The organism is Erwinia psychrophila, assembly GCF_039023475.1.
Lineage (GTDB): Bacteria > Pseudomonadota > Gammaproteobacteria > Enterobacterales > Enterobacteriaceae > Erwinia.
On record NZ_JBCHVB010000001.1, the window covers coordinates 860,962 to 916,127 of the forward strand.

59 protein-coding genes, 3 tRNA genes and 1 pseudogene (1 of these 63 running past the window's edge) are annotated in these 55,166 nt (G+C 55.1%); 27 read left to right on the forward strand and 36 right to left on the reverse strand.

Annotated elements, in window-relative coordinates; genetic code table 11:
* The 5 genes in view from AAH446_RS03945 to flgB are tightly spaced (at most 29 nt apart) and all read right to left on the reverse strand, a layout consistent with a single transcriptional unit that may run on beyond the window.
* A protein-coding gene (locus AAH446_RS03945) for a flagellar basal body rod protein FlgF (RefSeq protein WP_342905406.1) crosses the window boundary here: on the reverse strand, positions 1 to 436 show its 5' portion. It extends 320 nt beyond the left edge of the window; the window shows 436 of its 756 coding nt (coding positions 1-436); it begins with the start codon at positions 434 to 436; its stop codon lies beyond the left edge, outside the window.
* Between the two features lie 21 nt (positions 437 to 457).
* Entirely contained in the window at positions 458 to 1,666 is a 1,209-nt protein-coding gene (flgE, locus tag AAH446_RS03950) for a flagellar hook protein FlgE (protein ID WP_342905407.1), read from the reverse strand.
* A gap of 29 nt (positions 1,667 to 1,695) precedes the next feature.
* Positions 1,696 to 2,367, reverse strand: coding sequence for a flagellar hook assembly protein FlgD (gene flgD, locus AAH446_RS03955; RefSeq protein WP_342905408.1), 672 nt, complete (start codon positions 2,365 to 2,367; stop codon positions 1,696 to 1,698).
* An 11-nt stretch (positions 2,368 to 2,378) separates the two neighbouring features.
* Positions 2,379 to 2,783 (reverse strand): flagellar basal body rod protein FlgC, encoded by a 405-nt coding sequence (gene flgC, locus AAH446_RS03960; RefSeq protein ID WP_342905409.1) that lies wholly within the window; start codon positions 2,781 to 2,783, stop codon positions 2,379 to 2,381.
* A gap of 3 nt (positions 2,784 to 2,786) precedes the next feature.
* Positions 2,787 to 3,200, reverse strand: coding sequence for a flagellar basal body rod protein FlgB (gene flgB / locus AAH446_RS03965; protein WP_342905410.1), 414 nt, complete (start codon positions 3,198 to 3,200; stop codon positions 2,787 to 2,789).
* Between the two features lie 155 nt (positions 3,201 to 3,355).
* On the opposite strand from flgB, the gene flgA reads away from it, so the two are divergent.
* From flgA to flgN, 3 genes are all read left to right on the forward strand, one after another.
* Positions 3,356 to 4,024 (forward strand): flagellar basal body P-ring formation chaperone FlgA, encoded by a 669-nt coding sequence (flgA, locus tag AAH446_RS03970; RefSeq protein WP_342905411.1) that lies wholly within the window; start codon positions 3,356 to 3,358, stop codon positions 4,022 to 4,024.
* Between the two features lie 100 nt (positions 4,025 to 4,124).
* Positions 4,125 to 4,421 (forward strand): flagellar biosynthesis anti-sigma factor FlgM, encoded by a 297-nt coding sequence (gene flgM / locus AAH446_RS03975; RefSeq protein WP_342905412.1) that lies wholly within the window; start codon positions 4,125 to 4,127, stop codon positions 4,419 to 4,421.
* 4 nt (positions 4,422 to 4,425) lie between these two features.
* Positions 4,426 to 4,857: a flagellar export chaperone FlgN gene (gene flgN / locus AAH446_RS03980; protein WP_342905413.1), complete on the forward strand. Its 432-nt coding sequence runs from the start codon at positions 4,426 to 4,428 to the stop codon at positions 4,855 to 4,857.
* Positions 4,858 to 4,923: 66 nt separating this feature from the next.
* Here the strand turns inward: flgN and murJ are convergent, their stop codons facing one another.
* The 5 genes from murJ to fos all read right to left on the reverse strand — a co-directional run bounded on the left by murJ (position 4,924) and on the right by fos (position 9,398).
* Positions 4,924 to 6,462, reverse strand: a complete 1,539-nt coding sequence (murJ, locus tag AAH446_RS03985; RefSeq protein ID WP_342905414.1) for a murein biosynthesis integral membrane protein MurJ — start codon at positions 6,460 to 6,462, stop codon at positions 4,924 to 4,926.
* Positions 6,463 to 6,594: 132 nt separating this feature from the next.
* Positions 6,595 to 7,518 carry a Gfo/Idh/MocA family protein gene (locus AAH446_RS03990; protein ID WP_342905415.1) on the reverse strand — a complete coding sequence of 308 codons (924 nt, stop codon included), beginning with the start codon at positions 7,516 to 7,518 and terminating at the stop codon, positions 6,595 to 6,597.
* A 1-nt stretch (position 7,519) separates the two neighbouring features.
* Entirely contained in the window at positions 7,520 to 8,158 is a 639-nt protein-coding gene (locus tag AAH446_RS03995) for a DUF480 domain-containing protein (protein ID WP_342905416.1), read from the reverse strand.
* A gap of 7 nt (positions 8,159 to 8,165) precedes the next feature.
* Entirely contained in the window at positions 8,166 to 8,756 is a 591-nt protein-coding gene (gene rimJ / locus AAH446_RS04000; protein ID WP_342905417.1) for a ribosomal protein S5-alanine N-acetyltransferase, read from the reverse strand.
* Positions 8,757 to 8,966: 210 nt separating this feature from the next.
* Positions 8,967 to 9,398, reverse strand: coding sequence for a fosfomycin resistance glutathione transferase (gene fos / locus AAH446_RS04005; protein WP_342905807.1), 432 nt, complete (start codon positions 9,396 to 9,398; stop codon positions 8,967 to 8,969).
* A gap of 184 nt (positions 9,399 to 9,582) precedes the next feature.
* On the opposite strand from fos, the gene grxB reads away from it, so the two are divergent.
* The 7 genes from grxB (at position 9,583) to solA (ending at position 14,607) form a co-directional block, all read left to right on the forward strand.
* The gene (gene grxB / locus AAH446_RS04010) at positions 9,583 to 10,230 is read left to right on the forward strand and encodes a glutaredoxin 2 (RefSeq protein ID WP_342905418.1); all 648 of its coding nucleotides are present in this window, start codon (positions 9,583 to 9,585) and stop codon (positions 10,228 to 10,230) included.
* A gap of 134 nt (positions 10,231 to 10,364) precedes the next feature.
* Positions 10,365 to 10,928: a lipoprotein gene (locus AAH446_RS04015; protein ID WP_342905419.1), complete on the forward strand. Its 564-nt coding sequence runs from the start codon at positions 10,365 to 10,367 to the stop codon at positions 10,926 to 10,928.
* Positions 10,929 to 11,140: 212 nt separating this feature from the next.
* Positions 11,141 to 12,187 carry a dihydroorotase gene (pyrC, locus tag AAH446_RS04020; RefSeq protein WP_342905420.1) on the forward strand — a complete coding sequence of 349 codons (1,047 nt, stop codon included), beginning with the start codon at positions 11,141 to 11,143 and terminating at the stop codon, positions 12,185 to 12,187.
* Between the two features lie 74 nt (positions 12,188 to 12,261).
* Positions 12,262 to 12,507 (forward strand): DNA damage-inducible protein I, encoded by a 246-nt coding sequence (dinI, locus tag AAH446_RS04025; protein WP_342905421.1) that lies wholly within the window; start codon positions 12,262 to 12,264, stop codon positions 12,505 to 12,507.
* A gap of 146 nt (positions 12,508 to 12,653) precedes the next feature.
* Positions 12,654 to 12,920: a hypothetical protein gene (locus tag AAH446_RS04030; protein WP_342905422.1), complete on the forward strand. Its 267-nt coding sequence runs from the start codon at positions 12,654 to 12,656 to the stop codon at positions 12,918 to 12,920.
* A 216-nt stretch (positions 12,921 to 13,136) separates the two neighbouring features.
* The gene (bssS, locus tag AAH446_RS04035; RefSeq protein WP_342905423.1) at positions 13,137 to 13,391 is read left to right on the forward strand and encodes a biofilm formation regulator BssS; all 255 of its coding nucleotides are present in this window, start codon (positions 13,137 to 13,139) and stop codon (positions 13,389 to 13,391) included.
* 103 nt (positions 13,392 to 13,494) lie between these two features.
* The gene (gene solA, locus AAH446_RS04040) at positions 13,495 to 14,607 is read left to right on the forward strand and encodes an N-methyl-L-tryptophan oxidase (RefSeq protein ID WP_342905424.1); all 1,113 of its coding nucleotides are present in this window, start codon (positions 13,495 to 13,497) and stop codon (positions 14,605 to 14,607) included.
* Between the two features lie 261 nt (positions 14,608 to 14,868).
* On the opposite strand, the gene AAH446_RS19725 is transcribed toward solA, so the two are convergent.
* Complete coding sequence (locus AAH446_RS19725) at positions 14,869 to 14,982, reverse strand: thiocillin family RiPP (protein WP_463322765.1); 114 nt, start codon at positions 14,980 to 14,982, stop codon at positions 14,869 to 14,871.
* 365 nt (positions 14,983 to 15,347) lie between these two features.
* Here AAH446_RS19725 and AAH446_RS04045 point away from each other — a divergent pair, with 365 nt between their 5' ends.
* The gene (locus tag AAH446_RS04045) at positions 15,348 to 15,902 is read left to right on the forward strand and encodes a cytochrome b (RefSeq protein ID WP_342905425.1); all 555 of its coding nucleotides are present in this window, start codon (positions 15,348 to 15,350) and stop codon (positions 15,900 to 15,902) included.
* Between the two features lie 24 nt (positions 15,903 to 15,926).
* On the forward strand, positions 15,927 to 16,499 hold the full coding sequence (locus AAH446_RS04050; RefSeq protein WP_342905808.1) for a YceI family protein: 573 nt from the start codon (positions 15,927 to 15,929) through the stop codon (positions 16,497 to 16,499).
* A gap of 224 nt (positions 16,500 to 16,723) precedes the next feature.
* Here AAH446_RS04050 and trhO read toward each other — a convergent pair whose 3' ends face one another.
* The gene (gene trhO / locus AAH446_RS04055; RefSeq protein WP_342905426.1) at positions 16,724 to 17,776 is read right to left on the reverse strand and encodes an oxygen-dependent tRNA uridine(34) hydroxylase TrhO; all 1,053 of its coding nucleotides are present in this window, start codon (positions 17,774 to 17,776) and stop codon (positions 16,724 to 16,726) included.
* A 221-nt stretch (positions 17,777 to 17,997) separates the two neighbouring features.
* Between trhO and AAH446_RS04060 the strand changes: the two genes are divergently transcribed.
* From AAH446_RS04060 to AAH446_RS04070, 3 genes are all read left to right on the forward strand, one after another.
* A complete protein-coding gene (locus AAH446_RS04060; RefSeq protein ID WP_342905427.1) occupies positions 17,998 to 19,095 on the forward strand; it encodes an NADH:flavin oxidoreductase/NADH oxidase in 1,098 nt (365 codons plus the stop codon).
* 158 nt (positions 19,096 to 19,253) lie between these two features.
* The gene (locus AAH446_RS04065) at positions 19,254 to 20,174 is read left to right on the forward strand and encodes a Kdo(2)-lipid IV(A) acyltransferase (protein WP_342905428.1); all 921 of its coding nucleotides are present in this window, start codon (positions 19,254 to 19,256) and stop codon (positions 20,172 to 20,174) included.
* Between the two features lie 287 nt (positions 20,175 to 20,461).
* The gene (locus AAH446_RS04070) at positions 20,462 to 20,869 is read left to right on the forward strand and encodes a MysB family protein (protein ID WP_342905429.1); all 408 of its coding nucleotides are present in this window, start codon (positions 20,462 to 20,464) and stop codon (positions 20,867 to 20,869) included.
* 32 nt (positions 20,870 to 20,901) lie between these two features.
* Here the strand turns inward: AAH446_RS04070 and AAH446_RS04075 are convergent, their stop codons facing one another.
* The 3 genes from AAH446_RS04075 to AAH446_RS04085 form a co-directional block, all read right to left on the reverse strand.
* Positions 20,902 to 21,141, reverse strand: a complete 240-nt coding sequence (locus tag AAH446_RS04075) for a YceK/YidQ family lipoprotein (RefSeq protein ID WP_342905430.1) — start codon at positions 21,139 to 21,141, stop codon at positions 20,902 to 20,904.
* 139 nt (positions 21,142 to 21,280) lie between these two features.
* On the reverse strand, positions 21,281 to 23,845 hold the full coding sequence (mdoH, locus tag AAH446_RS04080; RefSeq protein ID WP_342905431.1) for a glucans biosynthesis glucosyltransferase MdoH: 2,565 nt from the start codon (positions 23,843 to 23,845) through the stop codon (positions 21,281 to 21,283).
* Positions 23,838 to 25,376 carry a glucan biosynthesis protein G gene (locus tag AAH446_RS04085; RefSeq protein ID WP_342905809.1) on the reverse strand — a complete coding sequence of 513 codons (1,539 nt, stop codon included), beginning with the start codon at positions 25,374 to 25,376 and terminating at the stop codon, positions 23,838 to 23,840. Before AAH446_RS04085 ends, mdoH begins: the two co-directional genes overlap by 8 nt.
* A gap of 271 nt (positions 25,377 to 25,647) precedes the next feature.
* On the opposite strand from AAH446_RS04085, the gene mdoC reads away from it, so the two are divergent.
* A complete protein-coding gene (gene mdoC, locus AAH446_RS04090; RefSeq protein WP_342905432.1) occupies positions 25,648 to 26,808 on the forward strand; it encodes a glucans biosynthesis protein MdoC in 1,161 nt (386 codons plus the stop codon).
* Here the strand turns inward: mdoC and AAH446_RS04095 are convergent.
* Positions 26,785 to 28,257: a phospholipase D family protein gene (locus AAH446_RS04095; protein WP_342905433.1), complete on the reverse strand. Its 1,473-nt coding sequence runs from the start codon at positions 28,255 to 28,257 to the stop codon at positions 26,785 to 26,787. The genes mdoC and AAH446_RS04095 overlap by 24 nt on opposite strands.
* A 201-nt stretch (positions 28,258 to 28,458) precedes the next feature.
* On the opposite strand from AAH446_RS04095, the gene AAH446_RS04100 reads away from it, so the two are divergent.
* Positions 28,459 to 29,631 (forward strand): glycoside hydrolase family 1 protein, encoded by a 1,173-nt coding sequence (locus AAH446_RS04100; RefSeq protein WP_463322766.1) that lies wholly within the window; start codon positions 28,459 to 28,461, stop codon positions 29,629 to 29,631.
* Here AAH446_RS04100 and AAH446_RS04105 read toward each other — a convergent pair.
* From AAH446_RS04105 to uvrY, 13 genes are all read right to left on the reverse strand, one after another.
* Positions 29,619 to 29,786, reverse strand: a complete 168-nt coding sequence (locus tag AAH446_RS04105) for a hypothetical protein (RefSeq protein WP_342905434.1) — start codon at positions 29,784 to 29,786, stop codon at positions 29,619 to 29,621. The genes AAH446_RS04100 and AAH446_RS04105 overlap by 13 nt on opposite strands.
* Positions 29,787 to 29,811: 25 nt before the next feature.
* Positions 29,812 to 29,955, reverse strand: a complete 144-nt coding sequence (locus AAH446_RS04110; RefSeq protein WP_342905834.1) for a hypothetical protein — start codon at positions 29,953 to 29,955, stop codon at positions 29,812 to 29,814.
* Between the two features lie 387 nt (positions 29,956 to 30,342).
* Entirely contained in the window at positions 30,343 to 32,595 is a 2,253-nt protein-coding gene (locus AAH446_RS04115) for a TonB-dependent receptor (protein WP_342905435.1), read from the reverse strand.
* Positions 32,596 to 33,025: 430 nt separating this feature from the next.
* Positions 33,026 to 34,405 carry an efflux transporter outer membrane subunit gene (locus AAH446_RS04120; protein ID WP_342905811.1) on the reverse strand — a complete coding sequence of 460 codons (1,380 nt, stop codon included), beginning with the start codon at positions 34,403 to 34,405 and terminating at the stop codon, positions 33,026 to 33,028.
* Positions 34,405 to 35,499: an HlyD family secretion protein gene (locus AAH446_RS04125; RefSeq protein WP_342905436.1), complete on the reverse strand. Its 1,095-nt coding sequence runs from the start codon at positions 35,497 to 35,499 to the stop codon at positions 34,405 to 34,407. Before AAH446_RS04125 ends, AAH446_RS04120 begins: the two co-directional genes overlap by 1 nt.
* A complete protein-coding gene (locus tag AAH446_RS04130) occupies positions 35,499 to 37,139 on the reverse strand; it encodes an MFS transporter (RefSeq protein ID WP_342905812.1) in 1,641 nt (546 codons plus the stop codon). Before AAH446_RS04130 ends, AAH446_RS04125 begins: the two co-directional genes overlap by 1 nt.
* A gap of 64 nt (positions 37,140 to 37,203) precedes the next feature.
* Positions 37,204 to 37,431: a hypothetical protein gene (locus tag AAH446_RS04135; protein ID WP_342905437.1), complete on the reverse strand. Its 228-nt coding sequence runs from the start codon at positions 37,429 to 37,431 to the stop codon at positions 37,204 to 37,206.
* A 573-nt stretch (positions 37,432 to 38,004) separates the two neighbouring features.
* Positions 38,005 to 38,090: transfer RNA gene (locus tag AAH446_RS04140), tRNA-Leu, on the reverse strand.
* Positions 38,091 to 38,101: 11 nt separating this feature from the next.
* Positions 38,102 to 38,175 (reverse strand) — tRNA-Cys (locus AAH446_RS04145).
* A 42-nt stretch (positions 38,176 to 38,217) separates the two neighbouring features.
* A tRNA-Gly gene (locus AAH446_RS04150) sits at positions 38,218 to 38,293 on the reverse strand.
* A gap of 141 nt (positions 38,294 to 38,434) precedes the next feature.
* The gene (gene pgsA / locus AAH446_RS04155) at positions 38,435 to 38,983 is read right to left on the reverse strand and encodes a CDP-diacylglycerol--glycerol-3-phosphate 3-phosphatidyltransferase (RefSeq protein ID WP_342905438.1); all 549 of its coding nucleotides are present in this window, start codon (positions 38,981 to 38,983) and stop codon (positions 38,435 to 38,437) included.
* A 71-nt stretch (positions 38,984 to 39,054) separates the two neighbouring features.
* Positions 39,055 to 40,887 carry an excinuclease ABC subunit UvrC gene (uvrC, locus tag AAH446_RS04160; protein ID WP_342905439.1) on the reverse strand — a complete coding sequence of 611 codons (1,833 nt, stop codon included), beginning with the start codon at positions 40,885 to 40,887 and terminating at the stop codon, positions 39,055 to 39,057.
* Positions 40,880 to 41,539 carry a UvrY/SirA/GacA family response regulator transcription factor gene (gene uvrY, locus AAH446_RS04165; RefSeq protein ID WP_342905440.1) on the reverse strand — a complete coding sequence of 220 codons (660 nt, stop codon included), beginning with the start codon at positions 41,537 to 41,539 and terminating at the stop codon, positions 40,880 to 40,882. The genes uvrC and uvrY overlap by 8 nt, the downstream gene beginning before the upstream one ends.
* 240 nt (positions 41,540 to 41,779) lie before the next feature.
* Between uvrY and AAH446_RS04170 the strand changes: the two genes are divergently transcribed.
* Both AAH446_RS04170 and AAH446_RS04175 read left to right on the forward strand, forming a co-directional pair.
* Positions 41,780 to 42,004: a DUF2594 family protein gene (locus tag AAH446_RS04170; protein WP_342905441.1), complete on the forward strand. Its 225-nt coding sequence runs from the start codon at positions 41,780 to 41,782 to the stop codon at positions 42,002 to 42,004.
* 81 nt (positions 42,005 to 42,085) lie between these two features.
* The gene (locus AAH446_RS04175) at positions 42,086 to 42,424 is read left to right on the forward strand and encodes a GlpM family protein (RefSeq protein WP_342905442.1); all 339 of its coding nucleotides are present in this window, start codon (positions 42,086 to 42,088) and stop codon (positions 42,422 to 42,424) included.
* On the opposite strand, the gene AAH446_RS04180 is transcribed toward AAH446_RS04175, so the two are convergent.
* The 4 genes and pseudogenes from AAH446_RS04180 to AAH446_RS04195 all read right to left on the reverse strand — a co-directional run bounded on the left by AAH446_RS04180 (position 42,421) and on the right by AAH446_RS04195 (position 45,454).
* Entirely contained in the window at positions 42,421 to 43,047 is a 627-nt protein-coding gene (locus tag AAH446_RS04180) for an autoinducer synthase (protein ID WP_342905813.1), read from the reverse strand. The two genes, AAH446_RS04175 and AAH446_RS04180, sit on opposite strands and share 4 nt — an antisense overlap.
* A 129-nt stretch (positions 43,048 to 43,176) precedes the next feature.
* Positions 43,177 to 43,440 carry a LuxR C-terminal-related transcriptional regulator gene (locus AAH446_RS04185; RefSeq protein ID WP_342905814.1) on the reverse strand — a complete coding sequence of 88 codons (264 nt, stop codon included), beginning with the start codon at positions 43,438 to 43,440 and terminating at the stop codon, positions 43,177 to 43,179.
* Positions 43,429 to 43,899: pseudogene (locus AAH446_RS04190) on the reverse strand (autoinducer binding domain-containing protein); the annotation flags it as partial. The pseudogene AAH446_RS04190 and the gene AAH446_RS04185, both read right to left, overlap by 12 nt.
* Positions 43,900 to 44,755: 856 nt before the next feature.
* Positions 44,756 to 45,454, reverse strand: coding sequence for an extensin-like domain-containing protein (locus AAH446_RS04195; RefSeq protein ID WP_342905443.1), 699 nt, complete (start codon positions 45,452 to 45,454; stop codon positions 44,756 to 44,758).
* Between the two features lie 201 nt (positions 45,455 to 45,655).
* Here AAH446_RS04195 and cycA point away from each other — a divergent pair, with 201 nt between their 5' ends.
* Positions 45,656 to 47,050, forward strand: a complete 1,395-nt coding sequence (gene cycA, locus AAH446_RS04200) for a D-serine/D-alanine/glycine transporter (protein WP_342905444.1) — start codon at positions 45,656 to 45,658, stop codon at positions 47,048 to 47,050.
* 30 nt (positions 47,051 to 47,080) lie between these two features.
* On the opposite strand, the gene rutR is transcribed toward cycA, so the two are convergent.
* The gene (gene rutR, locus AAH446_RS04205) at positions 47,081 to 47,746 is read right to left on the reverse strand and encodes an HTH-type transcriptional regulator RutR (RefSeq protein WP_342905445.1); all 666 of its coding nucleotides are present in this window, start codon (positions 47,744 to 47,746) and stop codon (positions 47,081 to 47,083) included.
* 287 nt (positions 47,747 to 48,033) lie between these two features.
* Between rutR and rutA the strand changes: the two genes are divergently transcribed.
* From rutA to rutG, 7 genes are read left to right on the forward strand one after another with little or no spacing between them, the layout of a single operon-like run.
* Entirely contained in the window at positions 48,034 to 49,125 is a 1,092-nt protein-coding gene (gene rutA / locus AAH446_RS04210; protein WP_342905446.1) for a pyrimidine utilization protein A, read from the forward strand.
* Positions 49,125 to 49,871, forward strand: coding sequence for a pyrimidine utilization protein B (gene rutB / locus AAH446_RS04215; protein WP_342905815.1), 747 nt, complete (start codon positions 49,125 to 49,127; stop codon positions 49,869 to 49,871). The genes rutA and rutB overlap by 1 nt, the downstream gene beginning before the upstream one ends.
* A 15-nt stretch (positions 49,872 to 49,886) precedes the next feature.
* Positions 49,887 to 50,273: a pyrimidine utilization protein C gene (rutC, locus tag AAH446_RS04220; protein WP_342905447.1), complete on the forward strand. Its 387-nt coding sequence runs from the start codon at positions 49,887 to 49,889 to the stop codon at positions 50,271 to 50,273.
* 11 nt (positions 50,274 to 50,284) lie between these two features.
* Positions 50,285 to 51,109: a pyrimidine utilization protein D gene (gene rutD / locus AAH446_RS04225; RefSeq protein ID WP_342905448.1), complete on the forward strand. Its 825-nt coding sequence runs from the start codon at positions 50,285 to 50,287 to the stop codon at positions 51,107 to 51,109.
* Positions 51,094 to 51,684: a malonic semialdehyde reductase gene (locus AAH446_RS04230; RefSeq protein ID WP_342905449.1), complete on the forward strand. Its 591-nt coding sequence runs from the start codon at positions 51,094 to 51,096 to the stop codon at positions 51,682 to 51,684. Before rutD ends, AAH446_RS04230 begins: the two co-directional genes overlap by 16 nt.
* A 10-nt stretch (positions 51,685 to 51,694) precedes the next feature.
* Positions 51,695 to 52,219 carry an NADH-dependent FMN reductase RutF gene (gene rutF, locus AAH446_RS04235; RefSeq protein WP_342905450.1) on the forward strand — a complete coding sequence of 175 codons (525 nt, stop codon included), beginning with the start codon at positions 51,695 to 51,697 and terminating at the stop codon, positions 52,217 to 52,219.
* Positions 52,220 to 52,267: 48 nt separating this feature from the next.
* A complete protein-coding gene (rutG, locus tag AAH446_RS04240; protein ID WP_342905451.1) occupies positions 52,268 to 53,596 on the forward strand; it encodes a pyrimidine utilization transport protein G in 1,329 nt (442 codons plus the stop codon).
* On the opposite strand, the gene AAH446_RS04245 is transcribed toward rutG, so the two are convergent.
* Together AAH446_RS04245 and AAH446_RS04250 are read right to left on the reverse strand one after the other, a co-directional pair.
* Positions 53,593 to 54,519, reverse strand: a complete 927-nt coding sequence (locus AAH446_RS04245; protein WP_342905452.1) for a DMT family transporter — start codon at positions 54,517 to 54,519, stop codon at positions 53,593 to 53,595. The genes rutG and AAH446_RS04245 overlap by 4 nt on opposite strands.
* Before the next feature lie 126 nt (positions 54,520 to 54,645).
* Positions 54,646 to 54,822 (reverse strand): con-10 family general stress protein, encoded by a 177-nt coding sequence (locus tag AAH446_RS04250; RefSeq protein ID WP_342905453.1) that lies wholly within the window; start codon positions 54,820 to 54,822, stop codon positions 54,646 to 54,648.
* Positions 54,823 to 55,166: the final 344 nt, after the last annotated feature.

Sequence of the window (55,166 nt, forward strand, 5' to 3'; positions counted from 1 at the left end):
GCGCGGTAATAGAGCCATCGGCCGCGATGGTGATTTCCGAGCCCTGAGGCACGGCAATCGGTCCGCCATCGCCCATCACCAGGTTACCCTGAATGGTGAGCTGCCCCGCCGGGTTCAGCTCCATGTTACCGTTGCGGGTGTAGGCCTCGGTGCCGTCAGGCGCACGAACCGCCAGCCAGCCATCCTGCCTCACCGCCACGTCCAGTGAACGTTCGGTGTAGTCCATCGTGCCGGGAGACATGTCCGAACCGGGCGTTGACGCCGTTACCAGCGTGCGCGTCGGCAGCGAGAGTCCCTGCACCGGCACGGCGCGCATAGCATTAAGCTGCGCACGGAAGCCGGGCGTGGAGGCGTTGGCCAGGTTGCTGGACGTTACTGCCTGCCGTTCGAGGGTCTGACTGGCAGCCCCCATTGCGGTATATATCGCGTGATCCATAAGACGATCCTGTTAGCCGTATTAGCGCAGGTTGACCAGGGTGTTAAGGATCTGGTCCTGCGTTTTGATGGTCTGGGCGTTAGACTGATAGTTACGCTGTGCGACGATCATATTTACCAGCTCCTTACTCAGGTCAACGTTGGAAGATTCCAGCGCGCCCGCCGTCAGTGAGCCGAGGTTACCAGTACCGGCAAGACCTACCAGCGCCTGGCCGGAAGAAGCGGTAGAGGACCAGACGTTGTTACCTTCAGACTTCAGGCCTTCCGGGTTAGCAAAGTTAGCCAGCGCGATCTGACCCAGAGTCTGGGTTTTCTCGTTGGAGTAGTTACCTACTACGGTGCCGTCGTTGTTGATCTGGTAGCTGGTCAGTTCGCCCGGCTTATAACCATCCTGAGAAGGGTTACCGAAAGTGGTAGTACCGGTGTTCTGCTGCTGGCTGCCCGCCATGTTCAGGGTGAAATTCGTAGGGGCAGAACCGTTCAGACCCGCCAGCGTAACTGCCTGAGTCGGGGTAGAAGTCAACTGACCACTGGAATTGAAGGCCATGTTGAAGGTGCCCACGGTTGCAGTCGGGTCCGCTGCGCTGCCATCCTTCACGTCCACGGCCCAGGTATTATCCGCCGTTTTGGTGAAGTAAAGGTTCAGGTTATGCTCGTTACCCAGCGAATCGTAGGTCGTCATTGACGCCTTTTTGTTGTACGAGCTGGTATCGTTGATATCCAGCGGCGTAGTGGCCGGCACATCGTCCGTTGAGTTCAGGTTTGCTATCAGCGACGCCGCACTGGTGGATTTCGCTGGCATTGCGGTAGTAGGCACGCTCAGCCCAACAGGGTTGGCACCGGTCTGCACGGTTGGCGGCGTGCCGGTTGCCGGATAGCCGGTCAGCTGCAGGCCGTCGGCGTTAACGATGTTGCGATCGGAGTCCAGCGTGAACTGGCCGTTACGGCTGTAGTAGACCGCGCCGTTAGGATCCGCCATGCGGAAAAAGCCGGACTGGCTGATGGCCACATCCAGACCACGGCTGGTCGAGGTGGTGGTACCGTCATTAAAGTCCTGCGTCACCGCCGCCACTTTTACGCCCAGACCCACTTTAGAGCCCGCAAACATATCGGCGAAAGAGACGGTCGCGGATTTAAAACCGACCGTTGCGGAGTTGGAGATGTTGTTACCAATAACGTCAAGGTTACTGGAAGCGGCGTTTAAGCCGCTGACTGCCTGTGAAAAGCCCATGAGTTCACTCCTGGATAAGGGTTAATTGGTTAAATAATCTGACGAACGTTCGCGAGGGTGGTTTTCCCCAACGTGCCGAGGTCTAAAACGGCACCGCTGGCGTCGTTAGTTACCCCGGTAACCAGCGCATAGTTCAGCGGCTGCGAGACCAGTTGGCCTGACGCATTGCTGGCGCTGAGTGAAACCTGGTATTTGCCATCTGCCGCAGTGGTGCCTTCAGTCGTGGTGCCGTCCCAGGCGAAGGTATGCACGCCGGCGCTGAGCGGACCCAGCTCGATGGTCTTGACAATTTTGCCTGACGCATCGGTAACGGTGGCCTGCGTGGCGGTAGACGCCTGCTGCAGGCTGACGCCAAATGGCGTAGTGTCGCCGCTGCCGACCAGAATCTGTGAACCATCGACCATCACACCGTGCCCAATCAGGGCGGAAGCCTGCAGCGATTGTCCGCTGTTGATCTGACCGGAAATCGATCCCAGCGTGGTGTTCAGTTTTTCAATACCGCTCAGGGTATTGATCTGTGCCAACTGAGTGGTGAGCTGGCTGTTATCCATCGGGTTGGTTGGATCCTGATTTTTTAACTGAGTCACCAGCAGCGTCAGGAAGTTATTTTGCAGGTCAGCCGACGAATTCTCCGTCGTTGCCGTTGCTGTCTTGATCGCGCTGTAGTCCAGGGACTCATTAACGCCTACCGCAATACCCATCTGCCTGCTCCTTATTGACCTATCGTCAGGGTTTTCATCATCATTTGCTTCACGGTGTTAAATACCTCGACGTTCGCCTGGTAGCTGCGTGAAGCAGACATGGTATTGACCGTTTCACCCACGACATCCACGTTTGGCATCTTCACGTAACCTTTAGCATCCGCCATCGGATTACCCGGCTCGTAGACCAGCTTCGCGGGCGTCGGGTCCTCAATGACCTGCGACACACGAACGCCGCCGGTTGGCGATCCCGGCATTGCTGCCGTCTGGAACACAACCTGCTTGGCGACGTAAGGTTTACCATCAGGTCCGGTGACGCTGTCGGCGTTAGCCAGGTTACTGGCGCTGACGTTCAGTCGCTGTGACTGCGCGTTCATCGCCGATCCCGCAATATCAAAAATATTCAGTAAAGCCATAAATTATTGCCCCTGTAGCACGGACATCATGCCCTTGATCTGACTGCTGATCATGGTTACATCCATCTGGTATTTCAGGCTGTTATCCGCGAATTGCGTACGCTCGCGGTCCATATCTACCGTGTTGCCGTCCATTGCTGGCTGATCCGGAATTCGGTACAGCAGGTCCATGGAAGGCGGTTGCAGCGTTTCCGCAGGAATATGGCGTGCCGACGTCACCGCCAGCGACATTCCTGATCCAGGCGCACGGCCCTGCTCCATCACCTTGTTCAGCTGGCTGGCGAAATCGATATCGCGTGCCTGATAGCCGGGCGTGTCAGCGTTGGCAATGTTGGATGCCAGGATTTCCTGCCGCTGGGCACGCAGGTTTAATGCTTCGGTGTTAAACCGTAGTGCCGCGTCCAGTTTGTCGAGCATGCTTCCTCCGCAAATGAAAATTCAGAGCTAACAGCATATCGCGGGGTGAAAAGGACTATCGGCGGAATAGCGCGTAAAATCGTCGCTAATTTGCGCCTTGAACGGGAGACACTCAGGGGTAGAATCGGTGCCATGTTGAATTAGGGGATGAGAAGATGCGTGGAATACTCTGTCTGCTGGCCGGCCTTTGCGGACTGCTGCCGATACTGGCCAGTGCGAACGACCTGACCACACAGCTAACGCAATTTTTTACCACTCGCTATGGGGAAAGCGGACTGCGTGCCGATACCCTCACCGTCGTGGTGAAAACGCCTCAGTCCCAGTGGCCGGCCTGCGATAACCCGCAGTTTTCCCTGCCCGGCAACAGCCGCATGTGGGGCAATATGAGCGTGGCGGCCAACTGCGACCAGAATCGCCGTTACCTTCAGGTTCAGCTTCAGGTCACCGGCGAATATATCGTGGCGGCGCGTCCGGTGCGCCGCGGTACGCCGCTGACCGGCGACGATATCAAGCTGCAGCAAGGACGTCTTGATACGCTGCCTGCCCGCACCGTGATGACCGCAGCAGAAGTCACCGATGCGGTGGCCCTGCGCGATATCATGCCCGGACAGCCGGTGTCGCTGATGATGGTCAGAAAACCCTGGCGCGTGAAGGCAGGACAGAACGTCACGGTAACCGCCAGCGGTGAAGGATTTGCCATTACCAGCGAAGGCCGGGCGATGAATAATGCGACCGCCGCACAGCGGGTCAGGGTACGCATGAATAACGGTCAGATTGTGAACGGCGAAGTGGGGGCGGATGGGAATATTCTTATATCGCTATAAATGTCTAAAGCTGGCTTCCGTGCTGCCGATAGTGTAAATAACAGACGTCATACACTTAAGCTTATCGGGCGAACTTTGCCTGAAATTAACGGAGTCAGATATGAGCATCGACAGAACTCAGCCAATCAAGCCGGGCAGTACTATTCAGCAGCGCGAGACCAGCGAACCTGCTGCACCAAAGGCCCGCCAGGCAGAAACAAAATCTCCCGTCGCCGGAACTCAGGTTGTCCTGAGCGGCGCGCAATCGCAGCTGACTAAAGCCAGCTCGCAGGATATTAACACCGCCCGCGTGGAAGAGCTGAAGACGGCTATCCGTAATGGCGAACTGAAGATGGATAGCGGCAAAATCGCCGATGCCCTGATTCAGGAAGCGAAAGATTCTCTGAAAGGTAACTAACGACATGCAAAAGCTGCTGACCTCGCTGGATAAAATGCTTGAAGTACTGGGTAGTCTCGCCGACGTTATGTTGGCGGAGCAGGAGCAGCTCTCCGGCGGGCAGATCAACAGCAGCCTGCTGCAGCGTATCACCGAAGACAAAAGCTCCCTGCTGGCCACGCTGAATTTTATTGAGCAGATGCGCCGGGATGCTGAAAAAGAAGCCGGGGTTCATGCCCCCTACAGCCGACATCCCGATATGGCCCGCCGCTGGGCAGCCATTCAGGATCAGACCGTCAAGCTGCGGGACACCAACCTGCACAATGGCCTGCTACTGAATCACCAGATCGATTTTACCGGACAGGCGCTGGAAGTTCTCAAACCCCACCAGACGCAGAAGTTCTATGGTCCGGACGGGCAGGCCACCACGAGCAGCTTTATCAGCCGTAAAGTTTAAGTCCGTTTTTTAGCTTAGTGCGGTTCAGACCCCGACGCAGCCAGACTGCGCCGGGGTTGTGCTTTTTCAGAGGCTGGTACGGCGGGCAAAGTCGCGCGGGCGAAAGCCCAACGCCACCAGCACCAGAAAGTAGACGCTTCCCCCCACGGCACAGACCGCCGCCAGGCGCAGCAGCCGCCAGGCCATATTACCGATTTCCCACGACGGCATTACCCACAGCATCCCCACCAGCGAGGCGGCCATTACCGTTACGGCGATAAAAAGACGCAGCAGGAAGCTGAACCAGCCCGGCTGCGGGAAGAAGATTTTCTGCTTGCGCAGCTGCCAGTAAAGCAGCGAAGCATTCAGACAGGCCGCCAGACCAATCGACAGGGCCAGACCGGCGTGCTTCAGCGGACCGATAAAGGCCAGGTTCATCAGCTGCGTTACGAGGAGCGTTACGATGGCGATTTTCACCGGCGTTTTGATGTTCTGCCGCGAATAGAAGCCCGGTGCCAGCACTTTCACCACGATCAGCCCCATTAATCCGACCGAATAGGCCACCAGCGCGCGCTGGGTCATGGTCGCATCGAAGGCGGTGAACTTGCCATACTGGAACAGCGCGACGGTCAGCGGCTTCGCCAGGATGCCCAGCGCCACCGCGCTCGGCAGCGCCAGCAGGAAGCAGAGGCGCAGGCCCCAGTCCATCAGGCGCGAATACTCATCGTGGTTGCCGCTGGAGAAACTTTTTGCCAGCGAAGGCAGCAGAATTGTCCCCAGCGCCACGCCCAGCACGCCGGACGGGAACTCCATCAGGCGGTCGGCATAGTACATCCAGGAGACCGAGCCAGAGACCAGGAAAGAGGCGAATATAGTATTAATTATCAGCGAGATCTGCCCGACCGACACGCCCAGAATCGCCGGTCCCATTTTGCGCATTACCCGCCAGACGCCCGCGTCCTTCAGGTTGAGCCGCGGCAGCACCAGCATACCGATTTTACGCAGATGAGGAAGCTGATAGCCCAGCTGAAGCATGCCGCCCACGACAACCGCCCAGGCCAGCGCCAGCACCGGCGGGTTAAAATAGGGTGCGGCAAACAGGGCGAAGCCAATCATGCTGATATTAAGCAGCGTCGGGGCGAAAGCGGGAACGGAAAAACGGTTCCAGGTGTTGAGGATCGCGCCGGAAAGGGAAGCCAGCGAAATCAGCATAATATAGGGAAAAGTGATGCGCAGCAGCGAGGTAGTCAGGTTGAACTTCGCTTCGGTGTCGGTAAAGCCGGGCGCCGTGATCATAATCACCCAGGGGGCGGCAAACATGCCCAGCACGGTGACCAGCGCCAGCGCCAGCGTCAGCAGGCCGGAGACGTAGGCGACAAACACCCGGGTCGCTTCTTCGCCCTTCTGGCTTTTATATTCCGCAAGGATTGGCACAAATGCCTGGGAGAAGGCGCCCTCGGCAAAAATACGGCGTAGCAGGTTGGGCAGTTTAAACGCGACAAAAAAGGCATCTGCGGTCATTCCTGCCCCAAAGACTCTTGCCACAATGGCGTCGCGGGCAAATCCCAGCACGCGCGAAAACAGCGTCATCGAACTGACCGCCGCCAGCGATTTTAACAGGTTCATGTTCTTCCTGATGCTTCTACTTGATAGGTGACTGAGCCAAAATGGGCATCTGACCGGCCAGGGCGACCGGTCAGGAATCGGCATAGTCTACTGATGCTGAAGGAAATAACCACTCTCGTTTGTTACAGCGGATTATTCGCGGTCGCTATCCCGCCAGAGTTTCTCCACAATACGCTGCGCCACCAGCGCCTGCTCCCCGGAGGTTTGCGGCATAGTCTGATTTTGCACACAGGTGATGAAATGGTGCGCCGCACCGGCAAACCCCCGCTGCTCCAGCGTACTCATCCAGCCCGGTACAGGTTCGACAATCAGTTTACCTTCCGTCTCCTGCTGGTAGTCCCGCATGTCATGCAGTTGCCAGACGCTGCCTTCAGCTATCGCCATAACCGACTCACGCTGCGTCCCCGCGCGGCGATGCATGCTGGTGGTCACCTGAGTCGATCCGACACTGAAATGATGCTCGGCGTAGAGCATCTCTCCCGCCTCGGTGGTCTGAATGATACCGCTCTGGAGCCTGCCGCTTCCGCCGCTCAGCCAGAGCGCCGTGTCGACGACGTGCAGGTAATCATCCAGCAGGGTAAAAAAGAGATCGCCCGGGCCAACGCTGTCACCGCGGTGTTTGTCCATTCTCAGCGAGGCGGGCGCGGCCAGCTGGGCTTTAAGCTGCAGATAACGGGGGGCAAAACGGCGGTTGAAGGCCACCATCAGCTTACGTCCGAGACGGTGGGCCAGCGTCACCAGCTCTTCGGCTTCACTCAGCTTCGCCGCCAGCGGCTTATCAACGCACACATCCACACCCGCCAGCAGCAGCTGCTTAACAATGGCAAAGTGGCTGTCGGTTGAGGTATGTACGAACGCCGCATCGCAGGAAGCAGCCAGCGCATCAAGCGTGGAGAAAAGCGGGATGCGGTAGCTGTCGCAGACCGGCTTTGCCTTTGTCTGATTCGGTGAAAATGCGCCAGCGATCTGCCACTCACCGGTCTTTGTCACGACCGGAAGCCAGGCTTTCTGCGCAATGCTTCCCAGCCCTACGATACCAATCCTGAGTTGTCTCATTTCAGCCCTCTTGTGTCAGTTTAGCCAGCTGTTGCTGCATTTCGGCGACCTGGCGCTCCAGTTCCGCCACCCTTTCAGAGAGCACGTCGCCATCTGATGGTGCGCTAACGTCGTGGGAAACGTCATCGACCTCGCCGCTGAAAAGATGCATATAGCGGCTTTCACGCTTACCCGGCTCCCGAGCAAGTCTGACCACGAAGGGACCATCTTCACGCGTGGCGAGCCGCTCCAGCGCCTGCTCCACTTCACTCATATCGGCGAATTCATGCAGACGACTGCTTCGCGTGCGGAGTTCACCGGGCGTTTGTGTCCCTCTGAGCAACAGCGTGGTCACCAGAGCCAGTTCGCCTGGCGAAAATTTGAGCTGTCCGAACGCCGTATTGCAGAAGCGGTGTTCATACTTTGTCACCCGGCTGCCGAAACCGCTTTGGGGGGTGGCGAGATGTTTTTTTACCAGCTCATCGAGCGTCTCCTGGACCTGAACCTCGCTCAGTGACATCACCGGCTCACGGTTTGACTTCTGGTTACAGGCCGTGACCACGCCGTTGAGGGACATCGGGTACTGTTCCGGCGTGGTGACCTGCTTTTCCAGCAGGCAGCCAAGCGTACGCGCCTCTAAGGGCGACAAAAGCATTTTCATGGTGTGGTTATCCGCGTCTTTCAGGTGTCCATTCTCTGGACGTCAGGGCCGTCAGCACGTGATCCTGCCAGCGGCCATCAATCAATAAGTAGGCTTTGGCATAGCCCTCTTTCTCAAAACCGAGCCGCGCAAGCAGGTCACCGCTTCGCTGATTATGCGGCATATAGTTCGCCATAATGCGGTGAATACGCTGCTGGCGCTGCATATAGCGAATGGCGGCCTGTAGCGCTTCAAACATCATTCCCTGCCCCTGCCACTTCTCGCCGAGCGAATAGCCCAGATAGCAGGCGTGAAAAGATCCGCGCACCACGTTGCTGAAGTTGGCCACGCCGCGTACCTCATTTTCATCCGGATCCATTACCGCAAAATAGAAGGCGCTGCCCTGTTTATGCATATCGCTAATCAGTCCGAGCCGGGCCTGCCAGCCTGAAGGATAACAGTGGCTCTCATCGCGCACCGGCTCCCAGGGCCTGAGAAAAGCGCGGTTTTCAGCATAGTAATCCGCGAGCCGCCAGGCATCGCGTTCGTGAACGAGGCGTACGACCAGCCGATCGGTGGTCAGACGCACTTTGGGTGCAGCGGAACGATAGCCAAACATCTTTTCTCCTGAAATTGGCCGCCAGCAAGAACAGTGAGCCTTTGCGCTATCCCAGCCTGCACCGGATGGCGTGCCGCTGAAGGGCGTTATCGGCTCTTTTCCACACTATACCTCCCGGCAGGGACGCCGGTAAAACGGCCTGGTGAAATTCTGTAGATTCAATGTTGCTGATAATAGCGGAAAAAATGCATCAGTCGGCCACGGAACGCGTTATTTCGCTTCCCGGCCATCATAAAAGAGCATCCCCTGCCAGGGCGCCTGCCGACAGGCGCTGAGCCGCTGGGCCAGACTTCCAACGTGCAGTTCAAGCTTATGCCCATCGGGGTCAAGAAAATAGAACGAGTCTCCCTCGCTGCGATTTTGTTTCCAGATAGTGACGCCTGCTTGCCGGATTCGCGCCGTAAAAGCGTCGAAGTCCTGCTGGCGAAGGGAAAAAGCGTAATGCGTATAGTCGCTTTTTTCGGGTGCCAGAGTGTGTCGGGCTGCGTCAAAAGAGAGGCAGAGCCAGAGAGAACCGCAGCTGAAGTAGGCCCCGTTTTCCCAACTGGCATGAAGTTCCATTTGCAGAACCTGCTGGTAAAATTCCAGGCTCCTCGTCAGATCGGAAACCGCCAGCGTAAGATGATTAAGCCCCAGTAGCATTGGTACCTCGCGTATCACGGGTGAAGGATCCGCCAACAGCTTACTTTGCCTGTCGCAGCAAGCGCCACTCCTGAAGCGGAAAGTGCCCGGTTTGCCCTCTCTGCCGATCTCTTCCATACTCCTCTAAGGCATTCAAAAGATTAAGGGTGGGAATACTCACCCCGATCGCCGTAAGGAGGCATTCTTGAAACTGTTTATTTACGATCACTGTCCCTTCTGCGTCAAAGCGCGCATGATCTTCGGCCTGAAGAATCTTCCGGTTGAGCTGGTGGTCATGCAGAACGATGATGAAGCCACGCCGAAAAAAATGGTTGGTCAGAAAATAGCGCCCATCCTGATGAAGGATGACGGTAGCTGTATGCCCGAAAGTCTGGAAATCGTGAGCTACGTTGACAAATCCGACGGCGAGCCTCTGCTGACCGGCAAACTCAACCCGGCTATCAGCGACTGGCTGCGGCAGATCAACGGCTATCTGAACAAGCTGATTCTGCCCCGTATCGCCGGCGCTTCGTTTGCTGAATTTGCCACACCGGAAGCGCGTAGCTACTTCAAAGAGAAGAAGGAAGCGAGCGTGGGTGATTTTGAAGAGCTTAAGCGCCATGCTGAGGGCTTTATCAAGAACGTTAATGATGATTTACGCAAGCTCGACAAGTTAATCGTTAAGCCAAATGCGGTAAACGGCGAGCTGTCGATGGACGATATTCATCTCTTCCCCGTACTGCGTTCCCTTTCCCTGATTTCGGGCATTGAATACCCAAGCCGCGTCGCGGATTACCGCGACAATATGGCGAAACAGACCCAGGTCAACCTGCTCTCCTCTGTCGCTGCTTAATCGCTGCTAAGGGCCGGCCCAGCCGGCCCTACTTCTTTTCTGTCGCATTCTGCGGGTGACTCTCCGGTCAATGTCGGGCAAGCTATTGTCTGCGTCAGAAGGGTTGCTGACGAAAGGAATCAGAGAGGAAAGTAATGAAAAGAATTTTGTGGGGGGCTTTCGCCCTGCTGCTAGCCGGATTAGTTAGCGGCTGCAACCAGCTTACGCAGTACAGCATCAGCGAACAGGAAGTGAACGACGCGCTGCATAAGCACAATAATTATGAAAAAGATCTCGGCGTTGCTGGGCTGGTTAATGCACACATCGTGCTGACCGACCTCAGCAGTGAAATTGGACGCCAGGAGCCCGATAAAGTTACCTTAACCGGCAATGCGAAGGTCAGTATCAGCTCGCTATTCGGGCCTCAACAGGCAGAGATGAAGCTGGTAATGAAAGCCCTGCCTTATTTCAGTCGGGAAGAAGGGGCAGTCTATCTCAGGGATATGGAGCTGGTTGAGGTGCAGGTTATTCCGGAGAAAATGCAGGGCGTGCTGAACACGTTAACCCCTTATCTCAACCAGTCGCTGAAGGATTACTTCAACCGCAAGCCTGCCTACGTGCTGAGTGCCGACCGCAGTAAGGCGGAGTCGCTGGCAAAACGTTTTGCTAAAGGACTGGAAGTGAAGCCGGGCAAGTTGATTATCCCCTTCACGGAGTAACCTTTTCGCCCGCCGCTGCCCGCTGGAAACCAGGGCAGCAGCGGCTCAGCGGGTCGTTTCCTTAGTTTTACCGGGAACCGGCCGCAGGTAACGCCGGTTTTTTCATCCTGCCCGCAACAAACCGGGTGCATTCGCGGCACTTTATCCCTATGCTTGATACCCGGCCAAATCCAGCCATTTCTGACTGATTTCACTTCTGCCGGAGCATCCTGATGACTGCACAACCTCAGCAACTGACTATTCGCCGCCCTGACGACTGGCATATCCATCTGCGTGATGATGAGATGCTCCAGGCCGTGTTGCCGTATACCAGCGAGGTGTGTGGCCGGGCGATCGTGATGCCAAACCTGGTGCCGCCGGTAACAAGCGTTGCCGCCGCCGTTGCCTATCGCGACCGCATCCTTGCCGCGCTGCCTGAAGGCGATTGTTTCACGCCGCTGATGACCTGCTATCTGACCGACTCGCTCGATCCCGATGAAGTGGAGAAAGGCTTTCGTGAGGGCGTTTTTACCGCTGCCAAGCTCTACCCAGCCCATGCCACCACGAACTCCAGCCATGGCGTAACCAACATTGCCGCCATCGCTGAGGTGCTGGCGCGGATGCAGAAAATCGGCATGCCGCTGCTGATTCACGGTGAAGTCACCGATGCCCACATTGATATTTTCGATCGCGAAGCGCGCTTTATCGAATCGGTGATGGATCCGCTGCGCAAGCAGTTCCCGGAGCTGAAAGTGGTGTTTGAGCATATCACCACCCGCGAGGCCGCTGAGTATGTCCGCGAAGGAAACGATTTCCTGGCCGCCACTATCACGCCACAGCATCTGATGTTTAACCGCAACCATATGCTGGTTGGGGGCGTGCGTCCTCATCTTTACTGCCTGCCGATCCTCAAGCGCAATGTACATCAGGAGGCGTTGAGGGAGGTCATTGCCAGCGGCAACGCGCGCTTCTTCCTTGGCACCGATACCGCGCCGCATCTGCGGCACCGTAAAGAAGCCAGCTGTGGCTGTGCAGGGGTCTTCAATGCCCCCTCTTTTCTGCCCGCTTACGCCACCGTATTTGAGGAGATGAACGCGCTTGAGCATTTTGAAGCCTTCTGCTCATTAAACGGCCCGCGTTTTTACGGATTGCCGGTCAATGAAGGGACGGTAACGCTGTCGCGTCAGCCCTGGACGGTGCCGGAGCGCATCGGGATGGGCGACGACTCTCTGGTGCCTTTCCTGGCGGGTGAAACGCTGAACTGGCGCGTTACGCTTTAACCGACAGCCGAATAAAGAGATTGCCTTTGGTGAAAATACTGTATACATTTACAGTATCTTAACCGGAGGCTTTTATGCGTGTTGAAGTCACTGTTGCAAAAACCACCCCTCTCCCCGCAGGCGCAATTGATGCGCTCTCGCAGGAACTTGTTAAGCGTATCGACAAGCAGTTCCCGGATATGGCGAACAGCGTCTCGGTACGCTACGCCGGCGCCAACAACCTGACGGTAATGGGCGGCGGTAAAGAAGCGAAAGATGCGGTTACGGCGATCCTTCAGGAAACCTGGGAAAGCGCCGATGACTGGTTCATCACTGATTAAGCTTCTCCCCTTTGCCGTTGTTTGCCGGATGTCGCCGTCCGGCTTTTTTATTTTTCCTCCGGGCGACACTCGCCGGGATCCGCATGGCGTTGTAGACTGTATCGGCTGACTCTGTTTCCCGAGCCTGTCCGACGGAGATAAACGCTATGACACCTGAAAAACCCGAAGAGACGATGACGTTTGGTGAGCTGCTGACCTTAATAGCCGATCAGCAGCACCGTCTGAGCGTACTGGAAAATGCTTTTTTATCCCTCTCTGCCAGCGCGGATGAGAACGCCAGCCAGCGGCTGATAAATCATCTTCGTCAGGAAGCGCAGAAAGAAGATGATGAAAACAGACAGCGGCATTTTTCGCGCCTCGCGGATGAGCTGGAAAAGCGACACGACAGGATTAATATATCGCACCGGGCTTAGCGCCACCGTTTTTACAAAAAAAGCGACAGATTAATTTCTCTGTCGCCTCCGCTTAATTATTCCTGAATTAAAAACCCTTATCGTCCGTGCATAAATTTCACTCAGCGGGAAAAGGGTTTTCTGTTATAATAATTCTGCTCTATGGAAAAAAAGCCGCATTGAACCTCGATAAATCACTTCGTTGTCATCATTAACACGAGTAATAAGGGGGTTATAATGGACAGAAACAAAGATGTTATCCAGACACATCCCCTCATTGGGTGGGATATCAGTACCGTGGACAGCTATGATGCCATGATGATCCGTCTCCACTCGCCTTCTTCAGGCGAACAGCAGAACGATGAGGCTGAGGTGGGTCAGACATACTGGTTAACCACTGACGTTGCCAGACAATTTATCTCTATCCTTGAGGCTGGTATCGCTAAGATTGAAGCCACAGACTACCTGGATCGCGATTACAAGAAACATTAATCTCTGCTTGATCCGTCCTGAAGGCACCCGCTGGGTGCCTTTTTCATTGCCGCCACATTTTGCTATTCTGCGCTTCAGCCTGAATAACAGAGGAGCAGGTTTCATGGTTTATGATTTGATAGTGGTCGGCAGCGGGTCCGTTGGTGCAGCAGCAGGCTGGTATGCCACCCGCGCCGGGCTGAAGGTTCTGATGATTGACCGTGCTCACCCGCCACACAGCGAAGGCAGCCACCATGGCGAGACGCGCCTTATCCGCCATGCCTACGGCGAAGGCGCCCATTACGTTTCACTGGTTCTGCGCGCGCAGGCGCTGTGGGATGAACTCGAACAGGCGTGCGGTGAGCGGCTGATGCAGCGCAGCGGCGTGATTAACCTGGCTCCCCGCGACTCTGCTTTTATCCGCAACGTCAGCGACAGCGCAGCGGAATTTGATCTGCCCGTTGAAACCCTTACCGGGGAAGACGTGATGCGCCGCTGGCCGCAGATAAACGTGCCCGATGACTATACCGGCGTATTTGAACCTCAGTCCGGCTACCTTAAATCGGAAGTGGCTGTTCGCCAGTTAATCCGCCTCGCCGAAGAGGCAGGCTGCGCGCAGCTCTTTAACTGTGCCGTAGATTCGCTGGAAGAGCAGGACGGTTTGCAGCTGGTCCATACCGCAGACGGCACTTATCGCGGCCGTAAGCTCCTGTTAAGCGCCGGAACCTGGATTACCTCCCTGTTTCCCGATCTGCCCGTTACGCCGGTAAGAAAGGTCTTTGCCTGGCATCAGGCCGACGGGCGCTACAGTGAGAATAATAAGTTTCCAGCCTTTACCGTCGAGACGCCTGACGGCACCCATTATTATGGTTTCCCGGCGGACAATAACGCGCTTAAGCTTGGCAAGCATAACGGTGGTCAGCCGATCTCCGCCCCCGAACAGCGTAAGCCTTTCGGCGCCCTTGCCGAAGATGGCAGCGAGCTGTTCTCTTTCCTGCGGCACTTCCTGCCCGGCGTCGGCGTTTGTCTGCGGGGAGCAGCCTGCACCTACGATAATACCGCCGATGAAGACTTTATTATTGATACCCTGCCAGGCTCGCCTGACCGGCTTATTATTAGCGGGTTAAGCGGGCATGGTTTTAAATTTGCCACCGTGTTGGGTGAAATTGCCGCAGAATTTGCCCAGGGTAAAAATTGCCAGTTTGATTTATCGCGTTTTTCTCTGGCGCGTTTTTGATTTAGCGTAACGGCTCATCCTGGGTCGTTACAAAAAACTTTTTCCATTGACATCCGCTCCATTAATTTCCAGAAAACTCTTTCTCAGCTTATATCGTTCCCGGAAAAACCGCCTAAATTGCAATTATATTTATTGCACTCAGTAAACCGTTTATTCCTTTCTAAGCTATATAAAAAACCGCTTATGGCGCGTTAAATTTATTAGCAGCCGCGCCGCTTGTTATCAGAATATGTTTGCTTTCAGGTCTGTCTGGCTTCTCTGCTATGGGGCAGTTCCGGCAGTTCCGGCAGTTCCGGCAGTTCCGGCAGTTCCGGCAGTTCCGGCAGTTCCGGCAGTTCCGGCAGTTCCGGCAGGATTATCTACATTTTTCGCCATTTGCGATTTAAAAAACCCCACCGGATAAGCTATCTCTGCTTTACCTGTGCCGCATCAACATAGTTAAGCTATATTTATATCTTCGAGTTGAGTTTGCTGACAAAAACTGACATCTTACTGACATTCCTGCCCTATAGCATCAAATTATCAGGTGCTCACAACCGCCCTCTCTCACCCTGTAAAACATAGAAAATCTGTCATCTACAGGTTTAGGAAAATAAATAAGACGAATAAACCGTTTAAAAATGCCATTTATATTCAATAATATTGAACGAACATTGTTATTTATTTCCTGAGGTAAGTTAGTTGTTGATTTTATATTTCAGCTTGTCCATGCTTGGCAAAAAACACCGACGGATAGCGTTATGCCGCTGAAGAACAGTTCCTCCCGCTTTGGTCATGTCAGCCTGCTTCTGCACTGGCTCATCGCGTTAGCCGTTTACGGCATGTTTGCGCTCGGCCTGTGGATGGTCACCCTGGGCTATTATGACAGCTGGTATCATCCGGCGCCTGAACTGCATAAAAGCATCGGCATTCTGCTGTTTGCCCTGATGATCTTCAGAACAATCTGGCGCTTTATCTCCCCCCCACCCCGCCCGCTCAGCAGCTATTCGCCGCTGACGCGCCTCGGCGCCGTGGCTGTGCATCTGCTTTTATATGGCATTCTTTTCGCCCTGTTTATCAGCGGCTATCTTATCTCAACCGCCGACGGCAAACCCATTACCGTTTTCAGCCTGTTTTCAGTACCTGCAACGATTGAGGGCTTTGCTGAACAGGCTGACCTGGCGGGCAATGTGCATCTCTGGCTGGCCTGGAGCGTAGTGATACTTTCCGTGCTGCACGGCCTTGCCGCCCTGAAACACCACTTTATCGATCGTGATGTGACGTTAAAACGCATGCTGGGCCGTCGCATCGACTAACCTCTGGAAGGGAGAAACACCATGTTGAAGAAAAGCTTGTTAGGTTTATCCACCGCAGCCATGCTGCTGAGTGCCGGTAGCGCCGTGGCCGCTGACTATAAAATTGATACCGACGGTCAGCACGCCTTTGTGCAGTTCCGTATTCAGCATCTGGGCTACAGCTGGATTTACGGTTCGTTTAAAGATTTTGAGGGGACTTTCAGCCTGGACGAGGCCGATCCCTCTAAAGATAAGGTCAACGTGACTATTGATACCAGCAGCGTCGACACTAACCATGCCGAGCGTGACAAGCATCTGCGCAGCGCCGATTTCCTGAATGCCGCTAAATTCCCGCAGGCGACCTTCGTGTCGACCGGCGTGAAGAAGGATGGTGAAGAGCTGGATATTACCGGCAACCTGACGCTGAACGGCGTGACTAAACCTGTCACGCTGGAAGCGAAAAAGCTGGGCGAAGGGAAAGATCCATGGGGCGGTTACCGTGCAGGGTTTGAGGCTGAAACCACGCTTACGCTGAAAGATTTTAATATCAAATCTGACCTGGGTCCGGCTTCTCAGCAGGTACAGCTGATGATTTCGCTGGAAGGTGTTCGCCAGTAGTTATCCGGCAGCCGTTAAAAAGCCGGTGATATGACCGGCTTTTCTGTAAGTTGCGCCGGAAATGCCGGTCGATAGTAAAGACGCGAAAAGCACTGCCCCTGACAGCCCGGCCCGAGTAGTCCAGGGCGCGGGAGACTTTACGCCCGATCGATAATCCTTCGCTTCAACACTGGCGTCGTAAAAAGCTTGAAGAGTCAGGCCGGTCGCAAGATCGGCCTTTTTTATTACTGCTCTGGCTTCGGGATCTTTAACGTCATATTCAACAAGCCGCGCGACTTATTAAATATCTTGTTGCCGTTCTCACGCCCGGCGCGACGGGCGCGCTGCTCTTCCGGCGTAAGCGCCAGCTCTTCCATACAGATCGGGCTACAGCAATCGTGATATTTCTCAGCGCAGGCAGCACACTGGATAAACAGCAGGTGGCAGCCATCGTTTTTGCAGTTAACGTGCGTATCGCAAGCTACGCCACACTGGTGACAGTGCGCGATAACATCATCAGAGATCCGTTCGCCCATCCGCTCATCAAAAACAAAGTTTTTACCGCGGAAGCGTACCGGTAGCCCCTGTTCCCGCGCACGGCGGGCATATTCAATGATGCCGCCTTCAATATGATAAACCTGCTCAAAACCGTTGTGACGCATCCAGGCACTGGCTTTTTCACAGCGGATGCCGCCGGTGCAGTACATCACAATTTTTTTATCTTTATTCTCCTTCAGCATATCAACCGCCATCGGCAGCTGGTCGCGGAAGGTATCGGCCGGGATCTCCAGCGCGTTGTCGAAATGGCCCACTTCATATTCATAGTGGTTACGCATATCCACGAACACGGCGTCAGGATCGTCCAGCATCGCATTCACTTCGTCCGCTTTCAGATAGCCGCCGACGTCACTGGCATCAAAGTTTTCATCGGTGATGCCGTCGGCCACGATGCGTTCACGCACCTTCAGGCGCAGCACCCAGAACGATTTACCGTCGTCATCAAGCGCAATATTCATGCGCAGGTTATCCAGCGCCGGATGGAAAGCATAAAGCATGTTTTTCATCGTTTCATACTGGCTGGCCGGTACGCTGACCTGGGCGTTGATCCCTTCGGGTGCGACATAGACGCGGCCAAAAACCTTCAGTTTCGTCATCGCTACATAGAGCGCGTCGCGAAACGCTTTCGGGTCTTCAAGCGTGAAATATTTATAGAAAGAGACTGTGGTACGCGGCTCGGTTTCAGCCAGCATGCGCGCCTTCAGCTCTTCATTGGAAACAAGGTTATGTAACACTGGCATGGTGTACGTTCCTGGGTTCAAGAGAGAAATTTTGCGGGCGCTATCATACCTCAATTGGCAGAGAATCAAACCGTAAACCGGGCCATTTCGCCCCAACAGGCGATAAGGTCACCAAACGCGCTGCGCTGCTCCGGAAAAGCATACCCTGTTCAACGCCACGAACAAATTTGCCTATAGTTAGAAATTGACAGAGGAAATGTGATCAACACCGGAGAAACATAATGAGTCAGCTGTTTACCCCAATAACCTTAGAAAAACTAACGCTCAGTAATCGCATCACCATTGCGCCTATGTGTCAGTATTCGGCAGATGGCGGCAAGGCAACCGCCTGGCATCGTATTCATCTTGGGCACCTGGCCCTTTCCGGCGCAGGTCTGATGATTGTGGAAGCCGCGGCCGTAGAGCCGGAAGGTCGTATTACGCCGCAGGATCTGGGCCTGTGGGATGATGAAACCGAACAGGCGCTGGGCGATGTGCTGAAGGACGTTCGCCACTATTCGCCTATCCCGGTGGGGATCCAGCTTGCCCATGCGGGCCGTAAAGCGTCCACCGATGTACCATGGCGCGGCGGTAGCTTCCTTCAGCCTGAACAGGGAGGATGGCAGACTTCGGCACCTTCAGCCCTGCCCTATAATGAGAGCGACGGCACGCCGGCGGCGCTGACCAAAGCCCGTATTGAAGAGATCAAACAGGCCTTTGTTGACAGCGCGATCCGGGCGGACCGCCTGGGACTGGATCTGGTGGAAGTGCATGCCGCGCATGGTTACCTGCTGCATGAATTCCTCTCCCCGCTTTCCAATGAGCGTGAAGATGAGTACGGCGGATCTCTGGAGAACCGCATGAGGCTTACCCTTGAGATATTTCGCGAGGTGCGCAGGGTCTTCCCTGCGGATAAGCCGGTTGGCGTGCGTATCTCTGCAACGGACTGGGTTGAGGGCGGCTGGGACAACGAGCAATCCGTCGCGCTCAGCAAAGCGCTGGCCGCAGAGGGCTGCGCCTACATTCACGTCTCAAGCGGCGGCCTCTCACCGGCGCAGAAAATTGACGTCGGACCAAATTATCAGGTCGCGTTCGCGGCGGAGATCAAAAAAGCCGTTGAGATCCCGGTCATTGCCGTAGGATTGATCACCGAACCCAAACAGGCTGAGGCTATCCTGGTCGGGCAACAGGCAGATATGATCGCCATGGCCAGAGGCATGCTCTACGATCCCCGCTGGCCGTGGCATGCGGCCGCTGAGCTGGGCGCAAAAGTGCATGCGCCGGATCAGTACCTGCGTTGTGAACCCCATGAAGTTAAAGGTTTGTTTGAAAAAGAGTGAGTATACTGACGCCTTCAGGTATTTCCCTGCCTGAAGGCGGTTGACGCTGGCCGGAGGATCAGGAAATTTCTTTCCGGCGTCATAAAATGGCACAATAGGCCATAACTATTTCTTAACGGGCAGCATAATGGTGCCCCTTTTTTTCGATCTGGAAAGTCATGACTCAGCTGCCTCAATTTTCCCGTGCGTTGCTGCATCCCCGTTATTGGTTTACCTGGTTAGGTATAGGCTTGCTGTATCTGCTGGTGCTGTTGCCGTACCCTGTTCTCTATCGCCTTGGCTGCGGCCTGGGTCGTCTTTCAATGCGCATCATTCCCCGTCGGGTAAAAGTGGCGCGTCGTAATCTTGAACTCTGCTTTCCTGATATGCCGACCGCTGAACGTGAGGCGATGGTGGTGCGTAACTTTGAGTCCGTCGGTATGGGGTTGATTGAAACCGGCATGGCCTGGTTCTGGCCCGACTGGCGCATTATTAAATGGTTTCACGTCAGCGGCCTGGAAAACATCGAGAAGGCGCATCAGGAGGGTAAAGGTGTGTTGCTGATCGGCATGCACTTCCTCACTCTGGAGCTGGGGGCGCGCATCTTCGGTATTCATAATCCCGGAATTGGCGTTTATCGTCCGAATGACAATGCGCTGCTTGACTGGCTGCAAACCTGGGGCCGCATGCGCTCCAATAAAAGCATGCTCGATCGTAAGGATCTCAAGGGCATGATCCGCGCCCTGAAAAACGGCGATATCATCTGGTATGCCCCCGATCACGACTACGGTCCACGAAGCAGCGTATTTGTGCCCTTTTTCGGCGTGGAGAAGGCTGCCACCACCAAAGGCAGCTACCTGCTGATTCGCAGCGGTCAGCCTGCCGTCATCCCTTTTGTCCCACGCCGCCTGCCGCATGGAAAAGGCTATGAGATGGTGATCCTGCCGGAGGAGGCAGCCGTGCCGCTGGACGATGAGGCCGCTACGGCAGCGCGAATGAATAAAGTCGTGGAGCATGGCGTGCTGATGGCGCCCGAACAGTATATGTGGCTGCACCGCCGCTTCAAAACCCGCCCTGCGGGCGATCCCCCGCTCTATTAAAAATGATGCTGATGGCTGACCACCCTGGTCAGCCTGCCTCTCTGTCAGCAAATCTCTTGCTGCTTTTTTGCCTCTTTCCGTACGCCTTTCCATCCAGGGTTGAACCGTATAAAAATCAGGCAGCCTGTTTTTTTTATCGCCGGTGGTTCTCTTCCAACAGGGTAAATAGCCTAATAGCCTGATCCTCTTATAAAATTCTCATCAGTTTTTTTTTCACCCCGGCGCTTTTGCCCGGCGATTCTTCGACTATTCTTTCTAAAACTGAAATGACGTTATGGAGAAATCCCATGAGCATGTATGCAACGCTGGAAGAGGCTATCGAGGCCGCGCGTGAAGAGTTTCTGGCAGCCAACCCGGAGATGGAACAGGATGAAGCTTCGGTCAGCCAGTTCAATCTGCAAAAGTACGTGATGCAGGATGGCGACATTATGTGGCAGGCGGAATTCTTTGTGAACGAAGGGGATGAGGGCGAATGCCTGTCATTACGCAGTGGCGAGGCCGCTCAGGCCATCTTTGACGGCGATTTCGATGAGGTCGAACTGCGCCAGGAATGGCTGCCGGAGAATACGCTGCATGAGTGGGATGAAGGTGAATTTCAGCTTGAGCCGCCGGCCGACACGGAAGAAGGTGCGGCAGCGGCTGAAGAGTGGGAAGACGATAACCCGGAATCGGACCGCGCTGACCGCTGGAGCTGATCCCGCCTGTCCGGTGCCTCCTTCAGGAGGCACTACTCATAGGGACCGTGATGGGCATCAATGGGAAGCAGCAGCGTATCCACGACCAGCGAGAGCGGCAGGTCGATAATTGTCACAATACGCCATGGCGTATCCCGCACATCCCACTGTACGCCCGGATAAAACTGATTGCCGTGCCCCTGTCCGGGCATTGTCCGGCTGATGATGCTGCCACAGCCGCTCAGCATCAGCATGCAGGCACCCGCTAGCAGCACTCGCCTGGCCTTTTTCATTTCCAGTACCTTTACCGGTTATCTTTGTCCAATTGTAGCCTAACCACTTTGAGTCCGTCTGCTTGCACTGCATGTCAGTAAAGCCGGCGCTAAGCGGCGCAAGGCATAAAAAAGGCCGGGAACATGCCCGGCCTCTGTTTTAGCGCATCTCAGACTTCATTGCGTCCGGATTCAGCTTCAGCGACTTGTAGTGCTCGAACCAGTCGTGATACTTGTCCGCATGCTGCCAGAGGCGATAATGCATCCTCGACAAGGTCACAGGATCGCTGAGCAACGTCAGGCGCCGATCGCGGTCCAGGCTGGCCGGAGATTCGCTCAGCGCCTGCTCAACGCGGCGATCGCGGGCAAACTCCAGAATGTCACTTTTCAGGTGACGGGAGGTGGCCATCGCGCTGGCAAGGGCATTGAACGACGGATGGAACATCGCATGCATAAAGCCATCTTCCAGCGCACGCCCGCGGTTAAGTACCACGTAGCGATCGGTATCGAGCAGCTCCTGCGGCGGGTCAGTCTCTTCCGGGATCAGGAACAGTCTGGCGCGCTTCGATGCTGTGCCCATCGTTGAACGGCTGGAGTACACCGAGACAAACGGCGACAGGATCAGCGAGAAGACGATCGGCGCCAGCCACCACAGAAAGTTCAGATCCAGCCAGCCCATGCCCGCCGCCCAGACGATGCCGAGCGCCATCTGGGAACCGTGACGTTTAAACGCTTCGCTCCAGGGCGTGGCGTCATCATCACGCTGCGGCGAGTTCCAGACCACTTCCCACCCCAGGAAGGCGCTGACCACAAATACGGTGTGAAACAGCATGCGCACCGGCGCCAGCAGGACTGAAAACAGCACTTCCAGAAACAGAGAAACGGTTACGCGCAATACGCCGCCATAAGGCTTCGCTCCCTTGAACCAGATCAGAATGATACTGAGCAGCTTTGGCAGGAACAGCAGGACCATCGTGGTGGAAAACAGCGCTATCGCCAGCTCAGGACGCCACTGCGGCCAGACCGGGAAGAGCTGCCTCGGCTGCAGAAAGTACTGCGGCTCCATCAGCGTATGCACCACCTGAAGCGCCGTTGAGAGGGCCAGGAACATAAACCACAGCGGCGCAGACAGGTAGGACATCACCCCGGTCAGGAACACCGCACGGTGAACAGGATGCATCCCCTTCACCAGGAACAGACGGAAGTTCATCAGGTTACCGTGACACCAGCGGCGGTCTCGCTTCAGCTCGTCCAGCAGGTTTGGCGGCAGCTCCTCATAGGAGCCCGGCAGATCGTAAGCGATCCAGACGCCCCAGCCTGCACGACGCATCAGCGCTGCTTCCACAAAGTCATGAGACAGTATGGAACCCGCGAATGAGCCTTCACCCGGCAGCGGCGCCAGCGCGCAGTGCTCAATAAACGGCTTCACGCGGATAATGGCGTTATGCCCCCAGTAGTGGGATTCACCCAACTGCCAGAAGTGCAGACCTGCCGTAAACAGCGGGCCGTAAACGCGGGTCGCAAACTGCTGACAGCGCGCATAAAGCGTGTCCATGCCGGAGGCTTTTGGCGAAGACTGAATGATACCGGCGTTCGGGTTAGCTTCCATCATGCGCACCAGGCCAGTCAGGCATTCGCCGCTCATCACGCTGTCCGCATCCAGTACGACCATGTAGCTGTACTGGCTGCCCCAGCGGCGGCAGAAGTCATCAATGTTGCCGCTTTTACGCTTCACGCGGCGGCGGCGGCGGCGATAGAAAATGCGCCCTTCTCCGCCGACGTCGCGAACCAGCTCCATCCACGCTTTCTGCTCGGCCATCGCAATGTCCGGGTTATAGCTGTCGCTGAGGATATAGACGTCAAAGTGTTGCTGTTCACCCGTTCTGACCACGGACTCCCAGGTTGCCCGCAGGCCAGCAAAAACGCGTTCCACATCTTCATTACAGATCGGCATAATCAGCGCGGTCCGGTGCGCCGGATTGATCGGGTCCTGGTCGTTGCTGTTATAAGAGATACTGTACTTATCTTTGCCCATCAGCAGCTGCAAAAAGCCCATCAGCGCCGTCCAGAAGCCCGCCGAAACCCAGCAGAACAGCACGGCGAACAGGAACAGGATGCCTGTTTGCAGTATGTAAGGCAGGATCTGCAGCAGGGACTGCTGCCAGTTCTGGTTGATCATATCCATAGGATCGATCAGCGCCCAGCCCTGATAAGGCAGGATCGTTTTCATGTACCAGGTGGCGATCACCGTCTGTGCAATGGTCAGAATAAGCAAAATATAGCGGCGAATGGAGCCGACATGGCGCCATTTATCCTCTGCCTTTTGCTCTTCCGCCGTGGCATAACGGTGTGTCGATTTGCGACCGCGCAGGGAGTCCCATGCGCGCGCAACCGGGTTAGTCCGCCAGGCTTCAGGGTACATTGATGAGCGCGTGTGCGGCGGCATCGCTTTGAGCGTGGTACGGTCCAGCGCATCTTTGTCGAGCTGCTCTCCCTCCCCGCCCAGCGAATCGGGCCAGCTCATTTCAAGGCGGGCTTTGACCGACTCCAGCGGTGCATCATCGGGGCGGCTCTCCACCGGACCACCGTCGGCCAGCGTATGGTGCAGCTGGCTGAAAGCGTCATCCGCTTCAGCAGGCAACGCCGCGCGCAGCGCCTCCTTTCGCTCAGGCGGAAGGGGGAGTGCTTCAAGGTATTCTGTCGTTATCGCAGTAGACTTATTCATTGGCAGGCAACTGATAGCTCCAGGTTTCCGTCAGCGTTTTGTCACCGTTAACCAGTGCCGCACGCATTTCTGTCGGCTGTTTGTTGTCCTTGACGCGCAGACGCATCACCAGACGCCAGCCCTGAGTGACCGGATTATAACGCACGCTGTTTTCCACCAGCTCGCCATTCTTGCCAATGCTCACCTGTGACGTTACCGGCGTATCCTGAGGCAGCTTGCCCATTTCCTTTCCGGTAAAATCGACGGTAAAGGCGACGGTGCCGTCCGGCTGGCGCACCAGGTTAGACTGCTTCACATCGCCGGCGGAGCGCAGCGTATCCTTCACGTAGGCCACATCCGGAGAGTGAAGCTGGTTCTCATCGCGGGTAAAATGCAGACGGTATTTGAAGTTCATCTCTTTGCCTGGCTCAGGCAGATGTTCCGGCGTCCAGAAAGCGACGATATTATCGTTGGTTTCATCCGCCGTAGGAATTTCAACCAGCTCGACGCGTCCTTTGCCCCAGTCACCCTGCGGTTCAACCCATCCGCTTGGGCGCAGATCGTAACGATCGTCCAGATCCTGATACTGGCTGAAATCACGACCGCGCTGCAGCAGACCAAAGCCGCGTGGATTTTCAACGGTAAAGGTACTGACCGCCAGATGCTTCGGATTGTTCAGCGGACGCCAGATCCATTCGCCGTTACCGGCATGGATCGACAGCCCGTTAGAGTCGTGCAGCTCCGGCCGGAAGTTAACCTGCGAGGAAGGCTGATTCTGCCCAAACAGGAACATGCTGGTCAGCGGCGCCACGCCCAGCTTGCCCACGCTATCACGCAGATAAACCTTTGACTGCACGTCAACCGTAGTCTCTTTGCCTGGTGCGATCACAAAACGATAGGCGCCGGTCGCCCGTGGAGAGTCGAGGAGCGCATAGATCACCAGATGTTTGTCCGCCGGTTTCGGGCGTTCAATCCAGAACGCTTTGAAGCGCGGGAACTCTTCTCCCGAAGGCAGAGCCGTATCAATAGCCAGCCCGCGTGCTGAAAGACCATAGACCTGTCCTGCGCCAATCACCCGAAAGTAGCTGGCGCCGAGGAAGCTGGCGATTTCATCATCTTTTTTATGCTTGCTGTTCAGCGGATAAAGCACTTTAAACCCGGCAAAACCGAGGTTTTTAACCGTTTCCGGATCGTGCTTTACGTTGCCGAAATTAAAATAGTCCGGCGAATATTTAATCTGCCGGACCGTTGTCGCGGTGACTTCATTAATCTGCACCGGCGTGTCGAAGTACATGCCCTGATGATAAAACTCAAGCTTGAATGGGGTCTTCAGCTTACTCCAGTAGGCTTTATCACTATTGAACTGAATCTGTTGATAATCTGCATATTTCATTTCGCGCAGCTGGGACGGTAAATTGCTTTTTGGTGCTTCAAAGCCTTTACTGGCCAAATCTTTCGCCTGTTTTGCCACATCGTCAATGGTGAAAGCCCAGCTCGAGCTGGCATACATTGACAGCAAAACTGTTGCACCTAATAAATGCAATTTCATCAGTTTTGGCTTATTGTTCATTTTAATCAGCACATCCCCCCCTTTCGTGCGCTTACATCAATCCGGTCTATCTTAATGGATTATTTCGCTTTCTGACAGCTTGTGCCGCAATTTAGTTCCGCTTTTCAGAAGGCATTACCTTCCTGTTCTACCACGATTAATCAATGCAGATTCGCCCGATTGGCGTTGCGTCCATTATCCATTAAAGTAAGCGCCGGGCATGAGCATGGCTCAGGGTGAGCCATCGAATTAAGTATTTGATTAATAGGGTATTATGAGTAAAAGCACACCGCAAAGAGAATATTTCCTGGACTCCATCAGAGCCTGGCTGATGCTGTTAGGCGTGCCATTTCACGTCTCTCTCATTTATTCTGCACAGAGCTGGTCGGTGAATAGTCTGGTTTCGTCTGAATGGCTGACCCTGTTTAATGAATTTATCCATGCTTTCCGTATGCAGGTCTTCTTCGTCATTTCCGGTTATTTCTCCTATATGCTTTATTTACGTTACCGCCCCCAGCAGTGGCTTAAGCTGCGCCTGGAGCGTGTCGGTATCCCGATGCTCGCCGCCGTTCCGCTGCTTACCCTGCCGCAATTTTTTATGCTGAAAGAGTGGACGACAAAAATAGGTGACTGGAATGCTTACAACTTATTGCAAAAAATTAATATTCTTTCCTGGCATTTGATCTCCCACCTCTGGTTTTTACTGGTGCTGGTAGTACTGACCATCGCGGGTGTGGGACTCTTTAAGTGGCTGCGCGACAGCAAACGGGCAAAAGCAGACTATTCCGGCCTCAACTGGAGCAAACTCAGCCTTGCCATTCTGCTTTGCAGCCTGGCCTGGGGCGCCGTCCGCCGGCTGATTTTTATTTTTGCGCCTGACCTTCTGAGCCTTGCCCTGTTCAATTTCGTGGTAATGCAGTCGCTCTTCTACCTGCCGTTCTTTATTCTCGGCGCAATGTCATGGAAATATCCGGCCATCAAAGCCCTGTTCGTTAAACCTTCGCCCGGGGTATTCGTGGCAGCCGCCCTCGCCTTTCTCGCCTATGTTGCCAATCAGGCCTGGAGCAAAGGAGAAGGCTGGCTGTATGAGATCGACGCGGTGGCTTCTATGATGATGGGGCTGTGGATGGTCAATGTGGTCTTCTCATTCGGCTATCGCATGCTGAATTCGCATTCGCCCCGGGTGGTTTATCTGGTTAACGCCTCCCTCTTTATTTACCTGGTGCACCATCCGCTAACGCTGCTGTACGGCATTTTTTTCGCCCCGCTAATCAGCAGCAACACCCTGGGCTTCTTTGTCGGTCTGGCGTTTGTCTTCGGCATTGCGTTTGCGCTTTATGAGATCCATTTACGGGTTCCGGTACTGCGTTTCCTCTTCTCTGGCAAGCCGCAGCGCGTACCTGCCAGGCCACTAGAGCAGCCACTCGATAGGTAAACGCCAGACCAGGCGCACCAGCAGTCGCTGCATAAACCGGGTACGGGGCTCATGCTTATGTACCCGCTCTTTCTCACCCTCGCCGGGATATTCCACCCAGTTAACCCGCCCCCACTTATCGAGCCGCAGCGTCCAGGCGTGATCGTACATGCGGTCGACAAAGCGCTGGTGGATAGTGGTGGCCAGCGATTCGCTCTCAATGACAAAGCCCATTTCCGTATTCAGCATCGCGGAACGGGGATCGAAATTAAATGAGCCGATAAAGACTTTTTTATTATCCACGCTGAAGGTTTTGGCATGCAGGCTGGAGCCCGAGTTGCCGGTAAGTCCGCGATCGTGCGGCGCCTCACGCGCGTCGTTATGCGGCTTCAGCTCATAAAGTGATATGCCGTGCCGCAGCAATTTTTTTCGCCACTTTGCATAGCCGGCGTGCACCACCGAGACATCATTGGCCGCCAGAGAATTGGTCAGAATGGCGATCTTCACCCCTTTTCTGACCAGCGACAGCAGCTGCGCCACGCCAGCCCTGGTCGGCACAAAATAGGCGGAAATGATATCAAACTGCGTTTCTGGCCTGCCGATCACTTCCAGCATCCGCTGCGGAAGCAGCGTGCTTGTTTTGGCCCGGCCCAGTCCCTTACGGGGATCGTCGCTGAGCAAACGCGTTTTTGCCCAGGTAAGCGGAAGATCGCCATTTTCCAGCTGCGTGCTAAAGGAAGCCGCCTCAATACGCGCCAGATAGCGCTTCACCTGGGGATCGCTGCGCCAGGCTGCGGGAAGCGCTACGGCTTCTCGGTCCGCCTCCTCTGACTTTTCCACCACGGCACCGAAAGATTTCACCGCCCGGCTGTGCCAGTAGCGATCAAAATCTTGCGTCACCTCTTCCACCACCGGCCCGATAGCAAGGACGTCCAGATCGGAAAAAAGCGGCTCTTCCCCCGCGCCGAAATACTCATCACCCACGTTTCGACCGCCAACAATGGTGACCTGCTTATCCACCGTAAAACTTTTATTGTGCATACGTCGGTTAAGGCGGGCAAAATCGCTCAGGTAGCCCAGCGCCCGCAAAGTACGAAAGGAGAAAGGGTTAAACAGCCGCACTTCAATATTCGGATGACTGTTTAGCCGGGCCAGCGTTTCATCCAGCCCCATAGTGTTATTGTCATCCAGTAGCAGACGCACCTTGACGCCGCGCCCGGCCGCGTCGAACAGCGCGCTGAACAGCAGCCGCCCCGACATATCGTTCTGCCAGATGTAGTACTGAATATCCAGGGTCTTTTCCGCCATTGACGTCAGCAGATAACGGGCCGCAAAGGCATCAAGCCCATCCACCAGCGAATGAATACCGCTAAGCTCAGGGTGCTGCTTAACCAGAGGTGCGATCGCCTGCGTGAGCCGCGTCCATCCGCTCTGACTCTCCTCGTTATCGGGTATAAAAGCTTCGGCCATGCGTGCTCCTTCATTTATCACCGCACCTGCGGCGTTGTTTTCTCCAGTAAGCGCTTACCTGTCAGACCGCATCCTGATGGGAACTTACCGGCCCGGCGGATACATTATGCCGCGCGCCCGTTACTATAGCCTTTAATAATGGCATTTGGTCTAGACTTAGCGCATAGCTCTGCCCCAGGTCAATGCGATAAGGAATACCTGATGATGACTGAACTGCATGAAACCTCTTCTGCCCGCCACAGCCCGCAGCTGTTTAAGAGTTTTTTTCAGGGCAGCTTTGCCTGCTCCACCGCCTGTCGTGGCGAAGGAAAACGTGTGGATCTGACGGTCAGCAGCGGGCACGATACGCTGCTGGATAAGGATTATGCCCGTCTGGCGGCCGAAGGGCTACTGACGGCCCGTGACGGCGCACGCTGGTATCTTATCGAAGAGAAGCCCGGCGAATACGACTGGTCAACGTTTATGCCGATGCTGCACGCGGCGGAGAATCAGGGAATTGAGATGATCTGGGAGCTGTCGCATTTTGGCTGGCCCGCGCATCTGGATATCTGGCAGCCCCGCTTCGTTGACAGCTTTGCCGCTTTTGCCCGCGCGATGGCCTGCCTGATGCGCGATGAAGGCTATACGGCCCCGTTTTTCACGCCGATGAACCAGATTTCCTTCTGGTCGTGGGCTGGTGCGGACGTAGCAATGTTTAACCCTGGCGTTACTGGCCGGGGGGGCGAGCTGAAGCAGCAGCTGGTCAGGGCTTCGGTTGCGGCGATGCGCGCTATCCGCGAAGAGTTGCCCGGCGCACGTTTTGTTCTGACCGATCCGCTGGTACATATCGCATCGCCTGATGCCTCCCCTGTAGCCAGAGAGGAGGCCCGCCTGCAACATGAGGCCCAGTACGGGGTGTGGGATATGCTGAGCGGCCGTCTTCAGCCCGAACTCGGCGGCGACCCCGCGCTGCTGGACATTATCGGACTCAACTATTACCCGGATAATCAGTGGCTTACTAATGGTGAAACGCTATTACCGCATCATCCCGATTATCGCCCCCTTTCCAGCCTGCTGGAAGAGGTATGGCAACGCTATCAGCGCCCCCTCCTGATTGCTGAAACGGGTGCGGAAGGGGAAGCCCGGGCTCCCTGGCTTAACAGCGTTGTGGAGCAGGTAAACCTTGCGATGGATCGGGGAGTAGAGATCGAAGGGCTTTCGATCTACCCGGCGGTTGACTACCCTTCCTGGGCTGATGACAGGCGCGCGCCTGGCGGGTTATTCGGCCTGCCTGATGCCAACGGCAGCCGGACGGTCTGTGAACCTTACGTACTGGCTATTCGCAGTCATCAGATCAAAATCAGAAATGCAGGAGGAGGCGATCAGGTGGCATGAGGTTTTTTGCTGAAGCAGGACTGAGGATCAACCGGGTTTTCAGCATCGCTACGCACGTCTGAGAACCAGATAAGGGTAAAGAGTACCACTATGGTAATCAGACCAGCAGTAAGCAGCCCAATCAGCGCCAGCAGCTTATCTTCCCTTGCATCCATGTTACCCGTTCTCCTTCTTACACTATCAACTCATTAACAGCGTGATACTCAGGACAAAGATTATAAGAGTAAAAGAGGTGACGGCAAGTACCACTATGGCGAACTGGGCGTCGTCAAGCGGAAAGCGAGTCTCTCTCTCTTCGTCATACTGCGGAGTTTCTTTCATCATAGGCCATCATGTGCCGGCAAGTAATTCGCCGTTCAGGCCAGGGCCTGAAGGTCACATCGTCCCGGCGAGACGTGTGAAGGAGCGCTGAAATGCAGCCAGCATAGCGAAGAAAGTTATGCTTTGTCTGCCCTCTGGTTTGCTCCCTGCGAGGCACAGTCAGACGCCACGGACTTTACCACAAGCGCCGGGAGAATACCCTTTCTTCCCGCGCAGCAAAAGCAGCGGTTGTCGCCCTGTTTAACAAAAAAACAGCGTCCCTTTGTTTTAATAACGCGATGGACAGAGGCGATAAGCCGCTCCGCATCGGGTGACGCAGAGCGGCCTTTCATCCATGTCGTTTTCGGTAGTGACGCTTCAGATTAACCTCTTTTCTCCAGCGCTCGTGGATCAGAAATCATAGGATAAAGAGAGTTTGAGCTTACGGGGATCGCCCTGGTAAATATAAGTGCCGTTACTTTCCACGCCAGACCAGTATTTCTCATTGGTGATATTTTCCACCGCCAGACGCCAGGTCAGATCGTTCTGCTCTACCCTCATGCGATAGCGTACGCCAAGATCCATGGTGGTATAACTGTCCAGTTTTTTTGTATTTCCGGCGTCAGCATACTGTGAACCGGAATGGGTTAACCGCGCCAGCGCCGTCAGCCCCTCAACCGGTTTAATGTCATATTCGGCGCTCAGTACGGTATAAAAGTTCGCCACGCCAACGGCGTTTTTGCCATCGTTGCTGCCATCCTGGGTTTTACTCATCTTCGGATCGAGCCAGGTGGCGCTGCCGTTCAGGCGGACGCCGTAGACGGGTTCGCCAAAGACGTTCAGCTCAACGCCGCGGTTACGCTGTTCGCCATACATGCCGAACACCGTGGTTTGTGGATCGACCATGCCAATGGGCTTTTTGATATCAAATAGTGCCAGCGTTCCACCGACGCGACCGGAATCAAATTTCACCCCTATTTCATTCTGCTTAGAGAGCGCAATTCCGGATACCTGACCAACGTTTACCGCATCTTTAGGGGCTGTTTCACCCGGCTGCAGCGCTTCAATATGGTTGGCATAGAGCGAGACGGACTCCCAGGGCTTGATCACCAGGCCATAGCCCGGCGTCCAGCGGGATTCGGTGAAGCGGGCTTTCGTATCCTCAGCCACCGTACCGTACGCATAGTTGCGTACAACCACTTTCTGATGGCGCGCGCCAACCGTCAGCAGCACTTTATCGTCCAGAAAGCCCAGCGTGTCGCTCAGCAGTATCCCCTGGCTCCGGATGCGGCTGGTCGGACGGGGATCGTCAATATCGCCGCCAAAGAAGGTATTTACTGGCGGCGTGATTGCTGCCGGATTATAGATATTGGTCGCTTTGGCACCGTCCGCGAGCGCCATGCCATAGGCGGTCTTTTCACGTTTAGTCTGCGCCGCGTAGCCCAGGTTTACGCTGTGGCTGACCACGCCGATGTCGAACTTGCCGCGCACGCCCCCCATGCCGCTAAAGGCATCGACGATTTTATTCGTATACATATGCCCCAGGGTAGCGGAACCATCCTCAGCGGTCAGTTTTGGCGTGGCGTAAACCCCTGTTTCATGCGAATGCTGGCCGCCCAGGGCGCCGTAGGCCGTCCAGTTTTCGGCTAAATCATACTCCGCGCGCGCCATGCCGAACTCGCTCTCCAGATCGCTGTAGACCCAGTTCTGACTGTAGTTGCTGGTGGCACGGGGCACCTCAGGAATGAAGTCAACGCCGCTGATATTCACGCCCAGACGACCACCGTGAAAGGTTTGCTTCTGATAGCCGAAATCGAGTGAGGTACGCAGTTTTTCGCCACGATAATCGAGGCCCAGTGAGGCCAGCGTCGTGCGGCGCTTTTCATTGTCCACCGCGGAATCGCCCTCACGGTGCAGCAGGTTAACGCGGGCGCCCCACTCGTTATTATCACCGAAGCGCCGTCCGGCATCGAGCGTGGTACCAATCTGAGAGGAGGACGTGTAATCCACGCCAACACGAGTTAACGGCGCATCTTCCGCATGCTTAGGCTCCAGGTTGATCATGCCACCTACGCCGGAAGAAGCCGAGCCGTTGACCAGAGCGTTTGCCCCCTTAAACACCTCAACGCGTTCAATCATCTGGGTAGAGACAACCTGACGCGGTAAGACGCCCGACAGACCACCCAATGTCATATCGTCGCCGTCCAGATCGAAGCCGCGGATGCGATAGGTTTCAGCGAAGTTGCCGTAGCCCTGAACGTTCTGCACGGAGGCATCGTTTGCCATCACTTCTTTCAGAGTGATCGCCTGCTGATCCTGAATCATTTTCGTGGTGTAGCCAATGACGTTGAATGGCACGTTACGCGCATCCTGCTCACCTAACATGCCCACCCGGCCGCCGTTGGCAACCTGACCATCCAGCCAGGCTGGCACCAGCTGGTCACCTCCGGAATTAAATTGATCATCAACGTCCGCTTCAACGATAAGGGTTGATTCTTCTTTTGGGTTTGTAGTGCTGGGGTTGCCTGCCGTAGAGGCGGTATGAGTCTCACCGGCAGAAGGGGTCGCTGCTGAGGCCAGCAAAGGCAGCGTCGTTGCAGACCCGATCATGACCGCCAGCAATCTGAGCCGGAAGCCGCTATTCGTCATTAAAGAGTGCGCCATTACAATTCCCTGATTTATTTTACAAATGATAATGCTTTTTATTTTGATTGTGATTATCAGTATAGAACTGTAAATAGCAAGCATAAATTAAGACCGCGCACGCTTGTCAGGGTCCGGCAAAGCAGCAAAAATTCGTTTGTTAACAGGTATAGGGAATGGCAGGAATTAGCTTAGTAATTAAAAATAACAGTAAAAAAAACAGCTCATTAGGCAGAGTGTCTGTTTTGTCTGAACTGACGCGCATTAACTTTAGTGCTAAGCAGATTGCCGGTTATCGCGCAAATCCGTCTCTCATCGCGTTATTAGCCGAGAGGAACGGAAAGGTTCAGGCAGCCATACTGGTGGGCTGCCCGGAGAGGCTGAAGGCGACAGAAGCGCTCAGGGAATTGTTATTGCCGCAAAGGCAGCCGACAGAGTGTGAGAGGCGCCCTTATTCTGGCCGCCAGCCGCCCCCCAGCGCCCGGTAAAGATCGATTTGCGCCAGTAGAAGATTGTTTTTAACCTGAACCACGTTCAGCTGCGTATTGAAAAGCAGACGTTGCGCGTCCAGTTCATCCAGATAGGAAGCGTAGCCGTTACGGTAGCGGTTACGCGCTATACGGAGTGCTTCGCTGACCACCTCTTCCTGTTTTTGCAGCTCTGTCAGCTGCTGCTGATAGCGGTTAATCGCATCCAGATCGTCATTCACTTCGCTAAACGCATTGCGGACAACTTTCTCATAGCCATACAGCGCCTGGTTGCGGGAAGCCATCGCGATATCAACCTGCGCCGTCAGCGCTTCACGGTTAAGCAGAGGCGCCAGCACGCTGCCGCCGAGGCTCCAGAGACGAAACGGATTGTCCACCAGCTGATGCAGGACCCCACTTTGCAGCGTGCCGCTGGCGGTGAGGTTAATCGAGGGCAGCAGCCGCGCGCGCGAGGCGGCAAGAGAAGCGTCTGACGCCAGCAGCAGGTTTTCGGCCTGGACAATGTCCGGACGACGCTGAAGCAATTCAGAAGGCAGAACCGAAGGGAGTTTCTGCGGCGCAACGCGATCGAACTGGCTCTGCCGCGCAATCTGGCGCGGGTTCATTCCCACCAGAATGCTGAGCGCATTTTCCTGACGGGCGATTTGGTGTTGCAGTACCGGAAGCTGAGCTTTGGCGGTCTGATACTCTGATTCCGACTGTAGCCACTCAAGCTTCGAGGTATAGCCTGTTTCAAATTGCCGGCGCGCCAGCTTCAGCGAGTCAGCGCGCGAGGCGAGCGTGGCCAGGGTGACGCGAAGCTGCTCGTCAAGGGAAATCAGGGTCATATACCCTGAGGCCACCGAACTGGCCACGGTGAGTTCCGCCGCGGAAGCCGCAGCCCGCTGGGCAGCCAGAGACGCATCCGCCGCATCGATGCTGCTGCGCCTGGCTCCCCAGAGATCCACGTCATAATTAGCCTGGAGCAGGCCCTGAAACACAGCACCTTCGTTTGGCTGACCGGTGACAGCTGAGAGCGAGCGGGCGCGGGTGGCCGCAACGCCGGCATCAAGCGTCGGGAAATTATCCCCTGTCGCGGCGCGCAGCTCGGCACGGTACTGATCGACTCGCGATCGTGCCGTCAGTATGTCCAGATTATTCCGCAGTGCCTGATCGACCAGCCGGTTAAGGTTGGCATCGCCAAAACTCCGCCACCAGTCAGCTTCTACCGGCGCAGATGGCCCCACCTGCTGACGCCACGCGTCAGGAATCGGCAGCGAGCGGGGCGCTTTTTCCACTTCAGTTGCACACCCGCTGAGGATGGCAGCCAGCGCTCCGGCCATCAGTGTTACCGGCCAGCGCATCACTTCTCCTCCTGCGCTTCAGACGCGGCTGCAGTATCGATACTGACCTCTACGGACATCCCGGGACGCAGGCGCGACGTGTTTTGGCTGGTGATATTAATGCGCACCGGAATACGCTGTGCAATTTTAACAAAGTTCCCCGTTGCGTTGTCCGGCGAGATGGCGCTGAATTCTGAACCGGCCGCCGGAGAGATATATTCCACTTTGCCTTCAAAGCGCTCGTCATTCAGCGCATCCACGCTAAAGGTAACCGGCAGTCCTGGCCGGATATGTGCCATCTGGGTCTCTTTCATATTGGCAATGATCCACAGCTGCTCAGGCACAATTGAAGTCAGTCGCGCGCCTGCCGTGACGTAAGCCCCCTGCCGTACGGCGATCTGGCCAAGCTGCCCATCTGCGGGAGCATGGATTTTAGTGTTATCAAGGTCGATTTGCGCCAGCTCAAGGGCGGCTTCGGCGCTGGCTACATCCGCCTGGAGCGCGGCAGTATTCACAATAACGCTTTGCAGATCCTGGCGGGAAACGTCGAGAGTGGCGATGGCCTGCTGAACGTCAGCCATCGTCTGGCTGTGGCTGGCTCTGGCCGCATCGCGCTCGCGCACCGACAGCGAGCCGTCCGAGACAAGATTTTCGACGCGTTTAAGATCCAGGCCGCTCTTCATCGCCTGCGCTTTCGCATTGGCAAGGATCGCTTTATTGCGCTCTATCACCGCCTCTGCGCTGCGGCGTTGCTGCACATTATTCGCCAGCGCCGCTTTTTTCATCGCCACCTGCGCCTGTGCCTGATGAACCCGCTGCAGGTAGATCCGGTCATCAATGGTCATCATTACCTCGCCTTTTTTAACCGGCTGGTAGTCAAGGACCTTAACGGCGGTAACGTAACCGTTAACCTGTGGACTGATAAAGGTTACCTGACCACGCACATAGGCGTTTTCGGTCGTCTGCACCTGGCTGGTAAAGGGAGGAAGCTGCCACGCATAAAGGATAACCAGTACGCCGACGACAGCGAGTCCTGCACCAAAAGCAATGGATAAAATTCGCAGCTTGTTATTCCGCTCGCGTTCGTTAAGTTGGCTCTGTTCCTGCTGGCTCATTATTTCCCCGTGCCGATCGTCGTGGTGGTATGTTGCATCGCTCGCTGTTCTGCCTCCGCATCACGCTTCGCCTGCTGCCAGTTAAGGTAGCGCAGGCGTGACAGGCGCCACAGCACCCAGATAAGCGTGACAAAGGCCATGCCGGCCGTCAGCAGATAGGTATCATTCCAGGCCAGCACGTTTGCCTGTAGCGTGGCAGCGGCCTGAAGCTGTGCGGTGCCCTGAGCGCCGCGGAGCGTGGCGTCACCTGCCAGAAGGCTGCTGAACAGGTTGCTGTACTGCGCCAGCCGCTCGGTAACGTTTGGGTCGAGCAGAGAGAGCTGGTCGCCGATCACGCTGGCATGAAATTTTTCACGCAGGGTCTGGAATGTGCCCAATAGCGCCGATCCGGCCAGCCCTCCCAGATTCTGGCTCATCCCAAAAAGTACCACCAGGCTGACCAGATTTTTGGGCTGAGAAACGACGCTGCCGATATTGAGCAACATGGCGGGCGCAATAAAAAAGGTGCTGCTGAAGCCAAGTAAAAACTGGCTGAAGTACATGTTGTTTGCACGGGTCAGCGGGCTGGACTGAGAATCCATCAGCGAGGCCACCATGATCAGCAGCAGCGAGACCACGATTGGCCAGCTGAGATGCTTAACATTGATCGTCAGGGCGCTGACGATGATACCTGAAGCCACGCCCGCGAGAATAGCCAGTGCCAGTGACTGCATCTGATCGTTGAGCAGTCCCACCTGCTGGAGATAACCTATCGCGCCGGTGTTCTGTTCTGCCAGGGTGACGCGCAGCATGATCATGACAATGCCAAAACGGAATATCGCTCCCGTCCCCAGCCAGCGGGTGTTAATCAGCGGGTTACTGCGGTTATGCTCCAGCACGACCGCCGCGATGACCAGCACCAGCCCCAGCGCCAGCGCGACGCCCAGCCACGGCGTGCTGACCCACCATTCGACACGCCCAAGCGAGAGCACCGCGCAGAACAGCGCCATACCCGGCGCCATCAGGAGGAAAGTGATAAAGTCCTTCTTTTCAAAAACCTTCATACGATCGCCGGGCGGCAGTTTGAGCACCAGTACACCGCCAAGGCAGATCATGGCCAGCCCAAGCTCAAAGAGATAGAGACCGCGCCACTCATCAAGCTGAAGCAGCCCGGTCGAGAAGAGACGCGCCAGCGGTATCGCCAGCTGAGAGGCGCCAAGCCCAATGGTGAGCGCCTTCAGCCGGTGCTTTGCCGGCCATGCCTGCACCTGATAATAGATCCCCAGTGAGCTGAGGGCTGCCCCCACCATGCCGTGAGCGGCCCGCACTATGATTGCCGAGCTGAGATCGTTGACCAGCAAATGGAAAAAAGAGACCAGGACGTAAAGTACCAGGAAAGCTTCAGTAAACGCACGCAGGCCATACTGCTGGCGGAATTTTACCAGCAGCAGGTTGATGGAGATATTGCCCATCACGTAAACCGCTGGCAGCCAGGCGATTTCGTTACTGTAGGCCCCAAAGACGCCCTGCAGATTGGTAATGTTGGCCGTTACCAGCGCATTACTCAGCGCGCCCGTGATGGATATCAGCAGGCCAATGATGCCAAAGGCGATACGCTTATGGCCGGGATGCTGCGGCGTGGAGGGCGAGCCGGGAAGCATCGGCTTTTCACCGGGCGCCCATTCACGCGGGGCGAAAGGGTCGGGACGGGATGTACGCACGCTCTTAAGCCCAGGCAAGGAGACGTTGAGTCGGCGCCATCCTGTTGTGGCGGCGATCGGCAATCAGTTTTTCAGGCGAAATGTGCGCTTCGGTTCCCGGACGTAAATACAACTTCTCTCCCTGTGCCGTCATCATGACGGCGTTCGGTTGCAGACTGAAACCGCTTGTTCGTCCCTGGCGTTCTTTCGTCCGGCACCCGCCATCGGGGGTGACGCTAAGCAGGCGATTCAAATAGATCTCCATGGCCCTTAACAGTAGGAACCTTATAATCAAGTAGTTTACTAATTAATGCGATGGATTATAAACAGGGATAATAGACGATGGGAAGCAGACGTGACATGAAATATTACTCAGAATGCAGCCGTTATTCTGCTTCTGTCGCTACCCGGCCACTGTTTTTTGCCTGTCCGCTGACGGACCAGATGAGATTAGAGTGGAGAGGAACTATGGAAATGGTTCAGTCAGTGTAAAAATCGTGTTGATGATGGCAGTATTTACCACTTTTTCAACGGCTATTTCCCGTCATGTTTTCTGCAGTTAACAGATGCGCCTGTTTATCGCTTCTCAGCTCTGGTTAGCCATAATAAAGTCGCGTGAAGGAAGCCCGGCACAAAGAGAAAACAGGCTGGATGAGCAAAACAGAGACGAATAGAGCCGAAATTGAAAAATGGCTTTAGCTGTTGGCGGAAAATGAATGGTGAAAGGATGGTGGTAAACTGCCAGACACAAAAAAACCGCCCTTGGGCGGTTCGACGACATTGCACAATGTGCTTTTTTTTATTCGTTTTAATCGGTAGATAAATATGGTGCCCGGGGCGGGACTTGAACCCGCACAGCCATAAGCCGAGGGATTTTAAATCCCTTGTGTCTACCGATTTCACCACCCGGGCAGGGTGTAAAGTGGAGGCGCGTCCCGGAGTCGAACCGAGGTTCACGGATTTGCAATCCGCTGCATGGCCACTCTGCCAACGCGCCTTAATACTGCTTCGTTACCAGGCGTGCCTGATAACCAAAATCTGGAGCGGGAAACGAGACTCGAACTCGCGACCCCGACCTTGGCAAGGTCGTGCTCTACCAACTGAGCTATTCCCGCCTTCAGCAGAACCTGCTGATTTACTTTATCTTCTGGCAGACTCGCTGCCTTTCGATGCGTTGCATTCTACTGACCTGAAGCAATGAGTCAATAAAATTATCCTCATCATCTGCTCGTTTGCTGCTTTTTGAATCGCATCGATCACCGTTCGAACAGATCGTCCCGTGACGCGCTGAGATACTGGTACATCGACCAGAAAGTCAGCACCGCCGCCACGTACAACGCCACTACGCCAATCGCGATAACCGTACTGTCATACCGCCACAGCAGTGCAAAAAGCGCCAGCATCTGCGCCGTCGTTTTCACTTTGCCGATCCAGGAGACGGCAACGCTGCTCCGCTTGCCAATTTCGGCCATCCATTCCCGCAGCGCAGAGATGATAATTTCACGGGCTATCATGGTCGCCGCCGGTAAGGTTATCCACCAGGAGTGAAAATATTCCGCGACCAGAACCAGCGCCATCGCGACCATCACCTTATCGGCCACCGGATCGAGAAAGGCGCCGAAGCGGGTGGTCTGCTTCCAGCGCCGTGCCAGATAGCCATCAAACCAGTCAGTGACCGCAGCGACGATAAAAATCAGTGCACAGGCCAGAGGCGCCCAGTGAAATGGCAGATAAAACGCCAGTACAAAGAACGGGATCAGAAAGACACGAAACAGGGTAAGCAACGTCGGAATATTAAAATGCATAGATACGCTAACTGTCTGGCCTGAGTGGAATTTGTCCCTATGTTCCTACATTGCCCCAAGTGTTGCAATGCTTAGTGTTTCAGCGCAGAAAAGATTTTTTCTGCCAGCGCATGGGAAATGCCGGGCACCTTCGCAATCTCATCCACAGAAGCGTTCATTAAGGGCTGAAGGCCTCCCATATACTTGAGCAACTGCTGGCGCCGTTTCGGTCCTATGCCCTCTATGCTCTCCAGCGCGCTGGTATTTTTTACCTTTGCCCGCTTATTGCGGTGTCCGGTAATGGCATGATTGTGAGAGTCATCACGGATATGCTGGATAACATGCAGCGCAGGGGAATCCGGCGGCAGCGAAAAGCCCTCCCCTTCCGGTTCGAAAAACAGCGTTTCCAGACCCGCTTTACGATCGGTGCCCTTCGCTATCCCCAGCAGAATCGGACGGAACTTATCCCAGGAGACATCCAGTTCGGCAAAAACTTTTTTCGCCTGGCCCAGCTGCCCTTTACCACCGTCAATCAGGATCAGATCCGGTATCTTACTCTCTTCCAGCGCCTTGCCGTAACGCCGGCGCAGCACCTGATTCATGGCGGCATAGTCATCGCCGGGGGTAATCCCGGTAATATTGTAACGCCGGTATTCCGAGCGAAGTGGACCGTTGCTGTCAAACACTACACAGGACGCGACCGTCTGTTCGCCCATTGTGTGGCTGATATCGAAACACTCCATGCGGCGGATTTCCGGCAGCTTGAGCAGCTCTGCCAGCGCCCGAAGACGCTGATGGATCGTGGACTGCTGTGACAGGCGGCTGACCAGAGCCGTACTGGCGTTGGTGCGCGCCAGCTTAAGATAACGGGCGCGGTCGCCCCTGGGCTTATTCTGGATCGTCACCTTTCGTCCGGCCAGCGCGGTCAGCGAATCGGCCAGCAGATCTTTTTCAGGCAGGGTGAAATCCAGCAGAATGTCCGAAGGAAGCGTACGGGCCTGGCTTCCCTGCAGATAAAACTGCCCGACAAATGTCTGCACGACTTCGGCCAGTTCAGTGCCACCCGGCACTTTCGGAAAATAGCTGCGGCTACCCAGGACTTTTCCCTGACGGATAAACAGGACGTGCAGACAGGCCATCCCGGCGTCAAAGGCCACGCCAATGACATCAATATCGTCGCCGTTATTAGAGACAAACTGCCGTTCCGTCACGCGGCGCACGGCCTGGATCTGATCGCGTAACCGCCCCGCTTCTTCAAACTTCAGCTCGCGGCTGGCCGCTTCCATCCGGGCGACGAGCTGATTGAGTACCTGATCGTCCTTACCGGAGAGAAACAGCCGGACCCAGGCAACCTGCTGGGCATACTCCTCTTCCGACACCAGTCCCGCCACGCAGGGCCCCAGGCAGCGTCCAATCTGATACTGCAGGCAGGGTCGGGAGCGGTTGCGGTAGACGCTGTTTTCACACTGACGTACCGGGAAGATTTTTTGCAGCAGCGAAAGCGTTTCCCGTACCGCGTAACCATTAGGAAAGGGGCCGAAGTATTCGCCTTTGGCCTGTTTAGCCCCGCGGTGGCTCGCCAGACGCGGATGCTCGTCGCCGCTAAGAAAAATATAAGGATAAGATTTATCATCGCGCAGCAGCACGTTATAACGCGGCTGATAGAGCTTAATGTAGTTATGTTCGAGCAGCAGCGCTTCGGTTTCGGTATGGGTTACCGTCACGTCGATCTGTCGGATACTCTCTACCAGCGCTTCCGTTTTACGGCTGGCGAGATTGCCGCGAAAGTAGCTCGACAGGCGTTTTTTTAGATCCTTAGCTTTACCGACGTAGATTACCGTACCGCCAGCATCGTACATGCGATAGACGCCTGGCTGGCTGGTGACGGACTTCAGAAAGGATTTGGCATCGAAAACATCATTCACTGCTGATTATTGACTCCGGATTAAACAAGCCATGCCGGATGGCCAGATGCGTCAGCTCCACGTCGCCGCTGATATTGAGTTTGCTAAACATGCGGTAACGATAGCTGTTCACAGTTTTCGGGCTGAGGTTCAGCTGTTCGGAAATTTCAGACACTTTCTGACCCCGTGTAATCATCAGCATAATCTGTAATTCCCGTTCCGACAAACTCTCAAACGGGGAGGCCGTTTTCTGCGGTTCAATCTGGCTGAGCGCCATCTGTTGGGCAATATCGGAGGCGATATAACGTTGACCGGCGTTAACCGATCGGATCGCATTAACCACTTCCTGCGGGGCGGCTCCTTTACTGAGATAACCTGCGGCTCCCGCCTGCATAACCCTGGCGGGCAGCGGATTTTCGGTGTGAATGGTCAGCATGATAATTTTGATATCAGGCGTGTAGCGTACAATTTTCCGCGTCGCTTCCAGACCGCCGATGCCTGGCATATTCATATCCATCAGCACGACATCCACGCTGTTTGAACGGCACCACTTAACCGCATCTTCACCGCAGCTTGCCTCCCCCACCACCTGAAAACCTTTTATATCTTCCAGAATGCGGCGAATCCCTGCGCGGACAAGTTCATGGTCATCAACAAGAAGAACGCTTATCAAACAGGTCTCTCCAAATGGGTATTACCAGGGTCATTCAGGATATATTCCTGGGCTGGGATCTTACCTCTTTTCCCACGGCGAATGAACAGAAAAAATGGACAGTTTCCGCTGGAATCTATTATTTTCAGCGTCGTATGAGTCGCTTTTTGGTGAAGCTTGTATGATATACTTGTCATTAGTTTAGCTATTTTTGTGGCCGTACGCGGATAAGCGACGTTGAACAAGTTAACAGGAGTCATCATGAGCGATACTGATTTTTCAACCAGTGAAGAGACAAAAACTCTGGCCGAAGAGATGGCCTGTATGAAGGCGCTGGTGACGTTTATGCTGAAAGGTATGGGTCAGGCTGACGCAGGTAAAGTAATCATCAATATGGAAAAGTACATTGCCCAGTTGACCGATGAACGTCAAGCCGAAGTCTTCAGCGGAACCATCAGCCAGATTAAACAGGCGTATCGTCAGTAAGCCCGTTTTATTCTTCAGCGCCCATTGATTTTCCGCCTGTCCTGGAACAAGGTAACTGTTTTTCTCAGGCATAAGGGAACAATGGGCTTATTATTCAAAGCAGTGCTGGGCGCGCTGGTCGTGGTCCTGATAGGGATTCTTTCGAAAACCCGCAATTATTACATTGCAGGCTTGCTGCCTCTTTTCCCGACCTTCGCCCTCATTGCCCACTATATTGTCGCCAGCGAGCGCGGCATTGACGCGCTCCGGACCACCATTATTTTTGGTATGTGGGCAATTATCCCCTACTTTATTTATCTGCTCTCACTCTGGTATTTTGTCGGCGTGATGCGTCTTTCCTGGGCGCTGGCCAGCGGCGTGGCCTGCTGGTGCCTCGCCGCCTGGCTGCTGATCGCGCTCTGGGCGAAATGGCACGGCTAGCGGCCCCGGCTGTTCCAGCTTACGGATACGCCCAGCGTGGGGAGAACCTCTTCAGGGCTGAAGCGCCTTGCGCCGCGGAACTTATCCGCCAGATGGGGCTGACTGACCGGGATCCTGACGGCGAACAGGTTATCTTCAGACTGGATAACCCCGGCAGATAGCGGCTCGTAAAGCACCTGATTATGTTCAAACATCTGCTCAAGCATGGGCGTGGCCGCGCTGTACAGATAGTCGATGCCCGACTGTTCGGCCAGCTGGACGCTGTGCCAGAGAATCGTTAACGGCAGTTCAGGATCGATATCAAGCTTGGCGGAAAAGCGCGACATTTCCCAGATCGGGTGAGAAGGATTATCACCTTGCTTCCGTGGCTGCTGCTCGGGGCCGGGTTCAGGATCCTGCCACTGCATCAGCCGTGCGCAACCGCAAATGCCGTGCTGAGCGGTCCACGCGATCAGCCAGTTGACGTCGGAGCGATCAAACCGATCATACTCCTGGCCGGGGGTGCTGAGTCTGGAAGGAATAGACCAGCCCTCGCCACGCGCGAAAACGCTGTAGCGATAGCTCCCCAATTCTGCCAGTAGAGAGGATGGCATATCCTTAAGCTTGGTCTGGATTATCTTCATCATTGAACCCCTGTCGCATTCCCTCGTGAACGCCGCTCCTCACGGCCCGATCGGGGTTGTCCACCCTGGGCGCAGGGTAGACAACCGGTTACCAATACGAAACTACTAAATTTAGTAGTTGCGCCTTGCTCAGAGCAGTCCTATTGCGGCGGCATAAGCGGCAAGCTGCGTTCTGTTTGGGGCATTAAATCGTTTTTGCATATTCTTTTGGTGGAAATTGACCGTATTTTCAGAAATAGAGAGGATCAGCGCGGTTTCAGCAGAGGTTTTTCCTTCAGCCGTCCACTGCAGGATTTCCAGCTCACGCGGGCTGAGTTCCATATCTACCACGGTCATAGAGATGTCCTTTACGCGCTGCAAGGCTTCCAGCATCAGCACCACCAGATGCTGCATTTTCAGCTGAGTTTCCTGCTTCAACGCTATCTTTTCAAAAGATTTACCCGACGCCATAGAAAGTATGCCGATGGCCCGGTTTTTCGCCATGCTTGAGCATGAAAATCCTGAGCAGATACCGTACTCCTTCGCAGCATCAAACACTCTACTCCCTTCCCGGGCAATTTCATCATTCTACAGCAGCTGTTTGCCCGGCGTCTGACAATAAACAATCACCGGGTCTATCCTCTCAAACCGCTCTTTATGATAGGTTTTTAACCACTTTTTAGGATAATTGCTTTTAATAAACATCTTTGGTCGGGTAAAAGGCACGGGATGACGGATATACAAAGAGTAGAAATCGAACCCCAGCTTTACCGTTTGCTGCTCTACCACCTCCATCACCTGCGAGGGTTCAGTCAGATAGCGCAACTCGGCCTCCATTTCATTCCGCCAGTAGAAATAGTTGTCAGATGCCATTTATGCCTCGCCGGGCCAGGGCGCATGCCCCGCTCTGGTTATTATTGTTTCATTTATTTGGGGCATAACTAAAAACGGGATGCTACCAGTTTTCCGTTATCCCAAATTAAAGGTCGATTACCTTAATTTAATCCGACCAGAAGGGTTCAGAAAACAGATAAAAAGGCGAGCGACAAGATACATATACATTAGCAAGAGAACACTGTAACAGGCCGGACAACAGGTGACTGAATGACATGCCCCTTAACGACTTGCGGAGTAGAATAGGATTTTTCCTGAAAACATTCAATAAATTTGACTGCAAAAATAGCGATAAACTTCGCTGATATTTTTCACTGAATTTAATCCAACTCGCCTGCTAAATGTGTAACCTCTCACCAAAAAACTTAATATCCCATTGATTATGTTAACATAAATCACAGAGGCGCTGCTTATTTGCCTTTCACTAAAAAGATAAACAGGCGTAAATCAATATTGCAGGCAAGGCTTTTCCTCCGTTCGCAGGGCGGAAATTTGTTCTCTGGCGAGTTTTATTGTCATTATTTTGTCCGGAAAATTTGTTATACCACAAATCTGGGTCACCCCCAGTTTCCGCTCAAAAAATGCGCGCTGAAAATGATAATATTAATTTAAGTACTCACTTTAAATGCATAATCATGGAGGGCAAAACTGCGGCTGGAGAGCGGGCTTTCAGACTAACTGGATTAAGGAGAATCGATAAGTTGCTGATGCAATGACAACTCTTCATCTGAACGGGGTTTATTCAGCATTTAAATAAATTTAATTAATCAAAATCCCGCATTATGGCAGTTGAATAGCCTTATCATGCCGTCGATAGCCGGGAGGTCAACAACGCTTACCGGCATACCCCAAATCCACGCATGCCAAGGTGAAAATGATTGGCGTGGGCGGCGTTGTAGTCAGGTCCAATTGAGTTGCCATAGAATTGACAGCTTTGCTGAAAAATCTGATGAAGCCAGTGAGACTTGTTTTCATGACGCGGCCACTCTTTCAGCACCGAAATTCGCTCACCGTTTTGCAACCGAAAACCGGCGATGTCGAGCGCATCGGCCGTGGCGTGCTCGCTGAGTCGCCCTTTGGCGCGGTGGTAGATGTTCCGGCATGCGTAGCTGCCTAAATGGTCAATGCGTGCCAGCGGCGATCCCAGCTCAGCCGCAGCCAGTGGCTTCGCCGACTGGGCCACAAACATAGCGGTACTGAGCGCCAGAGGGCAGCTGGCCAGGAAACTTGAACTCAGGCGGACATCACCAAAATTTGTCACGCGGATGGGCGCGGGGAGCGCGCAGTTTCCGGTAACAGGCCGCGGTCGGGTAAAGGCTATATGGCCCTGTTCTTTTGCTTTCTGCAACACGGTCAGACACGCTTCCCCATCGCTGGCTAATCGTTTGAGCTTGTAACGGGTCACAAAAGTAGGCGCATCGGTAACATTCAGGGGCGTGAAAGGATTCCAGGCTGAAGGCAGATGTTTTTCCAGCACCGGGATCGTTGCCAGCCCCAGTAAAATCACAATAGCTACGGCAAGTAGTCCTTTCATCCTGTCTCCTCCCACCCCGGCAGTACCGGCCTGATGCCTGAGTCGCCTGAAGCTAAAAAGTGTAGCCTCGTTTTTGTGCAATCAGACGCGTTATACCGAACTTTACCTGTTTCAGGCGGGCTTTTACGTTAAGATTTCGGCGCCAAATCATAAAAGCCTTCAGAGCTTACACAACATCACTTAAAGGACAGGAACCCCCTAATGGTTGACCATTCAAAAGCTACGCCTCTCACTGAAGAAGCCCCGGGTGAGCTGCGGCGAAACCTGCATAATCGTCACATCCAGCTTATTGCCATCGGCGGCGCTATCGGGACCGGCCTGTTTATGGGTTCGGGCAAAACAATCAGCCTGGCTGGCCCGTCGATCATCTTCGTTTATATGATCATCGGTTTTATGCTGTTTTTTGTGATGCGTGCGATGGGTGAGCTGCTGCTGTCGAACCTGGAATATAAATCATTCAGCGATTTTGCGGCCGATCTGCTCGGTCCGTGGGCGGGCTACTTTACCGGCTGGACCTACTGGTTTTGCTGGGTAGTGACCGGCATTGCGGACGTGGTGGCAATTAGCTCTTACTTCCAGTTATGGTTCCCGAATTTTTCCATCTGGATGAGCGCCCTGCTCTGTATCGTCGTTTTTCTTTCGCTTAACATTGCTACGGTAAAACTGTTCGGCGAGATGGAGTTCTGGTTTGCCATCATTAAGATTGTCGCTATCGTCGCGCTGATCGTCACCGGCATTGTTCTGGTCGCGACACACTATCCTTCTCCAGGCGGCGGCACGGCTTCACTCTCCAATATCTGGGATCACGGCGGGATGTTTCCAAAAGGGCTGAGCGGCTTTTTTGCGGGCTTTCAGATTGCGGTGTTTGCCTTTGTCGGCATTGAGCTGGTCGGCACCGCCGCTGCGGAAACGCACGATCCAAAGAAAGTCCTGCCCCGCGCTATCAATGCCATTCCGCTGCGCATCATTATGTTTTACGTGCTGTCGCTGCTGGTGATTATGGCCGTGACGCCGTGGAATCATGTAGTGGCCGATCGCAGCCCCTTTGTTGAAATGTTTGTGCTGATTGGTCTGCCGGCGGCGGCCAGCATTGTGAACTTTGTGGTACTGACCTCTGCGGCCTCATCCGCCAATAGCGGCATCTTTTCCACCAGCCGGATGCTGTATGGCCTGTCACAGCAGGGCGTCGCTCACCGCCGGTTTGGCCAGCTATCCCGTCGCGCCGTCCCTACCACAGGCCTGTTTTTCTCCTGCCTGTGCCTGCTTGGCGGCGTTGCGCTGATCTACCTCATCCCGAACGTGATGAAGGTGTTCACGCTGGTCACCACGGTTTCCGCCATTTTATTTATGTTCGTCTGGACGATCATCCTCTGTTCATACCTGGCGTACCGTAAAAAACGCCCGGAGCTGCATGCCGACTCGTCGTATAAAATGCCGCTGGGCAAGCTGATGTGCTGGGTATGTATGGCGTTCTTCGCCTTTGTGCTGGTGCTGTTAACGCTGCAAGAGGATACCCGCCAGGCGCTGATGGTAACGCCGGTCTGGTTTATTATGCTCGGTGTTGGCTGGTGGCTTCGCCAGCGTAAAAATGCCTGATTATTGCTGACGGGCCTCACGGCCCGTCATTCACCTGACGCGGATCCCTTCTATCACCATTCGCTGCACATTCTCTACCGTCTGGTTAAAGAAGCGCTCATCATTTAAGGTCTTTCCTGTCACCGCCTCAATCTGCGTGGCGAAATCCGCATAATGCTGCGTCGTTGCCCAGAGCATAAAGATCAGATGCTGCGGCTGCACGGCGGCAAGCTTGCCCTGGATCACCCAGCCCTCAATCACCGACGCTTTTTCATCCACCAGCCCTTTCAGATCGCCTTCCAGCTCCCCCTTCAGCAGCGGTGCGCCCTGCAACATCTCCATGCAGAACAATCTTGATGCCTGAGGATGATCGCGGGATACCTCAAGCTTAAGGCGAATGTAGTCCCTTATCGCTTCCAGCGGCTGCTGATCGTTACGCAGCGCGCGCAGCGGCGCCAGCCAGACATCAAGGATTTCTTTCAGCACCGCGACATAAAGAAGCTCTTTGGAGGGGAAGTAGTAGAGGAGATTGGTTTTGGAGACGTCGGCCCCTTCCGCCACCTTATCGAGGCTGGTGCCATGGATACCGTAGTGGGAGAAAAGCGACAGCGCGGCAGAGAGGATCGCCCTGCGCTTGGCGGCAACGGCCTGAGAGCGTCGCGTCGGGGCCTTGGTCGATAATTTGTTAGTTGAACTCACCGTGACTCCATGATCCATGAGGGTGGCTGGAATAATAGCAAAAGCTTTATCAGCCGTCCCGGGTATGCCTGCACTCAAAGTGAACAGTCATGCCTGCTTTTCGTGCATATTTTTTACCAAATGGTCCGTTTCAGACCAGCGGTTCTATAACAACCTAACACAAATTCTTTAACCTATTGACCTGAATGAGAATTAATAAAGTGGCACGCCGATTGCAATCATTATCCTGAGCGCCGCCTCTCAGGAAGCCGCAGGATGCACCGCAGCGCGTATGACCCTATTTACGCTTTTATTGAGGTATCCCTATGAAAATCGGTGTATTTATCCCTATCGGCAACAATGGCTGGCTAATTTCCACTAACGCGCCTCAGTACAAACCTACCTTTGAACTTAACAAAGAAATCGTGCTGAAAGCAGAGCACTACAATTTTGATTTCGCGCTCTCCATGATCAAGCTACGCGGCTTTGGCGGCAAAACCGAATTCTGGGATCACAATCTGGAATCATTCACCCTGATGGCGGGTCTTGCTGCCGTCACGTCACGCATCGAAATCTACGCGACAGCGGCCACCCTGACGCTGCCGCCCGCGATTGTGGCGCGGATGGCCTCCACCATTGATTCCATTTCTGGCGGTCGCTTCGGCGTAAACCTTGTGACCGGCTGGCAAAAGCCGGAATACGATCAGATGGGCATCTGGCCGGGCGATGAATACTTTTCACGCCGCTATGACTACCTGACGGAATATGTCTCTGTACTGCGCGATCTCTGGGGCACCGGTAAATCCGATCTGAAGGGAGAGTTCTTTACCATGAACGACTGTCGGGTCAGCCCGCAGCCCGAAAAACCGATGAAGGTTATCTGTGCCGGGCAGAGTGATGCCGGCATGGCCTTCTCTGCGAAACATGCCGACTACAACTTTTGCTTCGGTAAGGGTGTGAATACCCCCACCGCTTTCGCCCCCACCGCCTCCCGGATGAAAGCGGCAGCGGACGAGGCCGGGCGCGATGTAGGATCTTATGTGCTGTTTATGATCATCGCGGGCGACACCGATGAGGCGGCGCGCGCACGCTGGGAGCACTATAAGGAAGGCGCGGATGACGAAGCGCTCGCCTGGCTGACCACGCAAAGCCAGCAGGACAAGCGTTCCGGCAGCGATACCAACGTACGACAGATGGCCGATCCTACTTCGGCGGTCAATATCAACATGGGAACGCTGGTGGGCTCATGGGCCAGCGTCGCCCGTATGCTGGATGAAGTTGCCACCGTCGAGGGCGCTGAGGGCGTACTGCTCACCTTTGATGACTTCTTACAGGGCATTGAAGATTTTGGTGAACGTATCCAGCCGCTGATGAAAAGCCGCGTTGGCATCGCTGATGCCGCGAAGGAGGTGGCATGATGAGCCGCAGAGAAACCGTCGTCGCTACCACAGCCTCCGGTAAAAACAGCGTCACGCTTGACGCCCGGCCGGAAACTATCGCCTTTCCTCCGTCACAAACGGCACTGATCGTAGTCGATATGCAGAATGCTTACGCCACCCCCGGCGGCTACCTGGATTTAGCCGGCTTTGATGTCTCGGCGACCCGACCGGTGATTGAAAATATCAAACTGGCCGTGGAAACCGCCCGCGAAGCGGGCATCCAGATTGTCTGGTTCCAGAACGGCTGGGATGACCGCTATCAGGAGGCAGGGGGCCCGGGCTCGCCGAACTGGCATAAATCCAACGCGTTAAAAACCATGCGCGCTCAGCCTGAACTGGAGGGAAAATTACTGGCGAAAGGCGGCTGGGATTATGCGCTGGTCGATGAACTTCAGCCCCTGCCGGGCGATATCGTTCTGCCGAAACCCCGCTACAGCGGCTTTTACAACACGCCGCTCGACAGCATGCTGCGCAGCAGAGGGATCCGTCATCTGGTATTTACCGGTATCGCCACCAATGTCTGCGTGGAATCCACGCTGCGTGACGGCTTTTTCCTGGAATATTTCGGCATCGTGCTTGAGGACGCGACGCATCAGGCCGGCCCGCCCTTTGCGCAGCAGGCGGCACTCTTCAATATCGAAACGTTTTTTGGCTGGGTATCTGACGTCACCACGTTTTGTTCAGCCTTACACCCCCACCAGACGCCGTTAAAGCAGACGGCCTGACCGACCGGAGGAAACATGCCTAAAACAGTGATCTCCCCTGCGGGAAGCAGTGCGCCTATTGCGCCTTTTGTGCCGGGAACGCTGGCCGATGGTGTCGTGTATGTCTCAGGGACGCTGCCTTTCGATCGGGATAATAATGTGGTGCACGTTGGCGATGCTGCCGCCCAGACGCGGCATGTGCTGGAAACCATCAAGCGCGTAATCGAAACCGCAGGAGGAACGATGGATGACGTGACCTTTAACTCCATCTTTATCACCAGCTGGGACAATTATGCGGCGGTGAACGCCGTATATGCCGACTATTTCCCGGGCGAAAAACCGGCACGTTTCTGCATTCAGTGCGGGCTGGTTAAACCTGATGCTTTAGTTGAGATTGCCAGCGTGGCCCACATCGCTAAATAACGGAGAGTCTGATGCATTTAACGCTTTCAGGTTCAGCCCATCCCGGCGCAGGCACTCTGGTTCTTGCGGCTGGTCTGGGGGGCGTCGGCAGTTTCTGGCTGCCCCAGATCAATGCGCTTTCAGAGCACTATCGGGTGGTGACTTACGATCAACGCGGGACGGGGCGCAACGCCGACGCCCTCCCTGACGGCTACAGCATGCGCGATATGGCCGCAGAACTTGCCGAAGCGCTGGCGGAAAAAGGCGTCGAAAAGTATGTGGTTATCGGTCACGCGCTGGGTGGAATGATCGCCATGCAGATGGCGCTGGACTATCCGGATCGCCTCGCCGGCCTGGTGATTGTGAACGGCTGGCTAAGGCTGGATGCCCATACACGACGCTGCTTTAGCGTCCGTCAGGACCTTCTGCTGAATTCCGGCGTGGAGAGCTACGTGCGGGCACAGCCGCTGTTTCTCTACCCCGCAGACTGGCTGTCGGAAAATCAGGCCCGAATCGAAGCGGAGGATGCACTTCACGCCGCCCATTTTCAGGGGACGGAAAATCTGCTGCGCCGTCTGCATGCCTTAATGGCCTGTGACTTTACCGCAAAGGCAGATGCGATCGCTCAGCCGGTGCTGCTGCTCTGCTCGCAGGACGACCTGCTGGTCCCCTGGCGCTGCTCACACGCACTGAGCGCGGTCCTGCCCAATGCCACGCTAAAAGAGATGGCCTGGGGTGGGCACGCCATGAGCGTCAGCGCCAGCGCCACCTTTAATGCACTTTTACTGGCCTGGCTTGCGAACCAGCCGGCCCTGACTGAAACCGCTGAACGGGAGCCATTATGGCAGACGCCCTGAACTCGACCGCGCTGGAAACCCTTTTTACCGCCGCCCGCACCTTCAACGGCTGGCAGGATCGCCCCGTCACCCGGGAAAAAATTCAGCAGGTTTATGACCTGCTGAAAATGGGGCCAACCTCGGCGAACTGCAGCCCGGCGCGCTTTGCCTTTGTCAGCAGTGGGGAGGGAAAAGCAAAGCTGAAACCCGCGCTTTCCAGCGGAAACCTGGAAAAAACCCTTTCCGCACCGGTGACGGCCATTGTCGCCTGGGACCCGGCCTTTTATGAACAGCTGCCGATGCTGTTTCCCCACGCTGATGCAAAAGTGTGGTTTACCAGCAGCCCGGCGCTGGCTGAGGAGACCACGTTCCGCAACAGCTCTCTTCAGGCCGCTTACCTGATTGCCGCCTGCCGCGCCCTTGGACTCGATACCGGTCCGATGTCCGGTTTCGATCGCGATGCGGTGGATGCGGCTTTTTTCAGCGCCAGCGGCTGGAGAAGCAATATGTTGATTAATATCGGCTATGGCGATCCTGACAAAGTTTATGCGCGCCTGCCCAGGCTCGACTTCAATATCGCCTGCACGTTTGAATAAGGGGAAGACTATGTCACTGGCAACACTAGCGCCTGTAGTTGTTAACGGCGTGGAGAAACAGGATTACCGGAATGCGATGGCCCGTCTTGGGGCGGCGGTTAATATCATCACCACCGACGGGCCTGCCGGGCGTGCCGGCTTCACCGCTTCCGCCGTATGCAGCGTGACCGATACGCCGCCAGCGCTGCTGGTCTGCCTGAACCGTTCCGCCTCGGTCTGGGAGATTTTTAACGCTAACCGGCGCCTTTGCGTCAACACGCTGGCCGCCGGCCATGAGTCGCTCTCCGCGCTGTTTGGCGGGAAAACGCCGATGGAGGAGCGGTTTATTGCCGCGGACTGGTCAACCCTGGTGACCGGCTCACCCATCCTGACAGGTGCGGTCGCCTCCTTTGACTGCCATGTTACTCAGGTGATGAGCGTGGGAACGCACGATATTCTCGTCTGTGAAGCGCAGGCGCTCTTATGCAGTGAGAATACGCATGGCCTGATCTATTTCGATCGCGGTTATCATCATTTACGGCGGCAGGAAGCCTGATCCCCCGCCCCGGCGGTTACTGCTTTATTCACTTCTTTGGAGAAGACGATGGCAACTTCCTGGTTTCCCCACTGGCGTAAACAGACAGCCTCAGCACAGGGTTTAGTTGCGCCGGATGAAATGTTACCGCCAGGCCAGACGCTGGTCATGGGCCTTCAGCATGCGGTCGCCATGTTTGGCGCCACGGTGTTGATGCCCCTGCTGATGGGACTGGACCCTAACCTGTCCATTCTGATGTCCGGCATGGGCACCCTGCTCTTTTTTGTTATCACCGGCGGTCGCGTACCCAGTTATCTGGGTTCCAGCGCCGCGTTTGTCGGGGTGGTTATTGCGGTAACCGGCTACACCGGTCAGGGAGTCAACCCCGCACTTAGCGTCGCGCTCGGTGGCATTATCGCCTGTGGCCTGCTTTATACCCTGATCGGTTTTATCGTGATGAAAGCAGGGACGCGCTGGATAGAAAAAATGATGCCGCCCGTGGTAACAGGCGCCGTAGTCATGGCTATCGGCTTGAACCTTGCGCCTATTGCGGTTCGCGGAGTTTCAGCCTCAATGTTCGACAGCTGGATAGCGGTAATGACCGTCTTATGTATCGGCGTGGTGGCCGTTTTTACACGAGGGATGGTGCAGCGCCTGCTGATTCTGGTCGGACTGATCGCCGCCTGGGCGATTTATGCGCTACTGACTAACGGGCTGGGGCTGGGTAAGCCGGTCGATTTCAGCCTGATAGCGGCTGCGCCGTGGTTTGGCCTGCCCACCACTACCAGCCCGACCTTCTCCAGCCATGCGATGTTTATGATTGCGCCGGTAGCGGTGATTTTAGTGGCGGAGAACCTGGGCCATCTCAAAGCGGTATCGGGGATGACGGGAAAAAATCTCGATCCCTATATGGGGCGGGCATTCGTGGGTGACGGCCTGGCGACAATGCTTTCAGGCGGTTTTGGCGGCAGTGGCGTCACCACCTATGCGGAGAATATCGGCGTGATGGCGGTGACCAAAGTCTATTCCACGCTGGTCTTTGTGGCGGCGGCGGTTATCGCTATCCTGCTCGGATTTTCACCCAAATTTGGCGCGCTGATCCACACCATCCCCGGCCCGGTTATCGGCGGTGCCTCCATCGTGGTATTCGGGCTCATTGCGGTTGCAGGCGCACGCATCTGGGTACAGAACCATGTCGATCTGGGCCAGAACGGGAATCTGATTATGGTCGCGGTGACGCTGGTGCTGGGCGCTGGCGACTTTTCGCTACAGATCGGCAGCTTCACAATGGGCGGTATCGGGACGGCGACCTTTGGCGCCATAATCCTTAACGCCATCCTGAGTCGTCGCGGGGCCTCAGCGCTCAGCGGCCAGAGCGTGGTACGCCAGGACAGTTAGCGGGTCTCTCTCTCCTGCGGCGAAGGCTCCTCCTTCGCCCTTTTTTTGCGTTTCAGCTTAAGTTCGCTGACGATCACTCCAGCGACAATCAGCGCTCCGCCAAATAGCGCCACGGCGGGCAGACGCTCTCCGGCAAACCTGCCCACGATCCCGGCCCAGACGGGTTCGCCCGCATAGATTACCGTCGCCCGCGTGGGAGAGACGCTTCTCTGTGCCCAGTTCATGGTGACCTGAATAATCGCGCTGGCGATGCCCAGCCCGACGGCGCTGCCTGCCAGATAAGGCGTGAATGCCGGAACCGACTCGCCGTTCGGTGCCATCAGGGCGAACGCAAAGAGTGAAGCGACGGCCAGCTGAACCACCGTCACTCTTTTAACGTCCACTTTGCCAGCCCAGGCGCTGATTAAAATGATTTCGGCTGCAATGGCCAGCGTGCTGAGCAGGGTGGCCAGTTCGCCCGCGTTAAACGCAAGCGAACCACCTTCTGGTCCGGCGAGCAGCATCAGACCGGTAAAAGCGAGCAGAATGCCGATCCAGGCCATTATTCCCGGCAATCTGCCGAGAAACATCCACTGTAAAACCGGCACCAGCGGCACATAAAGGGCGGTGATGAATGCCGACTTGCTGCTGCTTATGGTCTGCATTCCCCAGGTTTGCAGGCCATAGCCGCAGCCGATGGCGATGCCGATAAACGCGCCAGCTTTGAGTTCTGCCCAGGTCAGACCACGCAGGGATCGCCATGAAACCAGGGCGAGCAGTAGCGCTGCCGTGGCGAAACGCGTGCCCACAAAAAAGAACGGGCCGCTGACGGTCATTGCATGGTGAACGGCCAGAAAAGTGCCGCCCCAGACCATGGTGATCAGAACAAGAATGCTCTCCTGACGGGTGAAAGCGAATTTATAACGGGAAAGGAAGGCAGACATGAAAGCGCCGGTTCAGATAATTTGCACTAGTGTGCAGAGGGATAACCTGTGGGTCAATAAAGAATAGATTACCGCCGGGAGAGGCCCGGCGGCGTGGGCATTCGCTTGCGTCAGTGAAACCTGATATCAGGTTTGCTCCCGGTTGCCGCGGCTGTTACGCCCTCCCTTTTCACCAGCCTGGGAGGCGCGTTGCGGATCGTTTTTAAAATTCCCACCGCTAACCTTACCGCCCTTCCGGCCAGCCTCCGATGCTCTCTTACGATCTTCAGCGAAATTTCCAGATCCACCACGATGCTCTGCCATTTCTGACCTCCAAATAGTTAAGCCATCATACTGCATTCAGGCATTTCACCCACCCGGACGGTGGGTTTTCAGGACAGCTGGTTAAAACAGTCAGCCGCGCTATTAAGCATAGATTACGCGCCAATAAGTGCTAATAATTTCTTCTGACAGAGGGAAGAACTGGTCCGAAACACCTGAGCAATAACATTATTATTGTTAACCAATTATCTGGAATGGTGAGTCAAAAATCGTCAAACAAACAGAAAATGCATCTATCCCGCTGCACGCTTTTTCCTCTCTTCTATACTTACTTTTCTGGCAAATCACTGACGACTCAAGCAGGAGAGTGTAATGACTGACACAGA

Coding starts and splice junctions, on each gene's coding strand:
- AAH446_RS04015 (WP_342905419.1), top strand. CDS start 10,365: ATGAAAAGAATTTTGTGGGGGGCTTTCGCCCTGCTGCTAGCCGGATTA.
- AAH446_RS04065 (WP_342905428.1), top strand. CDS start 19,254: ATGACTCAGCTGCCTCAATTTTCCCGTGCGTTGCTGCATCCCCGTTAT.
- flgE (WP_342905407.1), bottom strand. CDS start 1,666: ATGGGCTTTTCACAGGCAGTCAGCGGCTTAAACGCCGCTTCCAGTAAC.
- pgsA (WP_342905438.1), bottom strand. CDS start 38,983: ATGCATTTTAATATTCCGACGTTGCTTACCCTGTTTCGTGTCTTTCTG.
- cycA (WP_342905444.1), top strand. CDS start 45,656: ATGGTTGACCATTCAAAAGCTACGCCTCTCACTGAAGAAGCCCCGGGT.
- rutC (WP_342905447.1), top strand. CDS start 49,887: ATGCCTAAAACAGTGATCTCCCCTGCGGGAAGCAGTGCGCCTATTGCG.
- AAH446_RS04170 (WP_342905441.1), top strand. CDS start 41,780: ATGAGCGATACTGATTTTTCAACCAGTGAAGAGACAAAAACTCTGGCC.
- dinI (WP_342905421.1), top strand. CDS start 12,262: ATGCGTGTTGAAGTCACTGTTGCAAAAACCACCCCTCTCCCCGCAGGC.
- AAH446_RS04180 (WP_342905813.1), bottom strand. CDS start 43,047: ATGAAGATAATCCAGACCAAGCTTAAGGATATGCCATCCTCTCTACTG.
- rutF (WP_342905450.1), top strand. CDS start 51,695: ATGTCACTGGCAACACTAGCGCCTGTAGTTGTTAACGGCGTGGAGAAA.
- AAH446_RS04250 (WP_342905453.1), bottom strand. CDS start 54,822: ATGGCAGAGCATCGTGGTGGATCTGGAAATTTCGCTGAAGATCGTAAG.
- rutA (WP_342905446.1), top strand. CDS start 48,034: ATGAAAATCGGTGTATTTATCCCTATCGGCAACAATGGCTGGCTAATT.
- AAH446_RS04030 (WP_342905422.1), top strand. CDS start 12,654: ATGACACCTGAAAAACCCGAAGAGACGATGACGTTTGGTGAGCTGCTG.
- AAH446_RS04070 (WP_342905429.1), top strand. CDS start 20,462: ATGAGCATGTATGCAACGCTGGAAGAGGCTATCGAGGCCGCGCGTGAA.
- rutG (WP_342905451.1), top strand. CDS start 52,268: ATGGCAACTTCCTGGTTTCCCCACTGGCGTAAACAGACAGCCTCAGCA.
- AAH446_RS04045 (WP_342905425.1), top strand. CDS start 15,348: ATGCCGCTGAAGAACAGTTCCTCCCGCTTTGGTCATGTCAGCCTGCTT.
- flgB (WP_342905410.1), bottom strand. CDS start 3,200: ATGCTCGACAAACTGGACGCGGCACTACGGTTTAACACCGAAGCATTA.
- solA (WP_342905424.1), top strand. CDS start 13,495: ATGGTTTATGATTTGATAGTGGTCGGCAGCGGGTCCGTTGGTGCAGCA.
- rutB (WP_342905815.1), top strand. CDS start 49,125: ATGAGCCGCAGAGAAACCGTCGTCGCTACCACAGCCTCCGGTAAAAAC.
- mdoH (WP_342905431.1), bottom strand. CDS start 23,845: ATGAATAAGTCTACTGCGATAACGACAGAATACCTTGAAGCACTCCCC.
- AAH446_RS03990 (WP_342905415.1), bottom strand. CDS start 7,518: ATGAGACAACTCAGGATTGGTATCGTAGGGCTGGGAAGCATTGCGCAG.
- flgM (WP_342905412.1), top strand. CDS start 4,125: ATGAGCATCGACAGAACTCAGCCAATCAAGCCGGGCAGTACTATTCAG.
- AAH446_RS04125 (WP_342905436.1), bottom strand. CDS start 35,499: ATGAGCCAGCAGGAACAGAGCCAACTTAACGAACGCGAGCGGAATAAC.
- AAH446_RS04175 (WP_342905442.1), top strand. CDS start 42,086: ATGGGCTTATTATTCAAAGCAGTGCTGGGCGCGCTGGTCGTGGTCCTG.
- AAH446_RS04195 (WP_342905443.1), bottom strand. CDS start 45,454: ATGAAAGGACTACTTGCCGTAGCTATTGTGATTTTACTGGGGCTGGCA.
- pyrC (WP_342905420.1), top strand. CDS start 11,141: ATGACTGCACAACCTCAGCAACTGACTATTCGCCGCCCTGACGACTGG.
- rutD (WP_342905448.1), top strand. CDS start 50,285: ATGCATTTAACGCTTTCAGGTTCAGCCCATCCCGGCGCAGGCACTCTG.
- AAH446_RS04110 (WP_342905834.1), bottom strand. CDS start 29,955: ATGATGAAAGAAACTCCGCAGTATGACGAAGAGAGAGAGACTCGCTTT.
- AAH446_RS04185 (WP_342905814.1), bottom strand. CDS start 43,440: ATGCAGCATCTGGTGGTGCTGATGCTGGAAGCCTTGCAGCGCGTAAAG.
- AAH446_RS04105 (WP_342905434.1), bottom strand. CDS start 29,786: ATGGATGCAAGGGAAGATAAGCTGCTGGCGCTGATTGGGCTGCTTACT.
- flgC (WP_342905409.1), bottom strand. CDS start 2,783: ATGGCTTTACTGAATATTTTTGATATTGCGGGATCGGCGATGAACGCG.
- fos (WP_342905807.1), bottom strand. CDS start 9,398: ATGCTACTGGGGCTTAATCATCTTACGCTGGCGGTTTCCGATCTGACG.
- AAH446_RS03995 (WP_342905416.1), bottom strand. CDS start 8,158: ATGAAAATGCTTTTGTCGCCCTTAGAGGCGCGTACGCTTGGCTGCCTG.
- rutR (WP_342905445.1), bottom strand. CDS start 47,746: ATGGATCATGGAGTCACGGTGAGTTCAACTAACAAATTATCGACCAAG.
- rimJ (WP_342905417.1), bottom strand. CDS start 8,756: ATGTTTGGCTATCGTTCCGCTGCACCCAAAGTGCGTCTGACCACCGAT.
- flgN (WP_342905413.1), top strand. CDS start 4,426: ATGCAAAAGCTGCTGACCTCGCTGGATAAAATGCTTGAAGTACTGGGT.
- AAH446_RS04245 (WP_342905452.1), bottom strand. CDS start 54,519: ATGTCTGCCTTCCTTTCCCGTTATAAATTCGCTTTCACCCGTCAGGAG.
- AAH446_RS04230 (WP_342905449.1), top strand. CDS start 51,094: ATGGCAGACGCCCTGAACTCGACCGCGCTGGAAACCCTTTTTACCGCC.
- AAH446_RS04060 (WP_342905427.1), top strand. CDS start 17,998: ATGAGTCAGCTGTTTACCCCAATAACCTTAGAAAAACTAACGCTCAGT.
- mdoC (WP_342905432.1), top strand. CDS start 25,648: ATGAGTAAAAGCACACCGCAAAGAGAATATTTCCTGGACTCCATCAGA.
- AAH446_RS04100 (WP_463322766.1), top strand. CDS start 28,459: ATGATGACTGAACTGCATGAAACCTCTTCTGCCCGCCACAGCCCGCAG.
- AAH446_RS04130 (WP_342905812.1), bottom strand. CDS start 37,139: ATGCTTCCCGGCTCGCCCTCCACGCCGCAGCATCCCGGCCATAAGCGT.
- flgA (WP_342905411.1), top strand. CDS start 3,356: ATGCGTGGAATACTCTGTCTGCTGGCCGGCCTTTGCGGACTGCTGCCG.
- AAH446_RS04075 (WP_342905430.1), bottom strand. CDS start 21,141: ATGAAAAAGGCCAGGCGAGTGCTGCTAGCGGGTGCCTGCATGCTGATG.
- murJ (WP_342905414.1), bottom strand. CDS start 6,462: ATGAACCTGTTAAAATCGCTGGCGGCGGTCAGTTCGATGACGCTGTTT.
- AAH446_RS04095 (WP_342905433.1), bottom strand. CDS start 28,257: ATGGCCGAAGCTTTTATACCCGATAACGAGGAGAGTCAGAGCGGATGG.
- AAH446_RS04120 (WP_342905811.1), bottom strand. CDS start 34,405: ATGCGCTGGCCGGTAACACTGATGGCCGGAGCGCTGGCTGCCATCCTC.
- AAH446_RS04115 (WP_342905435.1), bottom strand. CDS start 32,595: ATGGCGCACTCTTTAATGACGAATAGCGGCTTCCGGCTCAGATTGCTG.
- AAH446_RS19725 (WP_463322765.1), bottom strand. CDS start 14,982: ATGGCGAAAAATGTAGATAATCCTGCCGGAACTGCCGGAACTGCCGGA.
- bssS (WP_342905423.1), top strand. CDS start 13,137: ATGGACAGAAACAAAGATGTTATCCAGACACATCCCCTCATTGGGTGG.
- flgD (WP_342905408.1), bottom strand. CDS start 2,367: ATGGGTATTGCGGTAGGCGTTAATGAGTCCCTGGACTACAGCGCGATC.
- trhO (WP_342905426.1), bottom strand. CDS start 17,776: ATGCCAGTGTTACATAACCTTGTTTCCAATGAAGAGCTGAAGGCGCGC.